Here is a 56,499-nt window from a genome sequence, read left to right as displayed (position 1 = left end):
GTTGAACAAGGCGCTGTCTGAGATCAGCGTGCCCAATCCGCATTGGCCGCTGGCATTGCCCTGCTCAGCAGCCAGTCTGTACCATCTCTCCGCCTCTGCCTCGTCCCGATCTGAAAAGCTGATCAGCGGCAAACGTGCGCTTTGCCGGTACTTGTTGTGTTTCATATCGCCAAGATTGACCTGGGCGTCTGCATTCCCCTGCTCAGCAGCCATTCGGTACAGGTCTTCTGCCTTGGCCTTGTCACGAGGTGTTCCAAGGCCTCTCCAGTACATGTTTCCAAGAGCGTTCTGAGCGGCGCTATCTCCCAGCTTCGCAAGTTCGGTCAGCAATTGAAACGCGGTCGGAAAATCACCCTTGTTGCAGGCGCCCATGGCCTTGAGAAAGCGATAGGTGTTACCCTTGGTATCTGGATCTTCCATGAAGCCTACTCTTTCGTTCTTTGCCTCCAGGCATGAAAACGTAACTTGATGGGAAATCAAAATAAATCCGGCGCTTGACGCGCTTCATGTCCATTTCAACAAAAGCTCTGCATGGCAGAGCAATCCCAGATCAAGCGACCTTCCTCACATCAGAGAGGCCGCCGGCAGATCAGAACATTCCCATCGCCAGACCCGCACCCAGCGCCTGACCCAGGTCGCGGCATTGATCAAGCTCGGCTTCGGGAATGTGCTTGGGCGCCAGAATCGCCTCGGGCGTTTGCGCATGGGTGCACAGGATCAGCGGCGGCTGAACCTCTTTCAGGCGCCAGCCGGTGGCGATGCGCGCCACCTGCCGGGCGGCGTTCTGCCCATCCGATCCGGCACAGATCATCTGCGCATAGGCGCGCCCCTCGATCCGTTCCAGAACGGGGTAATAGCAGCGGTCAAAGAAATCCTTCATCACGCCCGAGATCGCCGCCAGGTTCTCGGGACAGCAGAACACATAGCCACTGGCGCGCAGTAGCTCCTCAGGGCCTGCTGCCTCGGCAGTCAGCAGCGTTGTGGCCAACTCGCTCTGCGCGCCTGCGGCGCAGGCTTCGGCCATCTGGCGGCTGCCGCCGGTGCGCGAGTGATAGACGATCAACAGCTCTGCCATAGCTCACACCCGGTGATAGGGGCTGCCGGCCAGGATGGTCGCGGCGCGGTAAAGCTGCTCGGCCAGCATCACCCGAACCAGCATGTGCGGCCAGACCATCGCGCCGAAAGAGATCGAGAAATCCGCCTCGGCCCGCAGGTTGGGGTCAATCCCATCGGCGCCGCCGATCACAAGCGCCAGATCCTGACGGCCCGTGTCGCGCCAGCTGGCCAGCCTGTCCGCGAAATCGGGAGAGGATAGCTGTTTGCCACGCTCGTCCAAGGTGCACAGAACCGCGCCCGACGGCAACGCCTTGCGCAGCAGTGCCGCCTCGGCGCCCATGCCGGCGTTCTTCTTGTCCTCGACCTCGATCACGCGCGCGGGCCCCAGGCCCAGCGCGCGACCGGTTCTGTCGAACCGGGTCAGGTAGTCGTCGATCAGGGATTTTTCCGGTCCGGCCCGCAAACGGCCGACCGCGAGGATGCTGACACGCATGGGTCATTCGCCCACCGGCCCAGGGATCAGGGCCGGGCGGACGCCTTTAGTTGGCCGATGTCTTGGCGCCCTGCGGCATCCACATCTTTTCCAGCTGATAGAACTCGCGCACTTCCGGGCGGAAGATATGCACGATCACATCGCCGGTATCGATCAACACCCAGTCGCCGGCATCCTTGCCCTCGATCTTGGAGTTGAGGCCGAAATCTTCCTTCAGCCGCTGCACCAGCTTCTCGGCCATGGCCGAGACCTGACGGGTCGACCGGCCCGAGGCGATGACCATGTAATCGCCCATCGAGGTCTTGCCCCGCAGGTCGATCTGCACGAGGTCTTCGGCCTTGTCATCGTTGAGAGAGGTCAGAATGCGGTCCAGCAGCTGTTCGCTGGTATAAGTGCCTTGGGCCATCATTTTGGCCCCTGCATGGGCGGGCATGGCCGCCTCTGTATGAGGTAACAGGACATCGTCCTCCTATAGGGCGCGCCGACCGATCCCCGGCGCTGGGTCAGGTAGAATTTAGCAACCCGTCTGTGACTTTTCAATGAACCGCCATACGGTATGCATGGTACTGGGGTCAATCGGCACCACCCTGTCCGGCTGCCGGGACAGGCGTGGCCGCATCCTCCAGCATCCGAACCTCGCGTTGCGGGAAGGGAATCGAGATACCCTCGGCCTGGAACGCATCCCAGAGTGCCAGGAACACATTGCCGCGAATATTGGTCAAACCAGCGGTCGGGTCGGTGATCCAGAAGCGCAGCACGTAGTCCACACTGCTGTCGCCGAAGCCAACGATATGGCAGACCGGATCGCGCCCGCTTCCGGCCAGGACCCGCCCGACGGACCGCGCGGCGGCAATGGCGACCGCGCGCACCTTGTGCGGGTCATCGCCATAGCTGGTGCCGAAATTCAGGTCGAGCCGGACGAACTGGTCCGAATGCGACCAGTTCACCACCTGGCTGGTGATCAGATCCTCGTTCGGGATCAGGTATTCGCGCCCGTCGCGCGTGACCACCGAGACATAGCGCGCGCCCAGCGCATTGATCCAGCCAAAGGTCTCGCCCAGCGAGATCACGTCCCCCGGCTTGATCGAGCGGTCCATCAGGATGATGATGCCCGAGATCAGGTTCGACACCACCTTTTGCAGGCCAAAGCCGATGCCGACACCGATTGCACCGGACAGAAAGGCCAGCCCGGTCAGGTCGAACCCCAAGGTGCGGATCGCAACGATGAAGACCCAGCCATACAGCAGAACCTGCACTGCCTTGGCCAACAGCACCTGCATCGAGGGCGAGATATCGTCGTTGCGGGCCAGCGCGTTCGATGCGCCCTGCGACGCCAGCCGAACCAGTACCAGCAACGCGCCGACCAGCAGCACCGCCTTCATCACTCCCAGTACCGAGATATGCAGCGCGCCGATCTCGATCGATATGCCATCGAGGAAGCGGGCCACATCGTCGGTCAGATTCAGTGCCACCAGTGTGGCATAGACCCACATCGACCAGCGGAAGACCAGCCGGATGGTGCGATTGCGCACCGCCCGCGCCACCAGCGCGATCACCAGCAGCGCCGTGGCCAGAGTCGCCACCACCCCGATCACATAGCTGCGCGAAGGCCAGGTCATCTGTTGCATGACCAAATAGGTCAGCCAGCTCAAAGCCACGAAATAAAGCAGCGACAGCCGCCGCATCAGCAGCACCAGCGTTCTGAGCCGCCACTTAGGCCAGCCCTCGCGCGAGCGGGCCCAGGCATCCCAATGGGTGCGCGTCAGCAGCGAAAGCAGCAGCGCTGCGCCGATCAGCAGCGCGATGATCAGCAACTGGTACTGGCGCCAGCCGGGCGTCAGGAAAAGACCAACCAGCCTGTGCCCCTCGGTCAGCAGGGTCGCGATCAGTTCGTCCAGCGTGGCCGGGAGAATGTCTTCGTTCATATATAGGCTCCGCCGCCAGCTTGGCAGGCTTGCCGCCGGAAACGCAAGACCTTGCGAGACTCGGGACGGCCATGTATCTGGACAGAATGACACCCCACGACGCCCCGACCATGGACCTGCAAGACCGCGCCCGCCTGCGCGAGCGGTTCTTTGGCGCGACCCGTTCGGTCCTCGCCCGCCTATAGGCCGGGTTCAGCCACGTCTTTACAGCCATTTCTCTAGAACGGGAGAGGACACATGTCCCCCAAGACACTCTATGACAAGATCTGGGATGCCCATCTGGCCCACGAGGCCGAAGACGGCACCTGCCTTCTCTACATCGACCGTCACCTCGTCCACGAAGTGACCAGCCCGCAGGCCTTCGAAGGTCTGCGCATGGCGGGCCGCAAGGTGCGCGCGCCGGATAAGACCATCGCCGTGCCGGATCACAACGTGCCCACCACCGAGGGTCGCGAAGACCCCGCACAGATGACCGAGGAAAGCCGCATCCAGGTGCAGGCGCTCGACAAGAACGCGCGCGATTTCGGCATCCATTATTACCCGGTCTCGGACATCCGTCAGGGCATCGTGCATATCGTCGGCCCCGAACAGGGATGGACCCTGCCGGGCATGACCGTGGTCTGCGGTGACAGCCACACCGCCACCCATGGCGCATTCGGCGCGCTGGCCCATGGCATCGGCACCTCCGAGGTCGAACATGTGCTGGCCACCCAGACGCTGATCCAGAAGAAATCCAAGAACATGAAGGTGGAGATCACCGGCAAGCTGAACCCGGGCGTCACCGCCAAGGACATCACGCTGGCCGTGATCGGCAAGACCGGCACTGCCGGCGGCACCGGCTATGTCATCGAATACTGCGGCGAGGCGATCCGCGACCTCTCGATGGAAGGCCGCATGACCGTCTGCAACATGGCCATCGAAGGCGGCGCCCGCGCTGGCCTGATCGCACCGGACGAAAAGACCTTTGCCTATGTGCAGGGCCGCCCGCATGCGCCCAAGGGCGCCCAGTGGGAAGCCGCACTTGCGTGGTGGAAGACGCTCTATTCCGATGACGACGCCCATTGGGACAAGGTGGTGACGATCAAGGGCGAGGATATCGCCCCCGTCGTGACCTGGGGCACTTCGCCCGAGGACGTTCTGCCGATCACCGCGACCGTCCCCAACCCCGAGGATTTCAAAGGCGGTAAAGTCGAGGCCGCGCGCCGCTCGATCGAATACATGGGTCTGACCCCCGGCCAGAAACTGTCGGATATCGAGATCGACACCGTCTTTATCGGATCCTGCACCAATGGCCGGATCGAGGATCTGCGCGCTGCTGCCGCGATCCTGAAAGGCAAGAAGATCAAGGACGGTATCCGCGCCATGGTCGTACCCGGCTCGGGCCTTGTCCGCGCCCAGGCCGAGGAGGAAGGCATCGCCGACATCTTCAAGGAGGCGGGTTTCGAATGGCGCCTTGCGGGTTGTTCGATGTGCCTGGCGATGAACCCCGACCAGCTGGCACCGGGCGAGCGTTGCGCCGCGACCTCGAACCGCAACTTCGAGGGTCGTCAGGGTCGGGGCGGTCGTACTCACCTGCTCAGCCCCGCGATGGCCGCCGCCGCTGCCATTACGGGAAAGCTGACGGATGTGCGGGAAATGATGTAGGCTTCGCTCATACTTCATTTCTAGGGAGAGAATGAAATGAGTGACTGGCTGAAACTGATGTTGCTGGGCCTGTTGTCGGTCGTGTTCGGGATTATCATCCTGGGCGCGCCGGTGATGGCTTCGGTGGCCATTACCACCCTGACCGGAATCATGCTGCTGATAGGTGGCGGGCTTCAGGCAGTGGGTGGTTTCACCGTCGAAGGGGCGGGCAACAAGATCCTGTCGATCATCATGGGTCTCATCATGGTGTTCCTCGGCTGGTCGTTCCTGTCGAACCCGCTCGAAGGCACGCTGACGCTGGCCTCGGTTGTGATGATCCTGTTTGCCGCCGGCGGCATCGCCCGGATCATTCTGTCGTTCCAGATGCGCGGCACCGGTCTGTTCTTGCCGACACTCATTTCCGGCATCCTGTCGCTGGGCCTTGCCGCCTATGTCATGGCGAATGCAGGGGTCGGTCTGGCGCTCAGCCTTCTGGGTATCCTGATGGGTATCGAGATGCTCTTCAACGGCTTCGGCCTGATCTTCGCCGCGCTCTTCGTGCGCAGCGCGGGAAAACACGCGTAACCGGGGTCACGGGACCGAGGACTGTCCGTCCACGCCTGTGACTCTTTGAAACTGGTGCCGGGCCGCGCGCTTGCGCGGGTCCGGCACCGCTCAGAGATCTAGCGCCCGCATCAAACCCGGGCCCAAACCAGGAGACTGGATATGGACAAGTTCGAAAAACTTCAGGGCATCGCCGCGCCGATGCCGCTTATCAACATCGACACCGACATGATCATCCCCAAGGTGTTTCTCAAGACCATCAAGCGGTCGGGCCTTGGCGTGAACCTGTTCGACGAGATGCGCTATAACGCCGACGGGTCCGAGAACCCCGATTTCGTGCTGAACAAGCCTCAATACCGCGACGCCGAGATCCTGGTGGCCGGCGACAACTTCGGCTGCGGTTCGTCGCGTGAACATGCCCCTTGGGCGATCAAGGATTTCGGCATCAAATGCGTGATCTCGACTTCGTTCGCCGACATCTTCTTCAACAACTGTTTTAAGAACGGCATCCTGCCCATCGTCCTGCCGCAGGAGCAGGTCGATTTGCTGATGAAGGATGCCGAGAAGGGCGCCAATGCCCGCATGACCGTGGACCTGGAAGCGCAAGAGATCACCACCTCGGATGGAGAGGTGATCCCGTTCGAAGTCGACGCCTTCAAAAAGCACTGCCTGCTCAATGGCCTCGACGATATCGGTCTGACCATGGAGAAGGCGACGGCAATTGATGCGTTCGAAGCGCAGGCGGCACAGTCGCGTCCCTGGGTCTGATCCCTTTTCGATCGCTGAACCGCGGGGCTGTATCCGGTTGATACAGCTCCGTTTTCAATTCTAGAACCAGTATTACATCGCTCATTAGTGATCGCGGATCGCACAACCACAAAATGTGGTCACCTCGGATAACTTGCCAAAAAATTACACCATCTCTGATGCAAGAAGGCACCAGTTAAGCCATGTTTTTGCCTTAAATCGGGGGTCTCGTGACTCGGTGACTTGAGTGAATGGCCGAATAACGGCACAAATGGGGCCAAAATGAGGCACTCCGCCCAACCGGGTGGACTCAAGTTGGAACAAAGGCTCGGCAACGCATCGGCCTGTCCAGTTTGAAGGGATCGGACAGTGATTGCACGCATCACAGGCGCGGCTCTGCGCGGAATCTTGGTGGCGCTTGTCGTCGTGATTCCGGCGCTCTATTTGCCCAGCGCGGCCACGACATCGACCGAGATCGTCGTCCTTCTGGCGATCCTCGGTTTTGTGCTGACCTTTGCCGAGTACAACTCGACCTTTCCCAGTTTCATCGAATTCAGGGATGCGCCGCCGCTGAACCGGATGCGGTTCATTGCCCTTATGACCATGATAACCATGCTCACCCTGATCAGCAAAGATCGTATTGATCCGACCAATATCACCGCGCTGTTTTCGGGATTTGGCCTGCTTGTCGCACATCTGATCGATTTCCCCTATTCGCCGGTACGGTTGGTGGTGTTGATGCTGCCGCAGGGCGCTGGAGTCGATCTGGTGTACAGTGTACGCGTGGCGGCGGCTGTCGCCTATGTGATTGCATTGCTGACAGTTTTTGCCTTCTGGGTTGCAGTGCGCATCCGCGGCTGGCCCACCGGCAACGGGGCATTCAACGTCTGGATCAACCTGCCGTTGTTCGACCCGACTACGGGCGGCGATGTCGTCGCGCGGCTGCAACGTGACGGCCGGATCAACATGATCCTAGGCGTCCTGTTGCCATTTCTCATTCCTGCCATCGTCAAGATGGCCTCCGACATATTTGATCCGATCAACCTGTACAGTCCGCAAACGCTGATCTGGACTATGAGCGCCTGGGCATTCCTGCCAGCGTCTATGATCATGCGGGGATTAGCGATGATACGGATCGCAGAGTTGATCGAGGAAAAACGCCGTCGCGTCTATTCCAACGCCGAGGCGATGCAGACCGCATGATCCGGCTAGCCGCCCTGGCGGTCCTGTGTCTGTTGCCGGTTGCGGCGACGGCCGAGGCGCTGCGGGTGGCGACGTTCAACACCGAACTCAGCCGTAAGGGGCCCGGGCTTATGCTGCGCGATATTGCCGGTGGCCGCGACACGCAGGTCGCCGCGGTAGTATCGGTGATCGCGTTTGCCCGCCCCGATATCCTTGCGCTTCAAGGGCTGGATTGGGATCACGAAGGCCGGGCGCTGGAGGCGCTGGCCGTGCAGTTGGCCGCCGCCGGATGGGAGATGGCACACAGATTTGCCGCCCAACCCAATAGTGGCCGCGCCATCAACTTGGACCTGGATGGCGACGGACGGATCGGCGGCCCGGGTGATGCGCAGGGCTATGGCCGCTTCAGCGGTCAGGGTGGTATTGCGATCCTGTCCCGTCACCCTATTGCGCAGGCCAATGTACAAGATTTCTCTGCCTTGCTCTGGCGCGACCTGCCCGGCGCAACCTTGGCTGAGAGCAACGGTTACCCCTTCCCCACGGCCGAGGCGCAAGCAGTCCAGCGCCTGGCCTCGACCGGGCACTGGCTGGTTCCAATCGACACCGATCAGGGGTCGATGGTGCTGCTGACCTATCAAGCCGGGCCGCCGGTCTTTGACGGGCCCGAAGACCGCAACGGGCTGCGCAACCGGGACGAAACCCGCTTCTGGCAACTGCTGTTGGATGGCGCGGTCGGGACGATGCCGGACCTCCCCTTTGTGCTGGCCGGGGGCGCCAATCTGGATCCGCAGGATGGCGAGGGCCACCATGGCGCCATCGAAACACTTCTGACTGACCCCCGGCTACAGGACCCGGCGCCAGTAAGTCCCGGCGCCGCTAAGGCGGGTTCTCAGGGTCACAGGGGGCCGGATGCACAGGACACGGTCGATTGGCCCGGTATAGGCAGGTTCCGGGTCGATTACGTGCTGCCTTCGATCCATTGGCGCGTGACGGGATCGGGTGTGATCTGGCCGACGCCGGAGGATCCGAGCGCAGGCCTGGTGTCACAGGCCAGCCGCCACCGCCTGGTCTGGGTGGACCTGATCCGCGAGTAGCTCGACGGGGATCGCAGAAGCAAGCGCTTGCTCGAACGGTGTTGGCACAAACGTCGGCAGAACCTTTGCAAACGCGGCCCCGTCCAGACTGTGCGGTGTGCTCCAGAGATAGCGCATCTCCAGCAGTGAACGCGCCATCGGCCAGACGGGCCGGGCCAGATGCAAGGGCAGCCAGTTCATGCGCTTGAGCGTGATGCGTCGGCCCGTTACCTGCTCCAGTGCGGCCGCTATCTGGCGACCTGTCAGCGTGTAGCCGGGATAGGTGAGATCGCAGAACACTGGCAGCGTCTCGCGCTGCTGGGACAGGGTAACGGTGACGCGGGCGAGATCGGGCAGATAGGCCCAGGCATGTGCTATGTCGGGATCGCCCGGATAGATGAACCGCCCCTTGGCGAGCCGCTTGATCATCACCTGATCGAACCAGTTGCCCGAGGCGCAGGTATCGAGGAAATCCCCCGCGCGTAGAAGGATGGTACGAACGCCCGAGGCGCGATAGGCGGCCTCCATGTCGATGCGAATGCGGCCCAGCGGATTGGTCGCGGCATGCGGACTGTCAGGCCCCCAGGGAGCCGGAGTGTTGGGGCCAAAAACATAGACATTTCCGGGGATGATCACCGTGGCGTTCGTCGCTTGCGCTGTTTTGATCACCCGTGCATGCAGGCCGGGAACCGTGGCGGCCCAATCGGGATAGGGCGGGTTCCAGGCGTTCACGATCACCTCGGCACCGCGTGCGGCAATGTCCAGGTCTTCGCGCTTTCGATCAAACGAACGTACGGTCCAACCCGCCCGCCCAAAAGCCTCGGCCGCGTTGCGCCCGAACCGGCCCGAGGCCCCGAGAACAAGAACTGTCTGTGTCATGCTGGCTCTCCATCACTGTTCCTATTCAAATAGTCATTCAAATGTATCGAGAGAATTGCCCAAAAACGTAGATCATGTATTCATCAATGAATGGATGAGCTTTCAGATATTGGTGACTGGTCCCTGATCCAGAGCTTTTTGGCTGTGGCCGAGACCGGCACTTTGTCAGCGGCGGCGCGGCAGCTCGACCGCAGTCAGCCCACATTGGGCCGACATGTGCAGGCGCTGGAGCAGGCGCTGGGCCTGTCGCTGTTCGATCGGCACGCGCGCGGCCTGAAGCTGAGCGCGGACGGCGCCCGGATCCTGCCGCTGGCGCAGCAGGCGCATCGGGCGATGACGGCGATTTCGGTCACCGCCGCCGGGCAATCACAATCGCTGGCAGGCACCGTGCGCATCACCGCCTCTGTCTTTGCCTCGCATCATATCCTGCCGCCGATCCTGGCGAGTATCCGGGCCGCCGAACCCGCGATCGAGCTGGAACTGGTGCCCAGCGACACCACCGAGAACCTGCTGTTTCGCGCCGCCGATATCGCCGTGCGCATGTACCGGCCCCGGCAGGTGGATATCGTTGCCCGGCATATCGGTGACATACCGCTCTGCGCCTGCGCCGCCACCAGCTATCTGGAGCGCAAGGGTCGTCCCACGCGGGCCGAGGACCTTCTCGATTTCGATTTGGTGGGCTATGACGCGGACCCGATCATCGTCAAGACGATGCAGGCGCTGGGCTGGCCGGCGACACGGCACAGTTTTGCCATCCGTTGCGACAATCAGAGCGCCTATTGGCAGTTGATCCGGGCCGGGTGCGGCATCGGTTTTGGCCAGCGCAGCATCGTCGCCGCCGATCCGCTGGTCGAAGTGCTGCCCTTTGACCTGCCGGTGCCACCGCTCGAAATGTGGCTCGCCGCACCGCAGGCGATGCGGCTGACGCCCCGGATCCGCCGGGTCTGGGACCTCTTGGCCGAAGGCTTGCTGGCCACGCCCCTTTGATCCCCGGTTTTCCCCTGTCAGGACAGCGCAGATGACCCGCGCCACATTGACCGCCCGCCTCTGGCGCGCTAGGGCCTTTGCGACGAAACGCAAGGAGAGTTCCATGTCCAATCCCTCGCTCCTCATCCTGCCCGGTGACGGAATTGGCCCCGAAGTCATGGCCGAAGTGCGCAAGATCATCGGCTGGTTCGGCGACAAGCGCGGCCTGAATTTCGACGTCAGCGAGGATCTGGTCGGCGGTGCCGCCTATGACGTGCATGGCGTACCGCTGGCGGACGAGACCATGGCCAAGGCGCAAGAGGTCGATGCCGTGCTGCTGGGCGCCGTGGGTGGCCCGAAATACGACGATCTCGATTTCAGCGTCAAACCCGAACGCGGCCTGCTGCGCCTGCGCAAGGAGATGGACCTGTTTTCCAACCTGCGCCCGGCCCAGTGTTTCGACGCGCTGGCCGATTTCTCGTCGCTGAAGAAGGATATCGTTGCCGGTCTGGATATCATGATCGTGCGCGAGCTGACCTCGGGTGTCTATTTCGGCGAGCCGCGCGGCATCTTCGAAGAGGGCAACGAGCGGGTGGGCATCAACACCCAGCGCTATACCGAAAGCGAGATCGAACGGGTCGCGCGTTCGGCCTTCGAGCTGGCGATGCGCCGCAGCAAGAAGCTGTGCTCGATGGAAAAGGCCAACGTGATGGAATCGGGCATCCTGTGGCGCGAGGTGGTGACCCGCGTGGCCAAGGACTATCCCGAGGTCGAACTCAGCCACATGTATGCCGACAACGGTGCCATGCAGCTGGTCCGCGCGCCGAAACAGTTCGACGTGATCCTGACCGACAACCTGTTCGGCGACATCCTGTCGGACTGCGCCGCGATGCTGACCGGCAGTCTGGGCATGCTGCCCTCGGCCTCGCTCGGCGCACCGATGGCCAACGGGCGTCCCAAGGCGCTGTATGAACCCGTGCACGGCTCGGCCCCTGATATCGCGGGCCAGGGCAAGGCCAACCCGATCGCCTGTATCCTCAGTTTTGCGATGGCGCTGCGCTACAGCTTTGACCAGGGTGCCGAGGCCGATCGCCTTGAAGCGGCGGTCGAACAGGTTCTGGCCGACGGTGTACGCACCGCCGACCTGCTGGGCGAAGAGGGCGTGACCCCGGTTTCGACCACCGAGATGGGGGCGGCGATCTTGGCGAAACTGGACGCCAGCCTCTAATCCGTTTCTGCCCGCGGCGGCGCGTCTGCCGCGGGCAATCGTGCCGCCGCCGCGCGGTGGTAATGCGCCACCCGTTCGGCATGGTGCAATACCCGGTCCAGCCAGCGCATCGCGTCGGTATGGGCAAAAACCTGGTCCAGCGCAAACAGCCCCGCATGTTCGCCCAGCATCATTGCCCGGCGATGGCGCTTGCGTCGCGCGGCGATCAAGAGACGCAGCCGCTCCAGCCGCTTTCCTTCGGGCACCCCGCCCACTGCCCCGCCAGAGCGCCGCAGCGCCGCCCCGGCCCCAAGGGCAGAGCGCCGCAACAACCTGTCATGCAGCAGGGTGTCGATATTGCCGGTCTGCCGCGCCCGATCCAGCAGCCGGGTCAGATGGTCGATCTGGTGCAGGATGTCCGAAAAGGTCTCGATATCCTGTGCGCGATCGGGTGGCAGCCGGATCTCGGACAGAAAGGCACGTAGATCCTCGAGCGCGCGCGTGCACGGCGTCAGTGCCGCGATGCGCCGGTAATCGGGCGCGGGGGCCAAGCCGGCACCCAGAGCGAGAAACAACCGTTCGGCAATTGTCCGCGCGCCGGACTGTGCCGCCAGCAACGCGGCGTTTGCGTCCTTGAGCAGGCTGCGGTCGGCAACGAACAGCTGTTCGGTCTCGCGTTCGGGCAAGAGCCGCGCCACCAGCCCGGCAAAGCGCCCGGTCAGCGGCAGGAACAGCGCCGTTCCAACCAGATTGAACCCGGTGTGAAAAATCAGCAGAACGCTCAGATCGTCACCCAACTGCGTCGCGTCATCGAAGACCGGGCGCAGAAGAAGCAACATGGGAAAGGCCAGGACCGAGGTCACGATGTTGAAGATCAGGTTCGCCAACGCGGTCTGCCGCATCGGCACCGAGCCACCGGTCGAGGCCAGAACAGCGGTAAAGGTGGTGCCGATATTCATGCCGATCACGATTGCGGCTGCCTGCAACAGCGTGATCGCGCCCCCCGACAGCATCACCAGCGCCAACGCCATCGCCGCGCTGGACGATTGCATGACGATGGTCACCGCTGCCCCCAATCCCACGAGTAGGAGCAATCCTCCGGGCCCGCTTCCCGGCAGGCTTTCGGGCGTCAGAAACGAAGTCAGGTCGCTTGCCCCAGATTGCATCAGGTCGAGCCCGATCAGCAACAAGCACAATCCCGCGACCGTGCGTCCGGCCCGTGCCAGCGCTCCACGCGCCAGGAGATCGGCAAGGGCCGCCGGAAACAACAGCAGCAGCGCCAGATTGCCAAGTTTGAGCTTGAAGCCCAACAGCGACACCAGCCAGCCGGTGGCCGTGGTGCCGATATTGGCGCCATAGAGAATGCCCAATGCCTGCGGCATCGTCATCAGCCCTGCCCCGACAAACCCCACCGTCATGACTGTCGTGGCACTGGACGATTGCACCACGGCCGTCGCGGCGGCGCCGGTCATAACACCGCGTAGCGGCGTGGTGGTGAACCGCGTCAGCACGCCGCGCAACTGACTGCCCGCCGCATCGCGCAAGGCAGTAGTCATCAACTCCATTCCCAGCAGGAACATGCCGATGCCACCAATCAGGTAAAAGAGATTTCCCACCATTTCCCGAGCTCTCCGGACCCTCTCCGGACCCGCAGTCTTGCCAATGATCGGCGCCGGGACAAGTCGATGTTTTTCAAACTGCTGCGGCGGAATCCCTCTTGCATGTCGTCCGGGGCAGGTATAGATCACCCGCCACGGTCGGAGTGTAGCTCAGCCTGGTAGAGCACTGTCTTCGGGAGGCAGGGGCCGGAGGTTCGAATCCTCTCACTCCGACCAATAAAACAAGGCGCCCTCGGGCGCCTTTGTTGTTCTTAGTTTATGCCTCAGCCCAACACCGACCTGGTTTCCAGATTATCCCCGGCATGGAGCCGATGGCAGGTAAGCTCTTCAAGATTGAACACCAATCTCAACAAATCTGTTGCATGGTAATAACCCGCCACAGCCCCATTTCGCGATTCATCTAGTATGCAACAGGCTCGGATTGCCTTCTCTTTCTCGAGATAAGAAAGACATCTTAACCAAGCGCGCATTTCTAGCATTCGGATGCCCAGCATCGCTACGGGGCACCCGAACAATAGAATCAGAAATCCAGGTTCTCTACACTCAACGCATTCTGCTGAATGAACTCGCGGCGCGGTTCGACGGAATCCCCCATCAACTTGGTAAAGATGTCGTCGGCCTCGACCATGTCATTGACCCGCACCTGCAACAGGGTGCGCGCATCGGGATCCAGCGTGGTTTCCCACAGCTGTTCCGGGTTCATCTCGCCCAGACCCTTGTAACGTTGCAGCGTCAGACCCTTTTCGCCCTCGTCCAGGATCGCCTTGAGCAGAGTCAGCGGGCCGTGAATCGCCTGGGTCCGGTCGCGGCGCACCAGCATCGCGGGCTGGGTATAGATCTCCTGCAAGCTGCGGGTAAAGCTGCCGGTCTTGCGCGCCTCGCCCGAGCGCAGCATCGGGCCGTCCAGCGTCCGCACCTCTTCGACGCCGCGCAGGATGCGGGCCAGCCGGATGCCGTGATCCTGGGTGATCCGGCCCAGCCAACCGCGCTCATACTCCAGCGCGATCAGGTCGAGCCGCGCGGCAACCTTGTCGGCCACCCCTTGCAGGTCGGCATCGACAGCACCAGCGACAAAGGCACCAGCCACGGCGGCCTGTTCCAGGATGTGGCGGGGATAATGGGTCGGGAAGGCGTCGAGCACGCGTTTCAACTGACGCGCCTCATCCACCACGCGGGCCAGATCCTGGCCGACGATCTCTTCGCCATTGCCCAGCTTCAGCACCGCGCCCTCGACACCCTGCTGGATCAGATAGTCGTCCAGCGCCGCCTGATCCTTGAGATAGACCTCGGACTTGCCGCGCGCGACCTTATATAGCGGCGGCTGCGCGATATAGAGATACCCGCCCTCGATCAGTTCCGGCATCTGCCGGTAGAAGAAGGTGAGCAGCAGGGTGCGGATATGCGCGCCGTCGACATCGGCGTCGGTCATGATGACGATCTTGTGGTAGCGCAGCTTGTCGATGTTGAATTCATCCCGCCCGATTCCGGTGCCCAGCGCCATCACCAGGTTGCCGATCTCCTGGCTGCTGAGCATCCGGTCGAACCGCGCCCTCTCCACGTTCAGGATCTTGCCCCGCAGAGGCAGCACCGCCTGGGTCCGACGGTCGCGCCCGGTCTGGGCCGAGCCGCCGGCGCTGTCACCCTCGACCAGGAACACTTCGGTCTTGGACGGGTCCTTTTCCGAACAATCCTTGAGCTTGCCAGCGAGGTAGTTCACATCCATCGCCGTCTTGCGCCGGGTCAGTTCGCGCGCCTTACGGGCGGCCTCGCGGGCCAGTGCGGCCTCGATGATCTTGCCGACGATCTGCTTGGCCTCGTTGGGGTTCTCCTCGAACCACTCAGCCAGTTTCTCGTTCACCAGGTTCTCGACCGCCGGTCGCACCTCGGAGGAAACCAGCTTGTCCTTGGTCTGGGACGAGAATTTCGGATCGGGTACCTTGACCGACAGGACGCAGGTCAGACCCTCGCGCGCATCATCACCGGTAAAGTTGATCTTTTCCTTTTTCGCGATGCCGCTTGATTGGGCATAGTTGTTGATGGTGCGCGTCAGGGCACCGCGAAAACCTGCGACATGGGTGCCGCCATCGCGCTGCGGGATGTTGTTGGTAAAGGGCAGCACCGTCTCGTGATAGCTGTCGTTCCACCACATCGCGATCTCGACGCCGATATCGTCGCGCTCGCCCTTGAAATAGATCGGCACCGGCATGACCGGCGTTTTCGAACGGTCCAGATATTTGACGAACTCGCGCACGCCGCCTTCGTAGAACAGCTCGGTTTCCAGCCGCTCGGCCGGGCGCTCGTCGATCAGGATGATGCGCACACCCGAGTTCAGGAAGGCGAGCTCGCGCAGGCGCTTTTCCAGCGTCTCGAACACATAGTCGAGGTTCGAGAATGTTGTGGTCGAGGCAAGGAAGCGAACCTCGGTTCCTGTGCGGTCGCCGCACTCTCCGACCACCCGCAGATGTTCGACCGTATCGCCCCGCTCGAACCGGGCGACATGCTCCTTGCCGTGGCGCCAGATACGCAATTCCAGCCAGTCGCTGAGCGCGTTCACCACCGAGACCCCCACGCCGTGCAGACCGCCCGACACCTTGTAGGAGTTGCTGTCGAACTTGCCGCCCGCATGCAGCTGGGTCATGATCACCTCGGCGGCCGAGACCCCCTCTTCGGCGTGTATATCCACCGGAATCCCACGACCGTTATCGGCGACGGAAACGCTGCTGTCGGCGTGAATTCTCACCGTTACATGGTCGGCATGGCCCGCCAGCGCCTCGTCGATACCGTTATCGACGACCTCATAAACCATGTGATGCAGGCCCGAGCCGTCATCGGTATCGCCGATATACATCCCGGGCCGCTTACGCACGGCCTCCAAGCCCTTGAGAACTTTGATGGAATCGGCACCGTACTCATTTCCGGGTTGCTCGATTTCGGACATTCGCGCCTTCCTTCGTATTTTTGTGATTTTATACGAAACCCGCAGGGGAATGTCACGGCCCGGGCCTGATTTTCAGCATTTGTTTCAGGCCGCTTTTGCACCCATCTGCGCGGCCTTGCGCAGCCATTTCTGGACCCGGTCGCCCTCGGCACCGGTGGCGGGGGCAAATGTCGAGAAGCGGGCCGGCTTGATCCCGACAAAACCCAGGATCTGACGGGCCAGAACTTTCTTGATCGCGTTCGAGTAAAACAGCCCCAACAACATCGCCGGCGTGTCCGATGTCATCAGCACCCGCGCCGTGCGCCCCTTGAGCAGCGGCGCTGGAACCCCCATGAAATTGGTGTTGCGAGTGTCGAAGGCCCGCCCCGGCAACAGTGAACGGTCGAACAGCCCCTTCAGCTTGGCCGGGATCGCCCCCCACCAGAGCGGCGTCGCCAGCACCACGTGTTCGGCCCATTCCAGATCGGCCAGAAACGCCTCCAATTCAGGCTCCAGCGGTTTGGTGTTCTTGTAGCCGCCCTCGCCGTAATCCATGTCGAACCGCATCTGGGACAGATCGTGATAGCGCACCTGATGGCCGCTTTCGCGGGCCGCGCTTGCATATGCTTCGCTTAGCGATTTCGACAGCGACGACTGACCCGGGTGACCGTTGAGAATGATGATTTTACGTGTGGACATTTTCCTGTTTCCTCTGCAAAAGTGACCTTGGTCAATTTAAATATACAGAAATTGACCAAGGTCAATATTTATTTTTGACCCTGGTCATTTTTTTGAAAGGACAGCCATGGCCCGCCCACCGCAGAAACGCCGCCTGGAAACCCGCGCCCGCCTGCTGGCCGAAGCCGCGCGCCTGGTTGACGCTCAGGGATATGCCGGGTTGCGGGTCGAGGATGTGGTCGAGGCCGCCGGCGTTGCCAAGGGTACGCTGTTTTCGCATTTCAGCGACAAGGACGGATTGCTCGCCGTTCTGATCGGGGCCGAGGTGATGCGCCTCATCGACGAGATGGAGAACGCCGCCCCACCCGCCGATCTGCCGCAATTGATAGAACGTCTGGTGCCCCTGCTCGACTTTGTCGCCAGCGACCGGGTGATCTTTGATCTGTTGCTTCGCTATTCCGGCTCGACCGGGGCCGAGCGGGATGAGATTGTGACCCAGGGCTTTTACCGTCAGATCGACCTTTGGGCGGGTTGGATCGTGAGCATGCAAGCGGCGGGCACCGTTCGCGGCGATCATCCCCCTGCCCTTTTGGCCGAGGGCATTCAGGCCTTCCTCAACCAGGTTATCGCGATCCGCTTCTGTCAGGGCGGTCAGCCCACCGGCACGCCAGCCGAGGCGCTCTATCCCTTTCTGGCAGCTTGGCTGATCACGTAAAGGGCAGGATCAACCCGACCACGATCAGCATGCCACCCGCCATCAAGTTCATCCGCCTGAGCGCACGGGGCGAGCTCAACACCCGCCGCACCCGATCGACAAAAGCCGCCAGCATCAGATTGCCCACCAGCGGCACCACCTGCGACACCGCCACGATGGCAACGATATCGGTGGTGGTGACGTTCGCCAGATCGAAGAAACCCGGCAAGATTCCCATATAGAACAGCACCGCCTTGGGGTTGCCCAGGATCACCACCAACCCCGCCAGAAACCCGGCCCAGATACCAGGCCGGGTCAACCGGCTGTCACTGGCGATGGTTCGGTCGGCGTTTCGGATCGTGACGATCCCCAAAGTGACAAAGACCAACACCGCAACCACCTTCAGCACCAGCGCGATCTGGGTCGAGGCAGCCGTGATCCAACCGATACCCAGAACTGCCAGAACCGGCCAAAGGCTGTCGCCCACCACCACGCCCAGGGTCAGCGGCCAGGCGGCTTGAAACCCGCCAGAAAGGGTGCGCGCGGTCAATGCCAGCCAAACCGGCCCAGGCGTCAGGAACAGCACGAAAACCGCCCCCGCATAAAGTATCAGGTCAATTGCCGACAGCGTCATGTCTCTACAATCTCCGACTCGCCGTTGTGCTCGATCAGCGCAATGGTCTGCGCCCGCGCGCCCAGTTCGGAAAACAGTTCCGGCCCGGTGCCCGTCATCCAGGCCTGCGCGCCCAGCGCACAGATCTCGTCATAAAGCGCCGCGCGGCGCCCCGCATCCAGATGGGCCGCGATCTCGTCCAAGAGCAACACCGGCGGTGATCCCACCTGTTCGGCCAACGCGCGTGCGTTGGCCAGGATCAGCGAAACTAGCAGCGCCTTTTGTTCGCCGGTCGAACAGTCGCTGGCGGGCACTCCCTTGGCGGCATAGACACCGTACAGATCGCTACGATGCGGCCCCACCAATGTGCGCCCTGCAGCCAGATCGCGAAACCGGCTCTCGGCCAATGCCTCGCGCAGATCGCTCTCGCTTTCGGGCAGCGCACCTTCGGTCTGGGTCAACTCAAGATCGGCGGTAGGAAAGGCGGTTTCGGCCTGGGTCTGCGCTGCGGCCAACGCGGTCAGGGCGCTCTGGCGCGCAGCGTGAATTCGGTGTCCAGCCGCCGCCATCTGGGTTTCCAGCGCCAGATACCAATGGGCGTCCCGCACCTGTTCACGAAGCAGACGGTTGCGCTCGCGCATGGCCTTTTCATAGGTCAGTACAGCCTCGGCATGATCGGGCTCGAAACTCATGGTCATCCGGTCCAGAAAGCGCCGCCGTCCCTCTGGCCCCTCGATCCACAAACGGTCCATCGAGGGTACCAGCCAGACCATCCGCACCAACCGCCCCAGCGCCACCTGGCTGGCCGCTTTGTCGTCGATGCGCACCTGCCGCGCGGCGCCGCCTTCGGACCAGGTTTCGATCTCGTGGCGCTGATGCCCCGCGACAAGCTCGGCGCTCAGCTTCCAACCCAGCGCCTCGGGGCGCCGGGTCATCTCGGCGGCGCTGGCCCGGCGCATACCGCGCCCGGGCGAAAACATCGACACCGCCTCAAGAATGTTAGTCTTGCCCGCCCCGTTGGGCCCATGGATCGCCACGGGCCGCTCGTCTAGGCTGAGCCGCAGCAATCGATGCGACCGGAAATGCGAGATCGTGATTGCGGTCAGGGCCAATGCCATGACCCCTCCCTTCTTCTGTTCGAAAATACCTCCGCCGGAGGCATCGCGCGTCAGCGCGATCAGACGCGCATCGGCATGACCACGTAGACCGCGCTCTGATCATTGCCTTCGCGCATCAGGGTCGGGTCCCCCGAGGAATTGAACAGGAACACCGCGTTTTCGCGATCCACCTGGCTGGCGATCTCCAGCAGGTACTTTGCGTTGAACCCGATCTCGAGCCGTTCGTCGCCATAGGCAACAGCCAGTTCCTCTTCCGCAGCTCCACTATCAGGTGCATTCACCGACAGGACCAGTTTGTCTTCGTCCAGCTGCAGCTTGACCGCGCGCGAGCGCTCCGAGCTGACGGTAGCAACCCGGTCCACAGCCTTAGCGAACTCCGAGGCGTCCACCTCGAGCCGCCTTGTATTCCCCTGCGGGATAACACGGGTGTAGTCAGGAAATGTACCGTCGATCACCTTGGAGGTTAGCGTTATATCGGGTGTGGCAAAGCGGACCTTGGTCTCACTCACCGACACCGCGATATCCATCTCGTCATCGTCCAGCAGCTTGCGCAGCTCGCCCACGGTCTTGCGGGGCACAATCACGCCGGGCATGTCCGTCGCACCCGCCGGCAGATCGGCGTCGATCCGTGCCAGACGGTGGCCATCGGTAGCAACGCAGCGCAGCACCTTGCCGCCATCGCCATCGGCCACATGCATGTAGACACCGTTCAGGTAATACCGGGTCTCTTCCGTCGAGATGGCGAATTTGGACTTGTCGAACAGACGCCGCAGAACCGCAGCGTTGGCGGTGAAATTCGACTGGTACTCCGACGACGCCATCACCGGGAAATCCTCGCGCGGCAGAGTCGCCAGCGAGAAGTTCGAGCGACCGGCATCGACGGTCAACCGGCCAGCCGCCGCATCTGCGGTAAGGGTGACCAGCGCTCCGTCCGGCAGCTTGCGCACGATCTCGTGCAGCGTGGTGGCCGAAACGGTGGTGGCGCCAGGCCGTTCGATCATGGCAGGCGCCTTGTCGACCACTTCGATATCCAGATCGGTCGCGCGGAACTGTACCCCTTCGCCCTCGGCCTCGATCAGCACATTGGCAAGGATCGGGATCGTGTTCCGGCGCTCGACAACCGATTGCGCTTGCGCAACGGCCTTCAGCAGGGCGCCGCGTTCGATGCTGATCTTCATGTCCCTTCATCCTCCGAATGGGCCGGGAAGGGCAAACTAGCGGGTTCCCCCTTCGACACAAGGCTTTTTTGGTTTTCTCGGGCCTAACGCCAACAGCGTCAAGAGGGCGCCCCCAGATGGGACGCGATTATGGCATGGTTGCAATTCGGGAAAAGCGCTCGCGTAGCAGAAGCCCAATGGGCTTGCTGCGCGCACAGCGAAGTGCGGGATGGCCTTGCGGCCACCCCGCCTGGCCTCACGCCTCCAGCGCGCGGCGCAGCATTTCGACGTCTTCGGCAATCTGACCGTCGGTCAACTTCAACTCTTCGATCCGCTTTACACCGTACATCACCGTGGTGTGGTCACGGCCGCCAAAGCGCCGCCCGATCTCGGGCAGTGACCGGCTGGTCAGCTGCTTGCACAGATACATCGCCACCTGACGCGGCCGTGCGTAAGAGCGCAAACGCTTAGGCCCAATGATATCGCTCAAACGGATATTGTAGTAATCCGAAACCTTGCGCTGGATCTCTTCGACCGTGATCTTGCGTTCCGAGGCGCGTAGGACATCCGCCAAACAATCCTGGGTCAGCTCCATGTCGATCTCGCGCCCAACCAGCGAGGCAAAGGCAAAGAGACGGGTCAGCGCCCCTTCGAGCACGCGCACATTGGTCGAGATTCGATGCGCCAGGAATTCCAGCACCCCATCCGCGATGACCAGATCGGGATAGGTGGTACGATACATCTGCACCTTGGTTTGCAGGATGCCCAAGCGCAGTTCGTAATCTGTGGGATGCAGATCCACCACCAAGCCGCATTGCAAACGCGATTTCACCCGGTCTTCGAGATCCTTGATCTCGCCCGGCGCGCGGTCGGCCGAAATGATGATCTGCTTGTTCTGGTCAACCAGCGCATTGAAAGTGTGAAAGAACTCTTCCTGAGTGCTGTCCTTGCCGGCAATGAACTGCACATCATCCACCATTAGAACATCGACCGAGCGGAACAGATGCTTGAAATCCATCATCCGGCGCTCGCGCAACGCCTGTACGAAACGGTACATGAACTGTTCTGCCGACAGGTAGAGCACGTTCAACTCGGGGCACTTGGCCTTCAGCTCCCAGGCGATGGCATGCATCAGGTGGGTCTTACCCAGTCCTACCCCGCCATAAAGCACCAGTGGGTTAAACGTGACCGGCCCGCCCTCGGAAACCCGGCGCGCTGCCGCATGGGCCAGCTCGTTCGGTTTGCCAACCACGAAACTATCAAAGGTGAAGCGCGGGTCGAGCGGTGCGGCCTGCAACCCATCTAGCGGCTCGGAAATCTCGGCAAACCGCCGGGGGGACATTTCGGACGCAGCGGCAGGAATAGCGGCTGGCTTGGCTGTTTGCGCCGGGCGCGCCGGCAAATTCGCCGCCACACGAAACGCCAAACGCCGTGCGGGTTCGCCGGCATTGTTTAGCTCGTACAGGATCAGGTCAGAGAAGTTCTGGCTTACATAGTTTCCCATAAAATTGGTCGGGACCGTAAAGACCGCAACCCCATCCTCAAGCGCCTGAAACTCAAGCGGTTCGATCCAGGTCGTGAAATTGTTCTGCCCCACCGTCTTGAGCAATTTCTGACATAGCAATCCCCATTTTTCTTGTGTCATCCAGCGCCTCACGCCATCCCGTTATTTGGCCGACTTTCGGCCTTATTACCCATCATTTCTGAGCCATGCCTGGCCTCACGATCCACTTGTGCCGCGCGTAACAAAACCAGTCGCCCCGAAAGGAACGCCAGTCATCCGACGAACAATTGTCATGCATAGCAACCTGGTCCCGGACTGCCCCGACAAGGCACAGCTCAAAACCAGATACCAACATAACACACTCAAATAGACAGGGTGGTAGCCCGAGCAGCTCGAACCCCACAGAGATCGAAAGCGATAGTGACAAAGCGCTTTCGACCATCTTCACAAAGCCCGATGCCCGTCGGACCGTGCTGAAGAGTGCCTGTCCCCCCAAGCGAGTGAATCGCTGAGACAGTGGTAGCAAGTCGGTCTGCGGAGCGGCAACGAAACTATGATGTTGACTCGGGATTCACCTGCAAAGAATCTCTTGCCGCCGCTGTAACGGGGCCTGGTTGCAACAGGCACGAAAAAAGGCGCTGCCATTGCAGCGCCTTCTTGAAAACCCCTTTTTGGGGGGATTCGGGGCCGTCTTAGCCCAGCGCTTTGACGCGCGAGGACAGGCGGGACATTTTGCGGGATGCAGTGTTCTTGTGGAACACACCCTTGCTGACGCCGCGCATCAGTTCGGGCTGAGCCGCGCGCAGAGCTGCGGTTGCCGCGTCCTTGTCGCCCGAGGCGATGGCCTCTTCGACTTTGCGCAGATAGGTGCGGATGCGCGAACGACGGGCTTTGTTGATGGCGAAGCGTTTTTCGTTCTGACGGGCACGCTTTGCTGCCTGGGGCGAATTTGCCATGTTTTCTGACCTTTATTCGGGTTCGGTTCTGTTCATGTCACGCAATGACGCCCCTCTCCCGGATCGGTCTCACCGGTGTGATTCTAGCCAGAGCGGGCCCCACGCGCATGTATGACGGCGGCATTTAGCGAAAAAGGCGGCAAAAGCCAAGCCCCCATCCGCCGAAACGCAAACAGGCGGGCATGCGCCCGCCTGCTGCACTGATTCCATAACGCGACGTCACTTGTCGCGAAACTGGGCGGCGCGTTTTTCCAGGAACGCGGCCATGCCTTCCTTCTGGTCTTCGGTGGCGAACATCGAATGGAATACGCGGCGCTCGAACAGCAGCCCCTCGCTCAGCGTGGTCTCGTAGGAGCGGTTGACCGCTTCCTTGACCGCAAAGGCGCTAATCATCGACTTCTCGGCAATCTTCTGGGCCGCGCTCAGCGCCTCCTCGACCAGCTTCTTGGCAGGCACCACGCGACTGACCAGCCCGGCGCGCTCGGCCTCTTCGGCATCCATGAAGCGCCCGGTCAGATTCAGGTCCATCGACTTGGACTTGCCCACCAGCCGGGTCAGGCGCTGGGTGCCGCCAATACCGGCGATCACGCCCAGATTTATCTCGGGCTGGCCGAACTTGGCGGTGTCCGCCGCAATGATGAAATCGCACAGCATCGCCAACTCGCAGCCACCGCCCAGCGCGTAACCCGCCACTGCCGCGATGATCGGCTTGCGGATGGCGCTGACGCGGTCATTGGCGGCCGCGAACAGGTTCTCGCTATACACCTCGACATAGGTCTTCTCAGACATCTCGCGGATATCGGCCCCGGCGGCAAACGCCTTGTCGCTGCCGGTGATCACGATGCAACGCACCTTGTCATTGCCATCGGCTTCTTCCAGCGCGGTGCAAAGCTCGCCCAACAACTGTGTGTTGAGCGCGTTCAGCGCATCGGGACGGTTCAGCCTGATCAGGGCTACGTGGTCTTCAACTTCGACGATGATCGTCTCAAAGGCCATGGGGCTTTCGCTCTCGGTTGTTCCGTTTCGAAACGATTCCTTATCATGGGCGAGAGATGGTTCAAGTTATCTTTGGCATTGCGCGCAGTAGAAGGATGAGCGACCCGACTGGGTGATTCTCTGCACCGTGCCGCCGCAACCCGGACGGCGACAGGGTTGCCCCTCTCGCCCGTAGACGTCGAAACTGTGCTGAAAATATCCAAGCTCGCCATCGGCTTGCCGAAAATCCTTCAGCGAGGATCCACCCGCTTCGATCGCCTCGGTCAGCACCTGACGGATGATTGGCACCAGCGCGGCCACACGGACGGCAGCGATCTGTCCTGCCTTGCGACGCGGCGACACCCCAGCGCGGAACAGCGCCTCGCAGACATAGATATTTCCCAGTCCCGCGACGATTCCCTGATCCAGCAGGGCGGATTTGGCTGGGGTGTTCTTACCCTTGAACACGGCAATCAGGTGGTTTTCGTGGAAATCGTTGCCCAACGGCTCAGGTCCCAGCACCATCAACAGCTTGTGATCTTCGGCGGTCGCGGTCGGCATCAGGTCCATCGCGCCGAACCGGCGCGGGTCGTTGAAGGTGATGCGGGCACCGTTGTCCATGTGAAACACCACATGGTCGTGTTTCTGCGCCGCAGGGTGGGTGTGCACGAACTGCCCCAGCGGATCGCCCGAGACGGTCATCCGCCCCGACATGCCCAGATGGATCAACAGCGTCTCGCCCCCCGACAGATCGGCCAGGATGTATTTCGACCGCCGCCGCAAGCGTTCCACCCGCTGACCGGTCAGCCGCTCGGCCATCCGCGCGGGAAAGGGCCAGCGCAGGTCGGGCCGGTTGACCTCGGCCCGCGCGATCACCGCCCCCTCCATCGCGGGGGCCAATCCGCGCCGCACGGTCTCGACCTCGGGCAATTCAGGCATTAGACGCTCCTCATCCAAAGGGCCGCATTGTGCCCCGGTCTCAGCACCCTATAACAGGGGCGAAATGCGAGGAACGGCAAGACCCATGTCCGACAGATCCGACAAGACCACCCATTTCGGCTTTGAAACCGTGCCCGAGCATGAAAAGGCGGGACGGGTACAGGGCGTGTTCGGCTCGGTCGCCTCGAAATACGATGTCATGAACGATGTGATGTCGATGGGCATTCACCGGGTCTGGAAGGACGCGATGATGGACTGGCTGGCGCCGCGACCGGGCCAGCGGCTTTTGGATGTGGCGGGGGGGACCGGCGATATCTCTTTCCGGTTCCTGAAACGCGCGGGCCATGGCCATGCCACCGTTCTGGATCTGACCGAGCCGATGCTGGTCGAGGGCCGCAAACGCGCCGAGGCCGAGCGCATGGCCGACAGTCTCGACTGGGTGGTGGGCGACGCCATGGCGCTGCCGTTCGAGGATAACACGTTCGAAGTCTACACCATCTCGTTCGGCATCCGGAACGTGACGCGCCCGCAAGAGGCCCTGAACGAGGCCTACCGCGTGCTGCGCCCCGGTGGCCGCCTGATGGTGCTGGAGTTCAGCCAGTTGCCCAATGACGGGCTGCAAAAGCTCTATGATCTCTACAGTTTCAACGTGATCCCGCGCATGGGCCAGCTGATCGCCAATGACAGCGCCAGCTATCAGTATCTGGTGGAATCGATCCGCAACTTCCCCGATCAGGAGACGTTCCTGGGCATGGTCAAGGCGGCGGGTTTCGGCAATGCCAAGTACCGCAACCTGAGCATGGGCATCGCCGCGCTGCATTCCGGCTGGAAGATCTGATCCATGCGCGGCCCCCACAATATCATCCGCCTGATCCGCACGGGCGCCACGCTGGAGCGCAACGGCGCCATGGGCGCGGTGCTGGATGCGTTTGACGCGCCGCGCCCGCTGCGCATTCTGGCCCGCGCGCTGGGCAAACCGTTCCAGTGGCTGGGCTTCAAGGGCGACCCCAGCCTGCCGCCCGCCACCCGCGCGCTGATGGCGATGGGACCGGCCTATATCAAGTTCGGTCAGGTGCTTTCGACCCGGCCCGACGTGGTGGGTCAGGATCTGGCCGATCAACTGCGCGTGTTGCAGGATCAATTGCCGCCCTTTCCCCGCGCCACCGCCATGCGCGAGGTGGAGCGGGAACTGGGCCGCCCCTTGCCCGAGATGTTCAGCGAATTCAGCGAGCCGATCGCGGCGGCGTCCATCGCCCAGGTGCACCGGGCGCGTCTGGCCGACAGCGGCGAGGATGTGGCGGTCAAGGTGCTGCGCCCTGGCATCGAGCGCGCCTTTCGCAAGGATGTGGACGCGTTCTATTTCGCCGCCCGCATCGTCGACCTTTTCGCCCCAGGTGCCCGTCGCCTGCGCCCGATCGAGGTGATCGAGCATTTCGATGGCGTGGTGCGCGGAGAGCTTGATCTGCGGCTGGAAAGTGCCGCCGCCTCGGAATTCGCCGACAACACCAAGGGGGATGCCGGGTTCCGCCTACCGCCGGTGCGCTGGTCGCTCTCGGCGCGACGGGTGATGACGCTGGGCTGGGCCGATGGCGTGCCGCTGGGTGACAATGCCGCGCTGGACGCCGCCGGACACAACCGGCGCGATCTTGGCGAACGGGTGCTGCGCCTGTTCCTGCTGCACGCGCTGCGCGATGGCTATTTCCATGCCGACATGCATCAGGGCAACCTGAAGGTCGCCGCCGATGGCGATATCATCGCCTATGACTTCGGCATCATGGGTCATATCGACGAATATACCCGCCGGGTCTATGCCGAGATCCTGTTCGGCTTCATCCGCCGCGATTACAAGCGCGTGGCCGAGGTGCATTTCGAGGCCGGTTACGTGCCCGCCACCCAGGATGTCGACGAATTCGCCCGCGCCCTGCGCGCGGTGGGCGAACCGATCTTTGGCATGGATGCGACCCATATCTCGATGGGTCGGCTGCTGAGCTACCTCTTCGAGGTCACCGAACGCTTCGGCATGGAAACCCGGACCGAGCTGATCCTGCTGCAACGCACCATGGTGGTGGTCGAGGGCGTGGCCCGTTCGCTCGACCCGCATATCAACATCTGGGAGGTCGCCCGCCCGGTGGTCGAGGATTACATCAAGCAATCCATCGGACCGCGCGCGGTGCTGGCCGATCTGGGCAAGACGGCGCTGGTGGTGGCCCGCTTCGGCCCGCGCCTGCCCGATCTGGTCGAACGGGCGCTGGTGGCGCAGTCGCAGCCGGGTCTGGACGAGAAACCGGGCCGCAGCGCGGCGTTCTGGCCCGCCCTGGGAGGCGCGCTGATCGGTGGCGGCGTGGTGCTGCTGGCGAACCTGCTTATGTGAGCGGGTGACAGGCGCGGCCTTCGTGCTAGGCTGCGCCCATGGCTCGCACCAATCCACATCGCCCCTTTACCCCCGATCCCGAACAGGCGGCCCTTGCGCCCGAGGTCAGCGGCAATGACATCAACGGGCTGGGCGAAACAGCGTTTCGCCGCCCGCGCATGGTCTATTGGGCACCCGATCCGGGCGACATCCCCCACGGGCCGCTGCAACACTATTTCTACCGGCAATCGGCAAAAGAGCCTGACTTTGCCACCAGACGCGCCGCGCGACAGGCGGTGCTGGACGCTCCCCTGCCACCACTGGCCGACACCGCAGTCATTCGCGCGCCTGCGGACTGGACTGCCGCGCTGTCACAATTCGTGGACAGCGGCGCCTGCGACCTGACCGGCGTCGCCGAGATGAACCCCGACTGGGTCTTCGAAGGCCACGAAATAACGCAATCCCGCGTCATCATGATCGGCGTGGCCCATGATTACGACGCCATCGCCACCGCGCCCAAGCCAAGCGCCGGGCTTGAGGTTATGACGCAGTATACTCGCGCCGCTCAGGCCGCCAAGACCATCGCCGGATGGCTTCGCCTGCAAGGCTGGCAGGCCGAGCCGCTGACCGGCCCGATGACCGGCGCGCTGGCGATGATCCCGCCCGCGCTGGCCTGTGGCTTTGGCGAGTTGGGCAAGCACGGGTCCATCATCAACCCCGATCTCGGTGCCTCGTTCCGCCTGTCGGCGGTGCTGACCGATGCGCCTTTTGCTCCAACGCCAGCGCAGGATCACGGTATCGACGGCTTTTGCCAGAACTGCCGCATCTGTCAGGACGCCTGCCCGCCCGAGGCGCTGTTCGCGGACAAGCAGACCGTGCGCGGCGCGCGCAAATGGTATGTCGATTTCGACAAATGCCTGCCCTTCTTCAACCAGACCCACGGCTGCGCCATCTGTATCGCCGAATGCCCCTGGTCGCGTCCGGGCATCGGCCCGAACCTGGCCGCGAAGCTGGCCCGGAAACGAGAAAGGGACGCGACCGGCTGATCGCGCCCCTGCTTCATTTCGCCCGAAATACTCCGGGGGTCTGGGGGCAGCGCCCCCAGCCTCTCCGCTCAGAGCCGCTCGATGGCGATGGCGATGCCCTGACCGCCGCCGATGCACATGGTGATCAGACCCTTGGACCCGCCGGTGCGCTCCAGTTCATAGAGCGTTTTCAGCGTGATGATCGCACCAGTCGCGCCGACCGGGTGACCCAGCGCAATCGCGCCACCATTGGGGTTCACCTTGGCCGCATCCAGACCCAGTTCCTTGTTCACCGCCAGTGCCTGGGCGGCAAAGGCCTCGTTCGATTCGATCACGTCGAAATCACCTGCGCTCAGGCCCGTGCGGGCCAGCAGGTTCTGCACCGCCGGAACCGGACCGATGCCCATCACCTCGGGGCGGACACCGGCATGGGCATAGCCCAGAATGCGGGCCCTGGGCTTCAGCCCAGCCTTTTCCGCCGCATCCGCCGTGGCCAGCACCATCGCCGCCGCACCGTCGTTGATGCCGCTGGCGTTGCCCGCCGTCACCCGGCCATCCTTCTTGAACACCGGCTTCAGCCCGGCCAGCACCTCGACCGAGGTCGCCTTGGGGTGCTCGTCGACCTTGAAATCGACCATGTCGCGCTTGACCTTGACCTGCACCGGCGTGATCTGACCGACGAAATGGCCCGCCGCGATCGCCGCCGCCGCGCGCTCCTGCGAGGTCATGGCGAACTGGTCCATCTGCTCGCGGCTGATCTGGTGTTCATCGGCGACATTTTCAGCGGTCACACCCATATGCCCGGTACCAAACGGGCAGTTCAGCGCGCCCAGCATCATGTCGAGCGATTTGACGTCGCCCATCTTGGCGCCCCAGCGGGCCTGGGTCATGATGAACGGACTGCGCGACATGCTTTCGGCACCACCGGCCACGGCAAACTCCGCATCCCCCAGCATCAGCGACTGCACCGCCGAGACGATGGCCTGCGCACCGGATCCGCACAGGCGGTTGACGTTCATCGCGGGCGTGCCGTTCGGGATGCCCGCCTGCATCGCGGCAACCCGGCTCAGATACATGTCGCGGGGTTCGGTATTGATCACATGGCCGAACACCACATGGCCGATCTGGGCGCCTTCGACGCCCGAACGTTCCAGCGCCGCCTCGGTCACGACGGTGGCCAGGTCGATGGGCGCAGTCGAGGCCAGCGCCCCGCCAAAAGTGCCGATGGCGGTGCGGGCACCGTCCAGAATCACGATATCGGTCATGTTATCCTCCTCAGGGTTTCGCCCATTATGCACCCGCAGCATGGTTTGTCGCCTGAGACGTGTCGTCATTTTGTCGCGCCAGTCGGTTCCGACTTCACGGGCCGGGATAGTCCCTGCCCCAAAGGCGCGGCGCGTCTTTTTCCAGCAGGCATCTCTCGATCTCGTCCAGGCGGCGCAAGGCAGCACCGATGTCTCCGCCATGACGGCGCAACTCCTTGAACCAAACGCGTTCTGCCGATCGGACCGACCAGCACAAGGCGGCCTGGCGCAGCCAACCGCGCAGGTCCGGCGGCAACCGGTCGAACCGGCGCATTGGTGACGCCTTGTGACGGCGCAGTGTTGTCGAGATATTTCGCGGCATCAGGATGGGTATAATGTTATAACATTGCATCCTCTAATATCATGCTCGCAGATTGACAATCCACAACATCGGGCGCAGAGATTCCGTCATGACGGAAAACCCCGACGATATCCTGAACCGCCTGCCCGCGCGCCTGAAAGAGGCGCGTCGTGCGCAGGGTCTCTCGCTCGAGGCGGTGGCCAATCTCAGCGGCGTCTCGCGCTCCATGGTCAGCCAGATCGAACGGGGTGAAAGCAGCCCTACCATCGCCACGCTGTGGAACCTGACGCGCGCGCTTCAGGTCGATTTCGCGGGCCTGCTCGAGGCCGCCGAGGCCGCCGACCGTATCGACACCCTGCGTGCCTCCGAGGTGCCCAGCATCGACAATATGGGCCAGGGTTGCCGCATCCGCATCCTGTCCCCGCCCGAGGATGCCGGCGGGCACGAGGTGTATGACATCAGCTTCAAGCCCGGTGGCGCGCTGAACAGCCAGCCCCATGCGCGCGGCACCCGCGAACAGCTTACCGTGCTCGATGGCGCAGTGCGTGTAACCTCGGGCGCCGCGATACAAGATCTGGGCCCGGGCGATACCGCGCGCTATGCCGCTGACATTCCACACAAGATCAGCGCCACCGGCGACGGACCGGCGCGGGTGTTCCTTATCGTCAAGACCGCCTGAGCGCCACGCAGGCGCGGGTCAGCCGCGCTCCAGCTCCTCGACCGTCATCAGGGGAAAGAAGCTGCCCGAGGACCACAGGCCGAACCAGCCATCCTCGACCGCGCCCAGATCCATCAGCCGATAGAAACTCTTGCGGTCGATCAGCGCCTCAAGCCCCGCGCGGATATGAACATATGGCGCTGGTTCCCCGGTCGCGGGGTCCTGCGCCATCCGGATCGGGTTGTCCGCCCCCGCCACCGCGCTGTCGCCCACATGGGTGGTAAAGGTCAGCACCTGATCGCGCGCCTGCCCAGCCGCCTCGACATCCACCGCAACAAAAGGCGCGTCATCGACGCGAATCCCGACCTTTTCGACCGGGGTGACCAGATAGTACCGGTCCTCTTCACGCTTCAGGATCGACGAGAACAGCCGCACCATCGCGGGCCGGTTGATCGGCGTGCCCTGATAGAACCACGTCCCGTCCCGCGCGATGCGCATGTCGATATCGCCGTTGAACGGTGGGTTCCACAGATGCACCGGGGCCGGCCCCTTGGATTTGATCGCCCGGGCCGAGGCAAGAAGGCCGTCCGCCGAAGGTTTCACAGGCTTTTGTCCGCTCATTGTTTTTGCCATTTGCTGTCAGCGCGATACACTCATACCCATATAGTTGCCGCGGAGGGAAAACCATGTCCGAACCTGCCGACCTGCTCGGGGAAATCGACGCGCTTGGCATCAAGCTGCAAGAAGCGCGGGCCTCGATCACCCGCCGCTTCATCGGCCAGGAGCGGGTGGTGGACCTGACCCTGACCGCGCTTTTGTGCGGTGGACATGCTCTGCTGATCGGCCTGCCGGGGCTTGGCAAGACGCGACTGGTCGAGACTCTGTCGACCGTCATGGGCCTGCATGGCAACCGCATCCAGTTCACGCCCGACCTGATGCCCGCCGATATCCTTGGCTCCGAGGTGTTGGACACCGCCGAGGATGGCAGCCGCCGGTTCCGCTTCATTCCCGGTCCAATCTTCTGCCAGCTTCTGATGGCGGACGAGATCAACCGCGCCAGCCCCCGCACCCAGTCGGCGCTGTTGCAGGCGATGCAGGAAAAAACGGTCACCGTGGCGGGCGAGAACCGGCCGCTGGGCACGCCGTTTCACGTGCTGGCGACCCAGAACCCGATCGAGCAGGAAGGCACCTATCCCCTGCCAGAGGCACAGCTGGACCGGTTCCTGGTGCAGATCGACGTCGATTATCCCGACCGCGCGACCGAGCGCGAAATTCTGCTTGCCACCACCGGCGCCGAAGAGGCCGAGGCGCATCAGGTGATGACCCAGGCCGATCTGCTGGCCGCACAGGTGCTGCTGCGGCGGATGCCGGTGGGCGAGTCGGTGGTCGAGATGATCCTCGACCTGGTGCGCGCCTTCCGTCCTGACGAGCCGGGGGTCAGCGACCGGGTGCGCGACACCGTGGCCTGGGGTCCCGGCCCGCGCGCGGCGCAGGCGCTGATGCTGACGGTGCGGGCGCGGGCGCTGCTTCAGGGCCGGTTGGCGCCCAGCCCCGAGGATGTTCTGGACATGGCCCGCCCGGTGCTGAGCCACCGGATGGCGTTGAACTTTGCCGCAAGGGCGCGGGGCGACACCCTGGCCGACCTGATCGACGAGACAGCAACCAGCCTGACCCGAGCCGAGGCCGCCGCGTGAGCGTCGCCCCCGCCCTCAGGCATCGTGCCGAAACCGCCGCCGCCCCGCTGCCGCCTTTGCTGGCGCGGGCCGAGCATCTGGCGGGCACCGTGCTGCTGGGCGATCACGGGCGCCGCCGCGCCGGGCTGGGCGATGATTTCTGGCAATACCGCCCGGCCCAGCCGGGCGACAGCCGCCGCATGATCGACCATCGCCGCTCAGCCCGGGGCGACCAGCAATATGTGCGCGAACGTGAATGGCAGATCGCGCAATCGGTGATGCTCTGGGTCGATCAGGGCGCCTCGATGCGTTTCAGTTCGGACAAGCGGACCGAGACAAAGGCCGACCGCGCCCGGCTGCTGGCGCTGGCGGTGGCGATCCTGCTGGTGCGAGGCGGCGAGCGCGTCGGCCTGACCGGCACCACCCTGCCGCCACGCCGCGGCAATGCCCAGGTGCACCGGCTGGCCGAAGCCTGGTCGCGCGATGCCGAGGCCGATTATGCCCCACCCGAACACCGGGCCATGATCCCGCACGCCCGCGCATTGTTCGTTTCCGACTTTCTGGGTGATCTCAAAGAGGTTGAGCTTGCCCTGTCCAAGGCCGCCGATCGTGGCGTGCGCGGTGTGCTGATGCAGGTGCTCGACCCCGCCGAGGAAAGCTTTCCCTATCGCGGGCGCACCCTGTTCGAAAGCGTGGGCGGTACGCTCAGGCATGAAACCCTCAAGGCCGGAGAGCTGCGCGAGCGCTACCTGATCCGGCTGGCTGAACGTCGCGACGCGTTGATGGCGCTGACCCGGGCGACCGGCTGGCAACTGGGCCTTCACCATACCGGCGACAGCGCGCAATCGGCGCTGTTGTGGCTGTGGCGCGCCCTGGACGGGAGAGTGCGATGACGGTTCTGGGCGGCATCGGATTTACCGCGCCCTGGCTGCTGCTGGCGCTGGTGGCATTGCCGATCCTCTGGCTGATCCTGCGCGCGGTACCGCCCGCACCGATCCGCCGGCTGTTCCCGGCGGTCAGCCTGCTCTTGGGCCTGCGAGACGACGAAAGCGTGTCGGACAGAACGCCCTGGTGGCTGCTCTTGCTGCGGGTTCTGGCGGTGGCGGCGGTGATCCTGGGTCTGGCCGGACCGGTACTCAATCCCCGGCAACAGGCCGAGGGAGACCAGCCTCTGCTTGTTGTGATGGATGGCAGCTGGGCCGGGGCGGCGCGCTGGACACAACAGATCGACCTGCTCGAAGCACGGCTGACCGAGGCAGGTCGGGCCAACCGTCCGGTCGCGGTGCTGCGGCTGGGTGCGCCTGAGGATCTGGTGTTTCAATCCGCCGCTGCCTGGCGCAGTCGGCTGCCGGGTCTTTCGCCGATGCCCTGGCAACCGGGTCAGGCCGAACTGGCCGCCGCCGCGCAGGCAGTCGGCGCGCAGGCGGGCGGGTTCGATACACTCTGGCTCGGCGACGGGTTGGATTACGCGGGTCGGACCGAGTTGCTCGAAACGCTCAGCGCGCGCGGCGCGGTGACCGTTTATCAGTCCCCCAACCCGGTGTTGGGTCTGCGCCCGGCTACATTCGCCGATGGCGCCGTTCAATTGACGCTGCTGCGGGCCGAACCGGGGCCCGAGCGTATCCAGGCGGTACTGGCGCTGGGTCCTGATCCCGCCGGAACGGTCCGGGTGTTGAACCGCAGCGAGGCGCGCTTTGCCGCAGGTGAAACCGAGGCGCAACTTGCGCTTTCCCTGCCCTCGGAACTGCGCGCCCGCGTCACACGGTTCGAGCTGGAGGGCCAACGCGCCGCCGGGGCGGTGGCCTTGACCGATGACAGCCTGGCCCGCCACGAGGTCGCGCTATTTGCCGGACGGCAGGATCGCGAGGGGCTGGAACTGCTGTCGCCGCTGCACTACCTGACACAGGTGCTGGTGCCCAATTCCGATTTCATCGACGGCGCCTTGTTGGATGTGCTGCCCGCCAATCCCGATATCGTGGTACTGGCAGATGTGGTGACACTGGCCACACTGGAACGGAGCGCGCTGACCGAATGGGTTGAACAGGGCGGCATCCTGGTCCGCTTTGCCGGACCGCGCATGGCGGCCAGCGATATCGGCCGCGACGAGATCGACCCGCTGCTGCCGGTCCGCCTGCGCAGCGGTGGCCGTACCGTCGGCGGCGCGATGAGCTGGGGCGAGGCCAAGACGCTGGCTCCGTTTGCCGATACTTCGCCTTTCTACGGGCTGACGATCCCTGACGACGTCACCGTTTCGACCCAGGTCATGGCGCAGCCCGATCCCGATCTGGCCGACCGGGTAATCGCCGCGCTCAGCGATGGCACGCCGCTGGTCACCCGCAAGGCGCTGGGGCTGGGGCAGGTGGTGCTGTTTCATGTCACCGCGGACGCGGAATGGTCGAGCCTGCCGCTGTCGGGCCTTTATGTAGAGATGCTGGACCGGCTCGCCGTTTCCTCGGCCGCCAAAAGCGCCGATGCCATCAACCTCGAAGGTACGGTCTGGAGCCCGTTGCGGGTGATGGATGGCTTTGGGCAATTGGACGATGCCGGCAACCTGCCCGGTGTAGACGGCACCGCGCTGGCCAGCGCCGCCATCGGGCCAGAGCTGCGCCCCGGCGTCTATGCAAACGAGAGCCGGCGGCTGGCGCGCAACGTATTGGGCGCCGATAGCCTGCTGACCCCGGCGCAATGGCCCGCATCGATTCCGGTGCTGGGGCTGAGCATCGCGGCAGAGCAACCGCTGGGTGGTTGGCTGTTGTCGCTCGCGCTGGTGCTGCTGGCGCTGGATGTCGCGGCCTCGCTGGCCCTGTCGGGCCGGCTCGGCCCGCTTGGCCGTGCCGCTGCGCTGCTGGGCTTGCTGCTGCATGCGCCCTGGGCCGAGGCGCAACAGGCCGAGGCCGACCGCTTCGCCCGCGACGCCACGCGCGAGATGGTGCTGGCCCATGTGCTGACCGGCAATCGCGCGGTGGACGATCTGGCACTGGCCGGGCTGCGCGGCCTTTCGGACACGTTGTTCTTTCGCACTTCGGTCGAACCCGCAGCCCCGTTCAGCGTCGACCTCGAACGGGACGAGCTGGCCTTTTTCCCGCTGCTCTATTGGCCCGTCACCCCCGATCAGCCGCAGCCGTCGGATGCGGCCTATGCGCGGCTCAACACCTATCTTCGGCTGGGCGGCATGATCCTGTTCGACACCCGCGACGCCGATATCGCTCGCTTTGGCGCTGGCAGCCCGAACGGGCAAAAGCTGCAACAGCTGGCCGCGCCTCTGGACATTCCGCCGCTGGAACCGGTGCCGGGGGATCATGTGCTGACCCGCGCATTCTACCTGCTCCAGGATTTTCCGGGCCGCCACGCCAGCACCGATATCTGGGTCGAGGCCGCCCCTGCCGATGCCGAGCAGATCGAGGGAATGCCCTTTCGCAACCTCAATGATGGGGTCACCCCGGTGGTGATCGGCGGCAACGATTGGGCTGCCGCCTGGGCGGTCGATGACAATGGCCGCTCAATGCTGCCGGTGGGGCGCGGCTACGGGGGCGAGCGGCAGCGCGAGCTTGCCTATCGCTTTGGCGTCAATCTGGTCATGCATGTGCTGACCGGCAATTACAAATCCGATCAGGTCCATGTGCCTGCGCTGCTGGACAGGTTGGGCCAATGACCGGGAACCTCTTGCTTGATCCTCTTGTTCCGCTGCCGCTGCTGATCGCGCTGGCCGTCCTGTCGCTGGCCGGGATTGCGCTGGCGCTGTGGCGAGGTCTGTCGGGCTGGGCCTTGCGCGGGCTGGCGGCGCTGGTGCTGCTGGCCGCGCTCGCCGGTCCGGTCTGGCAGGTCGAGGACCGAGCACCCCTTTCCGATATCGTGCTGATGATCGAGGATCAGAGCGCCAGTCAGGGCCTGTCCGACCGACCGGGCCAGACCACACGCGCCGCCGACCAGCTGGCCGCCAGCATCGAGAGCCGTCCCAATACCGAGCTGCGGCGCATCATCGTCGGCGATGGCGAGGGCGATACCGGCACCCAGCTGATGGCGGCCCTGACCGAGGCGTTGAACGAAGAGCCCCGCGCCCGGATCGCAGGTATCCTCGCCCTGTCGGACGGGCAGGTACACGATCTGGACCGCGCCCCCGCCCTGCCGGCGCCGATGCATCTGCTGCTTTCGGGCCGGTCCGATGACTGGGACCGACGCCTGATCGTGCGCGACGCCCCCGCCTTTGCCATCATCGGCGAGCCGGTGACCCTGAGCCTCAGGATCGAGGATGCCGGTGCGGTTCCCGCCGGTCAGGGCGCGGTTGCAGAGCTTGAAATCTCGGTCGATGGCGGCCCGCCCGAGCGGCTGACGCTGCCGGTGGGACAGGACCTTGAGCTGCCGGTGACCCTTCCCCATGGTGGGCGCAACGTGGTGCAGTTCTCGGTCCCCGTGGCCGAGGGCGAGCTGACCGACCGCAACAACACCGCGCTGATTCAGATGAACGGCGTGCGTGACCGTCTGCGGGTGCTGCTGGTATCGGGCCAGCCGCATCCGGGCGGGCGAACATGGCGCAACCTGCTCAAATCGGACAGCTCGGTCGATCTGGTGCATTTCACCATCCTGCGCCCGCCCGAGAAACAGGACGGCGTGCCGGTGGACGAGTTGAGCCTGATCGCCTTTCCCACCCGAGAGCTGTTCCTGGAAAAGATCGACGATTTCGACCTGATCATCTTTGACCGCTACAAGCGGCGCGGCATCCTGCCGGCGATCTATCTGGACAATGTCGCCAATTACGTGAACCGGGGCGGCGCGGTGCTGGTGGCGGCGGGGCCGGATTTTGCCACCGCCGACAGCATCTATCGCACCCCCTTGTCGCCGGTCCTGCCCGCCCATCCGACCGCCCGGGTGATCGAAGAGGCCTATCGCGCGCAGGTTACCGAAGAGGGCGCCCGCCATCCGGTCACCGCCGAGCTGGGCAGTGCCGACGAATGGGGCCGCTGGCTGCGCCAGATCGAGGTCACGCAGGATTCGGGCCACGTGCTGATGAGCGGGGTCGAGGGACGGCCCCTGCTGCTGCTCGACCGGGTCGGCGAGGGGCGGGTGGCGCTGCTGGCCAGCGATCACGCCTGGCTCTGGGGGCGCGGATACGAAGGCGGCGGCCCGCAGCTGGAACTGCTGCGCCGTCTTGCCCATTGGATGATGAAGGAACCCGAACTGGAGGAAGACGCGCTCTGGGCCGAGGCACAGGGCCAGACCATGCGGATCATCCGGCGGACGCTGGAAACCGAGGTCGGTTCGGTCACGATCACCCGCCCCGATGGCGGTGAGGATGTGTTGCCGATGGAGGAGGTGTCTCCGGGTCGGTTCGAGGCCCTGTATCAGGGGCCCGAGATCGGCCTTTACCGGCTGCGCGAAGGCGATCAGAACGCGGTCATCGGCCTTGGGCCCGCCGCCCCGCGCGAGTTCGAGGCGACCATCGCCACCGCCGCCCTGATGGAGCCGCTGATCACCCCGCTCAAGAGCGGTATCTTTCGCCTGGAGGACGGCTTGCCCACCATCCGCAACGTCCGCGAAGGGCGGCCCGCCGCCGGGCGCGGCTGGCTGGGCCTGACCCCGCGTGGCGCCTATGAAACCCGCGACGTACGGCAGACGCCGCTGGCCCCGGCCTGGCTGGTGCTGCTGCTGGCCTCGGGCTTTGTCATTGCCGGCTGGCTGCGCGAAGGGCGTCGCTAGCGCCCCTCAATCCAGCCGCAGCTCTGCCCGGCTGGCCCGGCCCCGCGCATCCAGCAGGATCAGTGTTGCAAACCCCTTGCCGGGCGAGGGAACATCGAATTCGCGGGCAAAGATGCCTGTGGCCAGCGGCAACCCGTTGGCCAACAGGGTAAAGGGCGCCTGACCGCCCCGCAGCTTGACCGTGACCGACCCGCCGTCGATGGCCAGCACCGCGCCATCGGGCGGAAACAGCAGTTCGGGCGCATCGGGCTCGATCTCGAACACCGCACCCCTCGGGCGATGGCGTTGCAGTGGCAGCGGCAATTCTGCCGTGGGCAGGATCAGCGTGTCGGGCGGCGGCGGAGGCAACGGGTCAAAGGCGGGTTTCAGCCGCCCGAACGCCTCGAACAGGACCGGTGCGGCCAGATCGCCGCCAAAGGCGCCCGGCACCGGGGTGCCGTCGGCCCGGCCCATCCAGACCCCGATCACATGGGCGCCGTCGAACCCCACCGCCCAGGCATCGCGATGGCCATAAGAAGTGCCGGTCTTATAGGCCAGCACACCACGCCGCGCCCCGGGCGGTGGCGCCAGACCCGCAAGGATATCGCTCACCTGCCACGCGGCAGCGGGGGAAAACAGCCGCCCCGCCGGTTGCCATGCCTCGCCCAGAGCATGGCGCAGAAGCGGCCCCTGCCCGCCCTGCGCCAGACCGGCATAAAGCTGCACCAGATCCTGCAACGTCAGACCGACTCCGCCCAGCGCAATCGCCAGACCCGGCGTGCCGCCGGGCAGGCGCGGCGCAGTCCCGCCCCGCCGCAGCGCCGCCATCAGCCGCACCGGGCCCAGATCGTCGGTCAGCCGCACCACGGGGATGTTCAGCGATAACTGCAACGCCTCGCGCACCCGCAGCTCTCCTCGGAATTCGCCGTCGAAATTGCGCGGCGCATAGCGGCCGAACATCACCGGACTATCCAGGATCAGGGTTTCCGGATGGGCCAGCCCCTGATCGAAGGCCAGCCCATAGACAAAGGGTTTCAAAGTCGAACCGGGCGAGCGCAATGCGCGGGTCATGTCGACAAAACCCTGCCGCTCGGCGCTGTAACCCGCCGAACCGACCGAGGCGAGGATCTCTCCGCTGCGGTGATCGGCCACCATCAGCGCCGCCGACAAACGCCCTCCGGCCTCCAGCGCCGCCTTGGCCAGCAGGTTTTCCAGGCGCGATTGCAGGCCCACCTCCAGCGTGACGTCGTGGCGCTGCGCCGTTGGGTCGACCGCGCGCAGACGGTCGGCCAGATGCGGCGCCAACAGCGGGAAGGGGCGCTGTGCCTGTGGAACCGCTTCGCCCACCGCCGCCTGTGCCGCATCCACGCTCAGCACACCCTGCGCCTGCATGCGGTGCAACACCCGGTCGCGTGCGGCCCGCGCTGCGCGCGGATGGCGGTCGGGGCGGCGTGCCTCGGGCGCTTGCGGCAGCGCCACCAGCAGCGCCGATTGCGCCGGGGTCAGGCGATGCGGTTCCTTGCCGAACCAGGCCAGCGCGGCGGCGCGAACACCTTCGAGATTGCCGCCATAAGGCGCATGCGTCAGGTAGAGCGCCAGGATTTGCTGTTTGTCCAGCCGCCGTTCCAGCGCCAGCGCCACGCGTATCTGTCGCAGCTTACCCGCCCAGCGCCCGGTAGGGCCATCTTCGATCAGCCGCGCCACCTGCATCGTCAGGGTCGACCCGCCCGAGACCGGGCGACGATACCTCAGCGCCTGTCCAGCGGCGCGAAACATCGCCAGCGGATCGACCCCGGCATGATCGGCAAAGCGCTTGTCTTCGTAGCGGATCAGCATGCGTATAAAACCCGGGTCCACCGCCCCCGGCGCCAGCCGCCAGATACCATCCCCCACCTGATAGGCTCGCAACAGGGCGCCGTTGCGGTCGCGTATCTCGATCCCCGTTTCGACCAGAACCGGCGGCAGTTGGGTGGCGTCGATCCAGCGATCCGCCCCATCACGCAGCGCCGCGCCCCCCCACAGGATCAGCGCCAGCACCGCCAGCCAGCGCGCAGGCCTAGGCATCATCGACCCAACCCTGCCAGAGCCCGGGATATTGCGTGGCAAAACCGCTTCCATGCAGGTCGAGATCCGCTGCAAACCCGGCCGAGGCATAATGCACCCGACCATCCGGCAACCGGGTATAGATCTGGTCCAGCCGCGCCACGCAATCCAGGTCGGGCATCAGCCAGGCAGCCGCAACGCGCAATTCGTCTCCGGCAAAGGCCCCCAGCCGCCGTATCGGCATCAGGTTGGTGGCGGGGGTAAAGCTTAGGTCGAGATCGGTGCAATCCTCGGTTCCCGGTTGCAGCACATCGTCCATCCGCCAGCCCAGTGGCGTTGCCTCGATCCGAATCGACAGGGGGCGACCACCGCGCTCTCCGGCGACATCCGCCGACAGGCTGCGCCAGTCGGGTGCGCAGCGGATGTCATAGCTGAGCGTGGTATCACAGCCCTCGTCGCGCCAATGGGCGTGGCCCACCATGATCCAGCCCTGCGCCACCCGCGACAGGGTGCAGCGGTCGGAGCCTTCGCCATCCAGCCGCCGCCAATGGACGGTGGCCACCGCCTCGCGCCCGCTCATTGCCCGACACGGATGCGGCCCGTGTCGGTGCGGGCACGATAACGGGGGCGGTACATGTCCTCGACCGAGGCCGCCGGGTGATGGAACTCACCCGGGCTGACCGCGCGGGTGACATAGGCCAGCGTGACGGGCCGGGTGCCGGTCAGATCGATGGCCGCGAGGAAGCGGTCGCTGCGGAACTCGGTATGGGTGGCCTCGTCCAGCGACAGCCAGTCCAGCGCCCGCACATCGCCCGAACGCAACAGCGAGGGGTTGTCGATCTCGAACCCCGCAGGCAGCGGATCGTTCACCATCAGCCGCCCGCCCGAGGCCTCGAACGGGGTCACGGTCAGCACCGTCACGAACCGCTCTCCAATGGCAAAAGCGTCACGGGCGATGGGCGCCCCGTCCATCGTGTAGCGGGCGCGGGTGATGGTGTAGCCGGTACCACCGGCGGGCAGCGGAACCTCGGGTACACCCAGCATGGTCAGGGTGATATCGGTGGCGCCACCATCGACGGCGGTGATGTTGAGCACCTCGTCGCTGGTCCCTGCAAGCACCTGCACAAAGGGCCCATCCACCGCCGCACCATTCACCCGCAGGCCCGATTGCTCAGGCTGCTTGACCAAGGCCTGCGCCGCAAGCAGGCTCCAGGCCGCTTCCTGGGTCGACATCTCACCCGCAGGCTGGCTGATGCGGCTGATCAGGGAATCCCGGTCGATCACCGCACTGCCCGCCTCGGCGGCCAGCGTCAACAAGCCCGCCGCATCCCGCAGGCTGGTACCGTAATCGGCCCGCCAGACGGGTGCCTCAGGCCGCTGCCCCGCGACCATGCGCGCGGCGCGGGCAAACATCGCGTCGGCCCGCGTCTGGTCGCCATACATGGCCAGCGCCGACCCCAGCTGTGCCGCGCCCAGCGGCGTGGTAAAGGCGTCCGCCTTGACGTCGGCGTAATAGCGCAGATCGCCCATCGCCGCCGCGCCCTCGCGCGCCAGCACCATCAGGGCATAGGCGATATCCTCGCCCCCTTCGTCGAAATCGGGGGCATAGTTCAACCGATTGCGCAGGTTGTCCATCGCCATGGCAAAGGCGCGGTCCGGCACCGAATAGCCCTCCGCCCGCGCCCGGCTGAGAAAGTCCGAGGCATAGGCGTCGAGCCAGAAATCACCGCTCTCGGCACGCCACAGGCCAAAGGCGCCATTGGCGCTTTGTCGGGTCAGGATGCGCCGGATCGCGGCGTCAATCCGCTCGGCCACCTGCGGGCCGGTGCCCAGCCCCGCCGCCTGCGCCACCGCACCAAGGTAAAGCAGCGGCATCGCCTGCGAGGTCACCTGTTCCGTGCAGCCATAGGGGTAGCGGTCGAGCATCCCCAACAGGCCCGGCGCATCGAAACGCGCCAGCGGACCGGCGGACAGGATGGCGCGCGCCGATCCGGGCCTGAGCCCGGTGAAGACATCACGCGAGAACAGGAAACTGTCACCCGCCCCAAGTGCAAAGCGCCGGGTCTGGGCCACCACCGGGTCATTGGCACGCACCGGCAGTCGCAACACCTGGCGCAGCTCTTGCCCGCCCGGCGTCTCCAATTCGACCGTCAACACCGGATCGCCCAGCGCGGTGGCGGTGACGGGCACCTCGAACACTGCCTTGCCACCCTCGGTCAGGGTGAACCGGTCGGGCGCGGCGCCCAATTGCAGGCCCGGCGCGCTGGCCAGCTTCAACGTCATCTCGCCCGGCGGGCCATCGGCATGCACCACCTCCAGCCGCACCCGGCTGCTGTCGCCGGGGGCAAGGAAGCGCGGCACCGTCGCCGTCACCACCACCGGGTCGCGCACGATCATGTCCCGCTCGGCCTGTCCCACTGCGCGGTCGGACCAGGCCACCGCCATCAGCCGCACGGTGCCGTTGAAGGCGGGCAAGGGCACATCGACCGAAACGCTGCCATCGGCATCCACCTGCACCGGGCCACTGAACACCGCCATCAGGTCCTGGGTCGGCGGCGGCGATTGCATCCGCAGGCCATTATCGGCATCCCCGCCCGAGCGGACGGTCCCCATGGCGCCGTTCATGCCGTCGATCAACCGTCCATAGACATCGCGCATCTCGACCCCCAGCCGCCGTTGGCCGAAATAGTGGCCCTGCGGATCGGGGCTTTGGAAGCCGGTGAGGTTCAGAATACCCAGATCGACCGCCGCCAGCGTCAGCCAGACCGCGTCACCCGCCTGCGCGCCCGCAACGGTCAGACGCACGGGTTGGGTGGCGCGCGGTTTGGCCACCTCGGGTGCGTCGATTGCAACCGTCAGTGCCTTGCCCACCGGTTCGACCGTCGCATGGGCCAGACCCAGCGCACGCGCCGGGTTCTGCCCGGCGGCGACGTCCATCGGTCGGATCACCGTGGCTGTGACATAGGCGCCGGTACCCCAGTCCTCGGTCACGGTCAGCGGAATCACGCTTTCGCCCGCCGCCACCTCGACCGCCTGCCGTGCGATCACCCGGTCCGACAGCACGGTGACCAGCGCGGTGCCCGCCATGCGCGGCACGATCCGCAGCCGCGCGGTGTCGCCCGGACGATAGCTGTCCTTGTCCAGCGAAAGCTCCAGCCGGTCTGGCGTCGCCGCCGCATCGGCGGCCTGATACCAGCCGGCATAGAAATCGGCAGACGCGGCGACATAAGCGCCATCCAGCCGCTCGACCAGCAATTCGTGTTCGCCCCATTCCACCGGCTGGAACAGCGACAGCGGGTCGCTGCCCAGATCAGCCTCGCCGGTGGCGATGCGGGTGCGGCGGGTCACCGGCTCCCAGTTCCAGTTGCCGTACAGCTGGTACCACTGATACCGCGTCTCGACCCGGTTCAGTGTCCATTTCACCCGCATCGGCTGCGGCGTCAGGTCCGGGGTCAGGCCGATCACCTGGAACCCGGCCTCGGTACCCTCGCTCACCACATCCTCGAACAGCGGCTTGATGCCGATGACGGGGGTGGCGGGCGAAACCGGCACCGAGATCCGGCGTTCGACCGGGCGGGCGGCCCCATCGGCTAGCCGCGCCGTCACCACCGCCTCGAGCGGTTTACCCTCGGCGTCGATCTGCGGGATCTCGACCGCCAGTCGGGCCTGCCCCGCAGCATCGGTGCGGGCATCGCCGAAATGGCTGGTGCGGGTCTGAAGCCCGGCGTCATGGCGGCCAAACCGGTATCCGGGCCAGCCCGCGATCTGGTCGGCGGCGCGCAGTTGCACCTGCCCCTCGATGCTCAGATCGGCGCCCGGCGCCCCGAACAGGTAACGCGCCTCGATGCTCAGCGGCGGGCTGTCGCCGGGCAGGATCGGCGCATCGGGCAGCGCCAGGTCAAAATCGATCCGCTCAGGCAGGAAATCCTCGACCAGCAGCGTCTGGCTGGCCAGCGCGGGTCCATCGGGATCGGTCTTGATCTCCAACCGCCAGGTCCCGCGCGGGGCGCTGGCACCGGTGTCCAGTGCAAAGACATGCCCCCCCGCCACACCGCCATCCGAGACCTTGCGGCCATATTCCACCCCGTCGGGCCGGGTGAGGATCGCTGTGAGCGGCAGACCGTCGATGGCGCGCGCAGTACCATCGCGGCTGAGTACTGTGGCATGAATGGTCTCGCCCGCGCGATAGGCGCCCCGGTCGGTGGTCAGGAACACATCGACGGGGCCAGCGGGCTTGCGCCCTTCGACGCCCCGGTCGGACAGGTCAAAGGCCGGGTCGATCAGAGAGAGAAAGCCCAGATCGGCATCCCCCGCCGCTGCCAGGATCAACGCGGGCGCCGCCGCGCCCGTGCCGCGCGTCAGCCCCGGCTCGAACCGCGCCAGCCCCTGCGCATCGGTCTGGGTCCGGCCCAGCACCGCATTGGCACGCGAGATCAGGGTCAAGTCGACCCCAGCGCGCGGCGCCGCGTCGGAAAGACCGCGCACCGTCACATGCAAACCGTCATTGCCCGAGATCGAGGACAGGCCCAGATCGGACAGCACGAACCATTGGGTCGCTCCGGGGTTGTCATAGGGGTCGGCACCCGGCACCCGCGCCGTCAGCGTATAGATGCCGGCAGGCTGGCCGGAAATCGCCTCGACCAATGGCAGGCGGGTGGTCATGTCGCGGTTGAGCGTGCTGGCCACTTCGGCACTGCCGGTCCAGACCTGTTGCGCGATATCCGCGGCGAAATACTCGTCCTCCCAATAGGACAGCGGTCGGGCGAAATACCCCTCCTGCACCGCGCGCAACAGGTTGCGGTCGCTGACCCGCCGCAACACCAGGTCAAGCGTGGTGGCGTTCACCGTCTCCACCGGTATCGCCGCATCCGCCGCTTTCGGCAGCACATAGGACCGGCCCGGAAACCGCACCGCCGGGCTGCGGTCGCGCACGTAATGGGTCAGCGTCACGTCCTTCCACAGCGCCTCACCTGAACCGGCGGGCAATCCCTCGCGCAGGGTGATGCGATAACGTTTGCCATGTTCGACCCCATCGAGGCAAAGCTGGTTGCCATCCGCCTGTACCACCAGGTCCCCTTCGGGCGAGTGCACGAAAGGCTCGTAATCGACCCCGCTGCGCGCCAGCGGATCCGAGAACTGGGCACAGATGCGCGGCTGGGCGCTGTCGCTTTCGACCGTGCTCTCGACCACGCGGAATCCGTATTTGCCGATTGCCGTATCCAGCGCCGCCAGAACATCCTCGCGCGGCTGGATGCTGCTGGCCAACCGCAGCACCGGCACCATGTCACGGCCGCGCCCGTCCCGTTCAAGCGCCTGCGCGAGCAGGTACAGCGCAGAAACTTCGGCCCCCGGACCCTCGGCCCGCAAATAGGCGTTGAGCGCAGCCGAAACCGCGCGGCGCGCATGATCACGCTTCACGTTGCTGTCATCGCTGCGCACGCTCAGCAGCAGGCGGGCGTATTCCGCCCACAGATCGGCACGATCCGACAGCGACACCGCCAGCCCGGCCCAACCAGCGGCCTGTGCCCCCGCACCCGCATTGCGCATCGCGGCGATGACCTGGTCCAGCTCCATCCCGCCGGCGGCATGGCGCAGCCCAAGATCACGCGCCTGCGCGACAGCGCGGGTCAGGTCGCGGTCCGGCAGAAAGGCCAGTCGCGCCGCCTGTTGCCGCGCCCGGTCACGCATCGGCGCCGAGCTGGGCAGTTTCACCGCCGAAAGCGCCCCCTGATACGGCGTCTGTTCGCTGACACCTCTTTTGGGGAAACAGGCGTTCGAACGCGCGTTGAAGGTGAAGGCGTTGCAGGCATTGTTTGCCGAACAGGCCCGGATGCAGGATTGCAGATCGGTGTCGAACAGGGCGTCCAGATCCTCGCCATAGAAATCCATGTCACGGGTGGCGAGGTAGCGAAACCCGGGCGCGGCCTCTTGCGCAGAAAGGCCTGACCCACCGAAAAAAGCCAATTGAAGAGAAAGAACTGCAAGAAATCCAAAACGCCGCATGCCGACCTCCTGTTTGGGTCAAGGGTCGCATGGGCGCCTGACCCATTGCAAGGATTCAGGCTTGACGGGCTTAAGCTCTTTTTCACCGATCTGACGGATGCTGACGCCACTGAGCGTTGGGGACTGTTACGAATGAGCCTGGTAAACAAGCTTGCCGAAGAACGGCGCGCGCGTTTGGCCGCGGAAAGACTGTTGGAACTGAAGCAGGCCGAACTGTCGGCGGCAAACCGCAAGCTGGGGCGCCATGCATTGGCGCTGACCAAGCAGATTGGCGAGAAACAGGCCGAGGTGGCCACCGTCCGTGACGAGAACGAAAAGGTCAAATCGGACCTGACCGTCGCCAACGCCAAGATCGAGGTGGCCGAACGCCGGCTGTGGCACTCGATCCAGACCATTCAGGACGGATTTGCCTTTTTCGATGCGGACAGCAAGCTGATCGGCGCCAATACCGCCTATCTCAACGTGTTTGACGGGCTGGACGAGGTGACGCCCGGTATCTCGTATATGCGGATCCTGCAACTGATGACCGAAGAAGGCATCATCGACACCGGTGAACTGGCCGCCGATGAGTGGCGGCAGATGATGCATGACCGCTGGATCGCCCCCACCCCCGAACCGGTGGTGATCCGCCTGTGGAACGACCAGTATGTCAAGATGATCGACCAGCGCGGCCATGGCGGCGATGTGGTCAGCCTGGCGCTCAACATCACCTCGACCGTGCGCTACGAGGCCGAACTGCGCGCCGCCCGTGAGCGGGCCGAGGCCGCGAACCGTGCCAAATCGGCCTTTCTCGCCAATATGAGCCACGAGATTCGGACGCCGATGAACGGCGTGGTCGGGATGGCCGAACTGCTGTGCGACACCGCGCTGGATGAAGAACAGCAGCTTTATGCCAGTACGATCAAGAACTCGGGCGAGGCGCTGCTGGTGATCATCAACGACGTTCTCGATTACTCCAAGATCGAGGCCGACAAGATGGTGCTCCATCCCGAACCGTTCGATCTGGAACGCTGCATTCACGAGGTCGCGATGCTGATGCAGCCCATCGTACGCGACAAGGGGCTGACCCTCTTGGTGGATTATGACCTGTTCCTGCCCACCCTGTTTGTCGGCGATCCGGGCCGGATGCGGCAGGTGCTGACCAATCTTTTGGGCAATGCAGTCAAGTTCACCGCCAAGGGCCACATCCTGATCCGCGTCACCGGTGTGCCCGATCCCGCAACCGGCCGCTGCGCCATCCATGTCGCAATCGAGGATACCGGGATCGGCATTCCCCGCGAAAAGCTGGCGCATATCTTTGGCGAGTTCAATCAGGTCGAGAACGAGCGTAACCGGCAATTCGACGGCACCGGGCTGGGTCTGGCCATCTCGCAGCGGTTGATCCAGATGATGGGCGGCACCGTCTGGGTCGAAAGCGAAGAGGGGCGCGGATCGTGCTTTGGCTTCCGCGTCACCCTGCCGATGAGCGAGGAACCGCAACCGGTTCTGCCCAACCTGCCAGTCCGCCTCCAACATGTGCTGATCGTCGACGACCTGGCTGTGAACCGCGCGATCCTTGAGAAACAGTTGGCCCAGCTGGGCGTTCGGGTGACCTGCTGCGCTTCAGGCACAGAGGCCCTGAAACAGATGAGCAATTGCGTCGATCTGGTAATTAGTGATCACAACATGCCCGAGATGGATGGGCTGGAACTGGCCGAGGCCCTGCGGGGTGCGGGTTGGTCGGACGTACCGGTATTCCTCCTCTCATCCAATCCCGGTGTGGCCCATGCGGACCCGGCCAAACGATACGTACAGGGCATTTTGCAAAAGCCGATTCCAAGGGCCGAACTGTTCGCCCGCTTGTCGGATATGACGACCGAGATCACATCGGTGCAGGACCCCAGGAACATAACGGAACCTGAAGCCAAGCCATCCCGGGACGCCGCCGGCGAACCGACCGAGCGCCGGCAGATGCGGGTGCTGGCCGCCGAGGACAACCGCACCAACCAGCTGGTGTTCCGCAAGATGGTCAAGACGCTCGATATCGACCTGCGCTTTGCCAATAACGGGCTCGAGGCGGTGGAGATCTGGCAGGATTTCCAACCCGACCTGATCTTCATGGATATCTCAATGCCCAAGATGGACGGCAAACAGGCCACTGGCGAGATTCGCAGGCTCGAGGCCGGAAACGGCCGTCATGTTCCTATCGTGGCGCTGACCGCACATGCCATGGCCGGCGATGCCGAGGGTATTCTGGCCGCCGGGCTGGACAAGTATCTGACCAAACCCCTGCGTAAGGCGCTGATTCACCAGCACATCGCCGAGGCCTGCCCGGCGGATGCACTACCGGTCAAAACTGAAAACGGAGAGTGAGCCAACCCCGGCTCAGGCCTTGGCCGAAATGATCAGATCGGGGCCGAATATCGTGTCGGAATGGTGGTGCAGATAGATCTTGAGCCAGGGCGTGAACCGCTCGGGATAGCGCTGCACCTCGGCCAGCAGGTCGTGATAGCCGATCCAGCGGATCTCCATCACCTCTTCGGGGTTGGGAACCACCTGCAAAGGGCCGCGTACATGGGCAAGGAAGACGTCCACCACCTCGTTCTCAACCATACCGTTACCCACATCCGCATGGTACTCCAGCCTGTGACGGTACTCGGGATAAAGCCCACCGATCCCCAGCTCCTCGCGCAGACGCCGCACTGCACAGGTCGAGGCGCTCTCACCCCAGTCAGGATGGGTGCAGCAGGTATTCGCCCACAGACCGGGTGTGTGGTATTTGCCCAGCGCCCGGCGCTGGATCAGGATGTCCATATCGCGCACCGCAAAGACCGAAACCGCCTTGTGTTTCAGACCCTTCTCATGCGCTTCCAGCTTGTCCACCGGAACAAGCGTATCGTCGACCCAAGCCGGAATCAGGATGCCCATACCATCCTCATGTCGTGTTCTCCCGTGACCGCGGCGCCAAGGGGCGGCCGCCCTGCCGGTCTCATGCCGACTTGCCGGACAAACCTGTGCGCGTTTCTCGCGACGATCAAGCGTGTAAAAGGCCGCAGTCTGCACTGCGGCCTTGCTGGTACTCTTGTACCTGATCGCGCTACTTAATCGGCAGCGACGCTTTGCAGATAGGCAAACACGTCCTCGCCACCCGATTTCAGCTTGAATGTCATTTTCGACTTGGCCGCCGTTTCACCCAGATAGGTGTTCAGGAAGCTTTTGGGGTCCTGGGTAAAGGCGACAAAGCTTTCCTCGTCCCAGACCAGACCCTTTTCGCCGGCAGCAACCAGGCTGTCACCGTATTTGTACCCTTCATAGGTGCCCGCGGCCCGGCCCACGACACCATACAGGTTAGGTCCGGTCTTGCCGCCTTTGACGATGGTTTCACCGGCGGGGGTCTCGATCATGTGGCAAGACTTGCACTTATTGAAACCCTTCTCACCCTTGGCGGCATCGCCCTCTGCAAGGGCGGGAACGGCAAGAACGCAGGCAAAGGCGGCGGCGACAAATCGGTTCATGTTGGGAACTCCACAGATGTTTGGCTGACCCAAATGAGAAGACAGAGCGCGCCGGTGTCAACACCACCATCGTCGGATTCAGGCACTGTGTCGCACCTTCTCACGCCCTTGTCAGAGGGATTGCGCCTGTTTCCAACAGGGCAACAGGTCACCCGGTGCCGGACGCGCCAGATAGATGGCGCGGCCAATGGCACGGGCAAGGCACAGCGCGGCGGCGTGGCCAAGCAGGGTCAGGTCGCGCTCGGGCGCGGCCATCGGGCGGGCGCCGGTCGAGACCGAGAAAACCAGATCGCCATCGCCCGGCGAATGGGCCGGAACCGTGGCCCGGGCGATACCGTCATGGGCGGCGACCGCCATGCGCTGGCATTGCGCCTTGGTCAGGTCGGCATCGGTTGCAACGATGGCGATGGTGGTATTGGCCCGCTCCTGCGCCTGGGCGGCCATGGTCCTCATCTTGCGGCTTTCAAGCTGCCGACCCAGCCCGCGGCTGGGGTCGGGACCCAGCCCGCCGAACTCACCATCGATCTCGAACGGGGCGGCCCAGAAGTGACGGTCGCCGGGGGTGGTGACGCTGCCCATCGGGTTGGCGGCAACCAGCGCGCCCACCGTGGTTCCGTCGGGCAGCACCAGCGAGGCCGAGCCGAGCCCGCCTTTGAGCATTGCGGTCAGCGCCCCGGTACCGACCCCGGCGGTGCCCAGCGCGAAATCCTCGCCCGCCGCTTCGAACGCCGCACGGCCCAGCGCACGATAGGGGTTGTCGAGCCAGTCCTTGTCCCCGCCATTGAGCAGGTCAAAGATGATCGCGCCCGGCACGATGGGAATGACCGCATCGGCAATGCGATAGCCGCGCCCGGCGGCGCGCAGTGCATCGGACACGCCCGAACAGGCATCCAGCCCATAGGCCGAGCCGCCCGAGAGCACCAGAGCGTCGATCCGCGCCACCGATTTGTCGGGCGCCAGCAGATCGGTCTCGCGCGTGCCCGGCGCCCCGCCCATCACATGGACCGAGGCCATGAACGGCGCCTCGGCGGTCAGCACGGTGGCACCGGATTTCAACGCATCGTCCTGCGCATTGCCGACCAACAGGCCGGGCACATCGGTGATCAGGTTGCGGGGGCCGGGAACCATGGCTTGCCTTTCCTCGGAGGCGGGCGCTCAGATGCAGCGGCCGCCATCCACCTCCATCGCGACGCCGGTGATCATCGAGGCCTCGTCCGAACACAGGAAACAGGCGGCATTGCCCATGTCCTGCGGGGTCGAAAACCGGCCCAGCGGGATAGTGGCCAGGAACTTGGCGCGCATCTCGGGCGTGTCCTCGCCCATGAAGGACTTCAACAGCGGGGTTTCGCCCGCCACGGGGTTGAGCGCGTTGACCCGCACGCCATCCGGCGCAAGCTCTACCGCCATGGTGCGGGTCGCGGTGATCATCCAGCCCTTGGAGGCGTTGTACCAGTTCAGCCGGGGTCGCGGAGAAACGCCAGCGGTCGAGGCGACATTCAGGATCGCACCCTTGCCGCGTTCCTTCATATGCGGCACCAGCGACCGGGCGGTCAGATAGACCGACTTCATGTTGACGCGAAAGACACGGTCGAAATCCGCCTCGCTGACATCTTCCAATGCGGTTGGAAGGTGAGTTACGCCGGCATTGTTGACCAGAATATCCACATGCCCGAACCTGCGCAGCGCCGCGGCCGCCATCGCATCGACCGAATTTCCATCGGACACATCGACCTGATGGGCAAAAGCATCGCCATCCATCTGCGCGGCGGTCTCGCGCGCCGTGTCCATGTTGATATCCGCCACCATGACACGGGCGCCCTCGGACACGAATTTCGCCACGATCCCGGCGCCGAACCCCTGCGCGCCACCGGTGACGATGGCTGTTTTTCCGTCCAGTCTCATATGGTTCACTCCCTCTTGGCCCGAGATTAGCAGCGGCGCACAGAGACGCCAGTCTATTCGTCGCCGATCTTGCCGCGCAGGGCCTTGACCTCGCCGCGCGCCTTCTTGGCGTCGAGCCGGCGCCGGACCGAGCCGCGCGTCGGCTTGGTCGCGATGCGGCGTTTCGGGGCCACCAACGCGCGCGCGATCAGGTCGACCAGCCGGGCGCGGACGATCTCGCGGTTGCGGGCCTGGCTGCGGGTTTCGTCGCATTGCAGGACGATGGCCCCCTCGCTGGTCCAGCGGCGTCCTGCCAACCGTTTCAGCCGCGCCTTGACCGGTGCGGGCAAGGAAGGCGAGCGCGCCGCTTCGAACCGCAATTCGACCGCCGAGGACACCTTGTTCACATTCTGCCCGCCCGGCCCCGAGGCGCGCATGAAGCTCTCGCTCAACTCCCAGTCCTGGATCGCGATATCGTCGGTCACATACAGCATGGCGGCACCTTAGCGGGCCTCGCGGGTATGAAAAAGGCCGCCCATCGGGCGGCCTTTCGAAAGTTCAGGAAGCTGTGCCAGTGGGCCAACAGGCTCGACCGGGGCGGGGACCCGCCAAGGACTGCCTTGACCGGCGCCTGCCCCTAGGTTCCGGCACCTCTTACCAATCCCTTTCTCGACACTGGACCACCTCCTTTGCTTTGCTGTTGAACTCATCTTCAGCCTGCCACAGGAAGTGATTTGCGCCAAATGAAATCTTCAGGCGGCGGCGCGGGTCGGGGCAAGTCGTTGAACGATAACGCGGAACGGGATCAGCGCGATCAGGGCAAGTGAGAGTTTGACCAGCCAGTCGGCAAAGGCCAGCGTGACCCACAGCGGCATCGGCGTGCCCGTGTTCATGAAGGGCACCGCCTCCCACGCCCAGTTGACGGCGGCGTCGGCATCGGGCCCAAACAGGGTGATGCTGGCCGAAAAGGCGATGGTAAAGAACAGCGCGGTGTCCAACGCCGAGCCGATCAGGGTCGACACCAGCGGCGCCCGCCACCAGCGCCCGCCCCGGAACCGGTTGAACACCGCCACATCGGTCAGTTGCGCGATCAGGAACGCGGTGCCCGAGGCGACCGCGATCCGCAGCGGCACGGCGGCATAGGTATAGCCGTCGCCTTGCAGCATGATCTGGCTGCCGATCAGCGAACAGATCACCCCGGTCACAAAACCGGCAAACACCACGCGCCGCGCGGCCTCGGTTCCATAGACGCGGTTCATCACATCGGTGACCAGAAAAGCCAGCGGATAGGTGAAGGCGCCCCAGGTCAGCAATCCGTCGAGGATCAGGAACTGGACGAGGATGTTCGACGCCACCACGATGGCGGCCATGGCAAGAATGCCGGGAAGGAATGCGCGGGTCATGTTTCGGGGTCCGTTTTGACAAGGGTGCGGCGACTTGGTCCGCCTGTGTCGCGGACAAGCCGGGCGTTTAGCCCGCAACACCCCGTCCTGTCAATCCGGCAGCAGGTATTCGACCAACTCGGTCCGTTGCAGCACCAGGAAATTGTTGTCGGACACCATCGTCGCGCGCAGCCGCCCCTGCCCGTCGCGCCAGACCGACACTCCTTCAAGGTTGTCATGTGCCGTCAGACGGCTCTGGAACAGGATCTCTTCGCCAGTGACCCCGTTGGCTGTCACGTTCCAACGGCGCAGGCGCGAGCGGAACCCGATGGCGCCGGTATCCCGCTCCAGCACATAGAACCGCCCGTCAGGTCCGAAATCGGCAGCCACGGGCAGGTACTCACCCAACTGCTCCAGGTGAAACGCCGTGCGCCAGGCCCGACCGTCCCAACGATAGACCGGGATCGAACCATCGGCGGCGCGGCTGCTTTCAGGCAGGGTATAGAGCCGCCCGCGCGCATCCATCGCCAGCGCCTCGAAGGCGCCGTTGCGTGCCATGTGGCGAAACGCGTCAGGGCGCGGCAGAACCTTGGCCGGGCCATCGGGGCGGGTGTATCGCGCCACACGCGCCACGCCTTCGAACGAGATGTAGATCACCCCGTCCGGCCCGATCGCCAGCCCCTCGCTGTCGCCGACCCGGCCCTTGAGTACCTTGTTCTTGCTCGACCTGACCTTGTGCACCGTGTCGATCTCGACGCCGGTGATCTGGTCACCGTCGCGCTGCACCCTCGCGGTCAGGATCGTGGCGCGGTCGGACAGTACGGTCATGCCGATACCGTCCGACGCCATTTCGATGGCCGAGAAACCGCCGAACCAGGGTTGCGACCCCCGCCAGGTGAAACTGCCCAGATGCTGTGCCTCGCCCCGGTCCACGGCAAGGCCGGGACCGGACAGCACCAGCCCCGCCGCTATTGCGAACGCAAGACGGAGGCGCATTGCTTCGGCAGGTCGGCCAGCACGTATTCGCGGCGTTTCTTGGGCGGCGGCGCGTTGGGGTCACGCGGCTTCGGCGGCGGCGGGTTCAGGATATTGTTCACCCATTCCTGCGCCTCGGCACAGCCATCCCCCTGCGGCGGCGGGGTCTGGTCGACACAGCCGCGCGAGCCGCGCGGGCAACTCAGCCGAACGTGGAAATGATAGTGATGCCCCCACCAGGGCCGGATCTTGCGCAGATAGGACCGGTCGCCCTTTTCGTTGTTGCACATCCAGACCTTGGCACCGGGAAAGACGAAGATGCGCGCCACCCGCTTGTCGCGCGCCGCCTCGCGCATGATCGCATGATGCTGGCGGGTCCAGCTGTCGTTGACATAGGCCCCCTTGGCCCGGCGCAGTGAGACCGAGGAGATGTTTTCGCGGTGCTGGCCCGACAGACGCAGATTGTTGGCCTGCAGCATCCAGATGTCGATATCCAGCCCCAGCTGGTGGCTGCGATGCCCGGTCAGCATCGGCCCACCGCGCGGCTGGCTGATATCGCCGATGTAAAGCCCACTCCACCCTTTCTGCTGGGCGGCAAAACCGCTCAGGTCGCGGATGAATTCGATGGTCTCGGGGTGGCCCCAGTTGCGGTTGCGGCTCAGCCGCATCGCCTGCCAGGTGGGGCCGGTCTCGGGCAGTTGCTCCAGCCCGGCCGCGCAGCCCTTGGCATAGCTGCCATAGGCGGCGGGTTTCTGCCGAGAGGCCTGCTTTTGCGCCCCGAAAAGCTCTTTGGCCAATGGCTCGGCCTGCGCCGGAGCGGCACCCAGCACCGGACTCAGCATCAATAGAAGAACGGCAATGATCTGAATAAACACTATTTCTGGTCCCCTTTTGGATTCACCCAAATCAACAGGATCAGACCCAGAATAAACAAGCCGACGACCGGTGAAACCCCCAAGCGCGCAGACCCGGTTGCCGCCGTGGCCGCCCCGATCAATGCGGGTGCAAGGAACGCGGTCGCGCGCCCCGACAGACCGTAAAGACCAAAGCTTTCGGTTGGGGTCGCGGGATCGGTATGGCGCACCATCATCGACCGGCTGGCCGCCTGAACGATACCACCGAACCCGCCGATCAGCACGCCGCAGAAGAAGAAGACGAAATCGGGCAGGCTCGAACCTTCGGCCAGCGGGATACCGAAAACCTGCGTGCGGTCCATGCCCACGATGGTGGCGCAGACCAGGATCAGCACCAGGATCGAACCGACAATGACCGGCTTGGGCCCCAGCCTGCGATCGGCCAGCCCGCCCAGCCAGCTGAACGCCGCCGCCGAAATGGCCGCGATGATGCCGAACACGCCGATCATCGTGATCTCCCAACCCAGCACCAGCCGGGCATAGACCCCGCCAAAACCGTAAAGCCCGTTGAGCGCGTCGCGATAGAACATCGACGAGACCAGATAGCTCGCCAGGCTGCCCCGGTGACGCAGGTTCTTGACCGATTGCACCACCAGCGCCACCGCCTGCCCGAAACTGCCGTGCCGGCCGCTGCCGCCGGGTTCGCGCACCCAGAGGAAATAGGGGATCATGAAGATCACGAACCAGAGCGCGGTGAACGGGCCGACGGCGCGGGTTCCCTCGCGGGTCGCGGGGTCGAGTCCCAATATTGGATCGAGGCCGATCAGCGTCTTGCCATTGCCCTGCTCGACAAAGAGCAGCAGCATGATGAACAGCGCCACCACGCCGCCGAGATAGCCAAAGGCGAAACCCGAGCCCGAGATCTGGCCCACTTCCTCTTTGGTGCCGAGAGAGGGGAGCTGCGCGTTGATGAAGATCAGCGCATATTCGGCGCCGATGAAACCGATGCCGAAACTGGCCATCATCCACCACAGGTTGCCGCCGGTCGGATCCATGTACCACAGACCCCAGGCGCCCACGACATACATGCCGCAGAACAGGGTGATCCAGGTCATGCGGCGGCCCGAGATATCGGCCATCGCCCCCAGGAAAGGCGCGCCGAAACCGATGATCAGCCCGGTGATGGTCAGGCATTGCGACCAAACCACTTGCGCCTGCGCCTTGGCGGCCTCGTCCGCCAACCCCTGACCCATGAAATAGTCCGCCGCCACCGCGGCAAAGAACGGGCTGAACACGAAAGTCACAAGAAGCGTGTGATAAGGCTGGCTGGCCCAGTCAAAGAAATACCAGCCCCAGATACGCTTGCGCGCCGAGATATCCGCCATGCCTGTCCCCGTTTCGATTTGTTTGTGTTTGGTTCGGTTATGAAGGCTGGCTCGGGGGCGAGGCAAGTCTTTCCTGTGCGGGCCCGCTTGAACCCTTGCGTCTTTGGCCCGCTGCTCTTAGGTCTGTTCGCGGTTCGTGCGCGAGGAGGCCCCATGCAGTCGCTGTTTCAAATCCTGATGTTGATCCTGGATGTGGTCTGGTTCTTCATCCTGGCGCATGTGATCATGAGCTGGCTGATCAACTTCCAAGTGCTGAACACGCGCCAGCAACTGGTGGCGCAGATCTGGTACGGGCTGAACCGGGTGCTGGAGCCGATCTATGGCCCGATCCGCCGGATCCTGCCGCCGATGGGCGGGCTCGACCTGACCCCGCTTGTGGTGCTGCTGGCGATCATGGCGCTGCGGATAGTGCTGATCAACAACGCGGCGCTGTTCTATTGAGTTCGGCGAGGGGGTGCCGCCCCCTCTTGGCCTGATGGCCAATTCACCCCTTACCGACTACGGACCTTCACTGCACCGTAGGCAAACAGCAAAGTTGCGGAGATGCTGTTGAAAAAGTCGATGTGTAAGCGCGGCGAAAATAGCGGCTGAAGTCTTCCTGCTCGGCTCTTCA

50 protein-coding genes and 1 tRNA gene (1 of these 51 only partly in view) are annotated in these 56,499 nt (G+C 64.2%); 20 read left to right on the top strand and 31 right to left on the bottom strand.

The features are described from left to right. The 5 genes from MB818_RS18555 to MB818_RS18535 all read right to left on the bottom strand — a co-directional run. Positions 1–420, bottom strand: partial view of a tetratricopeptide repeat protein gene (locus MB818_RS18555; RefSeq protein WP_238906006.1) — the 5' portion only. It extends 513 nt beyond the left edge of the window; 420 of the gene's 933 nt are visible here — the first part of the coding sequence; it begins with the start codon at positions 418–420; the stop codon falls past the left edge of the window. Positions 421–589: 169 nt separating this feature from the next. Further along, on the bottom strand, positions 590–1,075 hold the full coding sequence (locus tag MB818_RS18550; protein ID WP_234140411.1) for a flavodoxin family protein: 486 nt from the start codon (positions 1,073–1,075) through the stop codon (positions 590–592). 3 nt (positions 1,076–1,078) lie between these two features. After that, positions 1,079–1,549 carry a 23S rRNA (pseudouridine(1915)-N(3))-methyltransferase RlmH gene (gene rlmH, locus MB818_RS18545; RefSeq protein ID WP_238906004.1) on the bottom strand — a complete coding sequence of 157 codons (471 nt, stop codon included), beginning with the start codon at positions 1,547–1,549 and terminating at the stop codon, positions 1,079–1,081. Between the two features lie 46 nt (positions 1,550–1,595). Then, positions 1,596–1,958, bottom strand: coding sequence for a ribosome silencing factor (gene rsfS / locus MB818_RS18540; protein ID WP_345790357.1), 363 nt, complete (start codon positions 1,956–1,958; stop codon positions 1,596–1,598). 163 nt (positions 1,959–2,121) lie between these two features. Further along, the gene (locus MB818_RS18535; protein WP_234217401.1) at positions 2,122–3,474 is read right to left on the bottom strand and encodes a mechanosensitive ion channel family protein; all 1,353 of its coding nucleotides are present in this window, start codon (positions 3,472–3,474) and stop codon (positions 2,122–2,124) included. Between the two features lie 86 nt (positions 3,475–3,560). On the opposite strand from MB818_RS18535, the gene MB818_RS18530 reads away from it, so the two are divergent. From MB818_RS18530 to MB818_RS18505, 6 genes are all read left to right on the top strand, one after another. Next, positions 3,561–3,659 (top strand): isopropylmalate isomerase, encoded by a 99-nt coding sequence (locus tag MB818_RS18530; protein WP_234140406.1) that lies wholly within the window; start codon positions 3,561–3,563, stop codon positions 3,657–3,659. A 52-nt stretch (positions 3,660–3,711) separates the two neighbouring features. Continuing rightward, on the top strand, positions 3,712–5,118 hold the full coding sequence (gene leuC / locus MB818_RS18525; RefSeq protein WP_234140405.1) for a 3-isopropylmalate dehydratase large subunit: 1,407 nt from the start codon (positions 3,712–3,714) through the stop codon (positions 5,116–5,118). 36 nt (positions 5,119–5,154) lie between these two features. Then, positions 5,155–5,682: an HdeD family acid-resistance protein gene (locus MB818_RS18520; RefSeq protein ID WP_234178044.1), complete on the top strand. Its 528-nt coding sequence runs from the start codon at positions 5,155–5,157 to the stop codon at positions 5,680–5,682. A 141-nt stretch (positions 5,683–5,823) separates the two neighbouring features. Further along, positions 5,824–6,429 (top strand): 3-isopropylmalate dehydratase small subunit, encoded by a 606-nt coding sequence (leuD, locus tag MB818_RS18515; protein ID WP_234140400.1) that lies wholly within the window; start codon positions 5,824–5,826, stop codon positions 6,427–6,429. Between the two features lie 348 nt (positions 6,430–6,777). Beyond that, positions 6,778–7,611: a hypothetical protein gene (locus MB818_RS18510; protein ID WP_234140398.1), complete on the top strand. Its 834-nt coding sequence runs from the start codon at positions 6,778–6,780 to the stop codon at positions 7,609–7,611. Continuing rightward, a complete protein-coding gene (locus MB818_RS18505) occupies positions 7,608–8,684 on the top strand; it encodes an endonuclease/exonuclease/phosphatase family protein (protein WP_238906002.1) in 1,077 nt (358 codons plus the stop codon). The genes MB818_RS18510 and MB818_RS18505 overlap by 4 nt, the downstream gene beginning before the upstream one ends. On the opposite strand, the gene MB818_RS18500 is transcribed toward MB818_RS18505, so the two are convergent. After that, entirely contained in the window at positions 8,634–9,542 is a 909-nt protein-coding gene (locus tag MB818_RS18500) for a Rossmann-fold NAD(P)-binding domain-containing protein (RefSeq protein ID WP_234140394.1), read from the bottom strand. The two genes, MB818_RS18505 and MB818_RS18500, sit on opposite strands and share 51 nt — an antisense overlap. A gap of 90 nt (positions 9,543–9,632) precedes the next feature. Between MB818_RS18500 and MB818_RS18495 the strand changes: the two genes are divergently transcribed. Next, entirely contained in the window at positions 9,633–10,529 is an 897-nt protein-coding gene (locus MB818_RS18495) for a LysR family transcriptional regulator (RefSeq protein ID WP_238906001.1), read from the top strand. Between the two features lie 103 nt (positions 10,530–10,632). Further along, positions 10,633–11,736 (top strand): 3-isopropylmalate dehydrogenase, encoded by a 1,104-nt coding sequence (leuB, locus tag MB818_RS18490; RefSeq protein WP_234140388.1) that lies wholly within the window; start codon positions 10,633–10,635, stop codon positions 11,734–11,736. On the opposite strand, the gene MB818_RS18485 is transcribed toward leuB, so the two are convergent. After that, on the bottom strand, positions 11,733–13,334 hold the full coding sequence (locus MB818_RS18485) for a Na/Pi cotransporter family protein (RefSeq protein WP_234140386.1): 1,602 nt from the start codon (positions 13,332–13,334) through the stop codon (positions 11,733–11,735). The two genes, leuB and MB818_RS18485, sit on opposite strands and share 4 nt — an antisense overlap. Before the next feature lie 139 nt (positions 13,335–13,473). Between MB818_RS18485 and MB818_RS18480 the strand changes: the two genes are divergently transcribed. Further along, positions 13,474–13,550: transfer RNA gene (locus MB818_RS18480), tRNA-Pro, on the top strand. Between the two features lie 304 nt (positions 13,551–13,854). On the opposite strand, the gene gyrB is transcribed toward MB818_RS18480, so the two are convergent. Together gyrB and MB818_RS18470 are read right to left on the bottom strand one after the other, a co-directional pair. Beyond that, complete coding sequence (gene gyrB, locus MB818_RS18475; protein WP_234145232.1) at positions 13,855–16,272, bottom strand: DNA topoisomerase (ATP-hydrolyzing) subunit B; 2,418 nt, start codon at positions 16,270–16,272, stop codon at positions 13,855–13,857. Between the two features lie 84 nt (positions 16,273–16,356). Continuing rightward, entirely contained in the window at positions 16,357–16,950 is a 594-nt protein-coding gene (locus MB818_RS18470) for an NAD(P)H-dependent oxidoreductase (RefSeq protein ID WP_234140383.1), read from the bottom strand. Positions 16,951–17,056: 106 nt separating this feature from the next. Between MB818_RS18470 and MB818_RS18465 the strand changes: the two genes are divergently transcribed. After that, complete coding sequence (locus tag MB818_RS18465) at positions 17,057–17,644, top strand: TetR/AcrR family transcriptional regulator (protein WP_234163740.1); 588 nt, start codon at positions 17,057–17,059, stop codon at positions 17,642–17,644. Here the strand turns inward: MB818_RS18465 and MB818_RS18460 are convergent. The 7 genes from MB818_RS18460 to mutM all read right to left on the bottom strand — a co-directional run bounded on the left by MB818_RS18460 (position 17,637) and on the right by mutM (position 24,885). Beyond that, positions 17,637–18,257, bottom strand: coding sequence for a LysE family translocator (locus tag MB818_RS18460; RefSeq protein ID WP_234140381.1), 621 nt, complete (start codon positions 18,255–18,257; stop codon positions 17,637–17,639). The genes MB818_RS18465 and MB818_RS18460 overlap by 8 nt on opposite strands. Then, on the bottom strand, positions 18,254–19,354 hold the full coding sequence (gene recF, locus MB818_RS18455) for a DNA replication/repair protein RecF (RefSeq protein WP_234140380.1): 1,101 nt from the start codon (positions 19,352–19,354) through the stop codon (positions 18,254–18,256). The genes MB818_RS18460 and recF overlap by 4 nt, the downstream gene beginning before the upstream one ends. Before the next feature lie 59 nt (positions 19,355–19,413). Further along, on the bottom strand, positions 19,414–20,532 hold the full coding sequence (dnaN, locus tag MB818_RS18450; RefSeq protein ID WP_234140379.1) for a DNA polymerase III subunit beta: 1,119 nt from the start codon (positions 20,530–20,532) through the stop codon (positions 19,414–19,416). A 235-nt stretch (positions 20,533–20,767) separates the two neighbouring features. Next, positions 20,768–22,156, bottom strand: coding sequence for a chromosomal replication initiator protein DnaA (dnaA, locus tag MB818_RS18445; RefSeq protein WP_234140377.1), 1,389 nt, complete (start codon positions 22,154–22,156; stop codon positions 20,768–20,770). A gap of 551 nt (positions 22,157–22,707) precedes the next feature. Next, complete coding sequence (rpsT, locus tag MB818_RS18440) at positions 22,708–22,971, bottom strand: 30S ribosomal protein S20 (RefSeq protein ID WP_234140376.1); 264 nt, start codon at positions 22,969–22,971, stop codon at positions 22,708–22,710. 219 nt (positions 22,972–23,190) lie between these two features. After that, on the bottom strand, positions 23,191–23,967 hold the full coding sequence (gene acuK, locus MB818_RS18435; RefSeq protein ID WP_234140375.1) for an acryloyl-CoA hydratase: 777 nt from the start codon (positions 23,965–23,967) through the stop codon (positions 23,191–23,193). A gap of 66 nt (positions 23,968–24,033) precedes the next feature. Next, the gene (gene mutM, locus MB818_RS18430) at positions 24,034–24,885 is read right to left on the bottom strand and encodes a bifunctional DNA-formamidopyrimidine glycosylase/DNA-(apurinic or apyrimidinic site) lyase (RefSeq protein WP_238906000.1); all 852 of its coding nucleotides are present in this window, start codon (positions 24,883–24,885) and stop codon (positions 24,034–24,036) included. 85 nt (positions 24,886–24,970) lie between these two features. Here mutM and ubiE point away from each other — a divergent pair, with 85 nt between their 5' ends. The 3 genes from ubiE to MB818_RS18415 are packed head-to-tail and all read left to right on the top strand — an operon-like array spanning position 24,971 to position 28,281. After that, positions 24,971–25,723: a bifunctional demethylmenaquinone methyltransferase/2-methoxy-6-polyprenyl-1,4-benzoquinol methylase UbiE gene (gene ubiE, locus MB818_RS18425; protein ID WP_234140371.1), complete on the top strand. Its 753-nt coding sequence runs from the start codon at positions 24,971–24,973 to the stop codon at positions 25,721–25,723. 3 nt (positions 25,724–25,726) lie between these two features. Continuing rightward, positions 25,727–27,256 carry a 2-polyprenylphenol 6-hydroxylase gene (gene ubiB / locus MB818_RS18420; RefSeq protein WP_234140370.1) on the top strand — a complete coding sequence of 510 codons (1,530 nt, stop codon included), beginning with the start codon at positions 25,727–25,729 and terminating at the stop codon, positions 27,254–27,256. Positions 27,257–27,294: 38 nt separating this feature from the next. Continuing rightward, complete coding sequence (locus MB818_RS18415; protein WP_238905999.1) at positions 27,295–28,281, top strand: 4Fe-4S dicluster domain-containing protein; 987 nt, start codon at positions 27,295–27,297, stop codon at positions 28,279–28,281. A gap of 68 nt (positions 28,282–28,349) precedes the next feature. Here the strand turns inward: MB818_RS18415 and MB818_RS18410 are convergent, their stop codons facing one another. Beyond that, positions 28,350–29,525, bottom strand: a complete 1,176-nt coding sequence (locus tag MB818_RS18410; RefSeq protein ID WP_238905998.1) for an acetyl-CoA C-acyltransferase family protein — start codon at positions 29,523–29,525, stop codon at positions 28,350–28,352. A gap of 94 nt (positions 29,526–29,619) precedes the next feature. Continuing rightward, positions 29,620–29,886, bottom strand: coding sequence for a DUF6525 family protein (locus tag MB818_RS18405; protein ID WP_255700182.1), 267 nt, complete (start codon positions 29,884–29,886; stop codon positions 29,620–29,622). An 88-nt stretch (positions 29,887–29,974) separates the two neighbouring features. Here MB818_RS18405 and MB818_RS18400 point away from each other — a divergent pair, with 88 nt between their 5' ends. Then, positions 29,975–30,544, top strand: a complete 570-nt coding sequence (locus MB818_RS18400; protein WP_238905996.1) for a helix-turn-helix domain-containing protein — start codon at positions 29,975–29,977, stop codon at positions 30,542–30,544. Between the two features lie 18 nt (positions 30,545–30,562). Here the strand turns inward: MB818_RS18400 and MB818_RS18395 are convergent, their stop codons facing one another. Beyond that, entirely contained in the window at positions 30,563–31,144 is a 582-nt protein-coding gene (locus tag MB818_RS18395) for a DUF1285 domain-containing protein (protein ID WP_238905994.1), read from the bottom strand. 65 nt (positions 31,145–31,209) lie between these two features. On the opposite strand from MB818_RS18395, the gene MB818_RS18390 reads away from it, so the two are divergent. Genes MB818_RS18390 through MB818_RS18375 form a run of 4 tightly spaced genes read left to right on the top strand, consistent with a single transcriptional unit; the run spans position 31,210 to position 37,890 of the window. Beyond that, on the top strand, positions 31,210–32,217 hold the full coding sequence (locus MB818_RS18390) for an AAA family ATPase (protein ID WP_234145246.1): 1,008 nt from the start codon (positions 31,210–31,212) through the stop codon (positions 32,215–32,217). Continuing rightward, a complete protein-coding gene (locus MB818_RS18385; RefSeq protein WP_234145247.1) occupies positions 32,214–33,089 on the top strand; it encodes a DUF58 domain-containing protein in 876 nt (291 codons plus the stop codon). The genes MB818_RS18390 and MB818_RS18385 overlap by 4 nt, the downstream gene beginning before the upstream one ends. After that, positions 33,086–35,848 carry a DUF4159 domain-containing protein gene (locus tag MB818_RS18380; RefSeq protein WP_238905992.1) on the top strand — a complete coding sequence of 921 codons (2,763 nt, stop codon included), beginning with the start codon at positions 33,086–33,088 and terminating at the stop codon, positions 35,846–35,848. Before MB818_RS18385 ends, MB818_RS18380 begins: the two co-directional genes overlap by 4 nt. Next, complete coding sequence (locus MB818_RS18375; protein WP_238905990.1) at positions 35,845–37,890, top strand: hypothetical protein; 2,046 nt, start codon at positions 35,845–35,847, stop codon at positions 37,888–37,890. The genes MB818_RS18380 and MB818_RS18375 overlap by 4 nt, the downstream gene beginning before the upstream one ends. 6 nt (positions 37,891–37,896) lie before the next feature. Here MB818_RS18375 and pbpC read toward each other — a convergent pair whose 3' ends face one another. The 3 genes from pbpC to MB818_RS18360 are packed head-to-tail and all read right to left on the bottom strand — an operon-like array spanning position 37,897 to position 45,915. Further along, positions 37,897–39,936: a penicillin-binding protein 1C gene (gene pbpC / locus MB818_RS18370; protein WP_439653300.1), complete on the bottom strand. Its 2,040-nt coding sequence runs from the start codon at positions 39,934–39,936 to the stop codon at positions 37,897–37,899. Beyond that, positions 39,926–40,492 carry a putative glycolipid-binding domain-containing protein gene (locus MB818_RS18365; RefSeq protein ID WP_238905989.1) on the bottom strand — a complete coding sequence of 189 codons (567 nt, stop codon included), beginning with the start codon at positions 40,490–40,492 and terminating at the stop codon, positions 39,926–39,928. The genes pbpC and MB818_RS18365 overlap by 11 nt, the downstream gene beginning before the upstream one ends. Beyond that, on the bottom strand, positions 40,489–45,915 hold the full coding sequence (locus tag MB818_RS18360; RefSeq protein WP_238905986.1) for an alpha-2-macroglobulin family protein: 5,427 nt from the start codon (positions 45,913–45,915) through the stop codon (positions 40,489–40,491). The genes MB818_RS18365 and MB818_RS18360 overlap by 4 nt, the downstream gene beginning before the upstream one ends. A gap of 132 nt (positions 45,916–46,047) precedes the next feature. Between MB818_RS18360 and MB818_RS18355 the strand changes: the two genes are divergently transcribed. Beyond that, on the top strand, positions 46,048–48,267 hold the full coding sequence (locus MB818_RS18355; protein ID WP_238905984.1) for a response regulator: 2,220 nt from the start codon (positions 46,048–46,050) through the stop codon (positions 48,265–48,267). Between the two features lie 12 nt (positions 48,268–48,279). Here the strand turns inward: MB818_RS18355 and idi are convergent, their stop codons facing one another. The 9 genes from idi to MB818_RS18310 all read right to left on the bottom strand — a co-directional run bounded on the left by idi (position 48,280) and on the right by MB818_RS18310 (position 55,886). Continuing rightward, positions 48,280–48,822, bottom strand: coding sequence for an isopentenyl-diphosphate Delta-isomerase (gene idi, locus MB818_RS18350; protein WP_234140347.1), 543 nt, complete (start codon positions 48,820–48,822; stop codon positions 48,280–48,282). Positions 48,823–48,995: 173 nt separating this feature from the next. Continuing rightward, positions 48,996–49,409, bottom strand: a complete 414-nt coding sequence (locus MB818_RS18345; protein WP_234140345.1) for a c-type cytochrome — start codon at positions 49,407–49,409, stop codon at positions 48,996–48,998. A gap of 111 nt (positions 49,410–49,520) precedes the next feature. Further along, positions 49,521–50,537 (bottom strand): P1 family peptidase, encoded by a 1,017-nt coding sequence (locus tag MB818_RS18340; protein WP_238905982.1) that lies wholly within the window; start codon positions 50,535–50,537, stop codon positions 49,521–49,523. 27 nt (positions 50,538–50,564) lie between these two features. Beyond that, complete coding sequence (locus MB818_RS18335) at positions 50,565–51,311, bottom strand: SDR family oxidoreductase (RefSeq protein WP_234182339.1); 747 nt, start codon at positions 51,309–51,311, stop codon at positions 50,565–50,567. A gap of 53 nt (positions 51,312–51,364) precedes the next feature. Then, entirely contained in the window at positions 51,365–51,784 is a 420-nt protein-coding gene (gene arfB / locus MB818_RS18330; protein WP_234140341.1) for an alternative ribosome rescue aminoacyl-tRNA hydrolase ArfB, read from the bottom strand. A 258-nt stretch (positions 51,785–52,042) separates the two neighbouring features. Then, positions 52,043–52,693, bottom strand: coding sequence for a queuosine precursor transporter (locus MB818_RS18325; protein ID WP_238905980.1), 651 nt, complete (start codon positions 52,691–52,693; stop codon positions 52,043–52,045). Positions 52,694–52,783: 90 nt separating this feature from the next. Then, positions 52,784–53,668 carry an esterase-like activity of phytase family protein gene (locus tag MB818_RS18320; RefSeq protein WP_238905978.1) on the bottom strand — a complete coding sequence of 295 codons (885 nt, stop codon included), beginning with the start codon at positions 53,666–53,668 and terminating at the stop codon, positions 52,784–52,786. Next, positions 53,641–54,489 carry a penicillin-insensitive murein endopeptidase gene (mepA, locus tag MB818_RS18315; RefSeq protein ID WP_238906021.1) on the bottom strand — a complete coding sequence of 283 codons (849 nt, stop codon included), beginning with the start codon at positions 54,487–54,489 and terminating at the stop codon, positions 53,641–53,643. Before mepA ends, MB818_RS18320 begins: the two co-directional genes overlap by 28 nt. Positions 54,490–54,521: 32 nt before the next feature. Then, entirely contained in the window at positions 54,522–55,886 is a 1,365-nt protein-coding gene (locus MB818_RS18310; RefSeq protein WP_238905976.1) for an MFS transporter, read from the bottom strand. A gap of 153 nt (positions 55,887–56,039) precedes the next feature. Between MB818_RS18310 and MB818_RS18305 the strand changes: the two genes are divergently transcribed. Then, positions 56,040–56,327: a YggT family protein gene (locus MB818_RS18305; protein WP_234140336.1), complete on the top strand. Its 288-nt coding sequence runs from the start codon at positions 56,040–56,042 to the stop codon at positions 56,325–56,327. The last annotated feature ends 172 nt before the right edge of the window (positions 56,328–56,499 follow it).

Origin of the sequence: Ruegeria alba, assembly GCF_022321465.1 — a bacterium.
GTDB lineage: Bacteria > Pseudomonadota > Alphaproteobacteria > Rhodobacterales > Rhodobacteraceae > Ruegeria_B > Ruegeria_B alba.
This window is presented reverse-complemented; position numbering and strand designations above follow the sequence as displayed.

Excerpts from the sequence above, each read along its gene's own strand:
- leuD (WP_234140400.1), top strand. The coding sequence starts at position 5,824 with ATGGACAAGTTCGAAAAACTTCAGGGCATCGCCGCGCCGATGCCGCTT.
- idi (WP_234140347.1), bottom strand. The coding sequence starts at position 48,822 with ATGGGCATCCTGATTCCGGCTTGGGTCGACGATACGCTTGTTCCGGTG.
- MB818_RS18485 (WP_234140386.1), bottom strand. The coding sequence starts at position 13,334 with ATGGTGGGAAATCTCTTTTACCTGATTGGTGGCATCGGCATGTTCCTG.
- MB818_RS18530 (WP_234140406.1), top strand. The coding sequence starts at position 3,561 with ATGACACCCCACGACGCCCCGACCATGGACCTGCAAGACCGCGCCCGC.
- MB818_RS18335 (WP_234182339.1), bottom strand. The coding sequence starts at position 51,311 with ATGAGACTGGACGGAAAAACAGCCATCGTCACCGGTGGCGCGCAGGGG.
- pbpC (WP_439653300.1), bottom strand. The coding sequence starts at position 39,936 with ATGATGCCTAGGCCTGCGCGCTGGCTGGCGGTGCTGGCGCTGATCCTG.
- rlmH (WP_238906004.1), bottom strand. The coding sequence starts at position 1,549 with ATGCGTGTCAGCATCCTCGCGGTCGGCCGTTTGCGGGCCGGACCGGAA.
- MB818_RS18305 (WP_234140336.1), top strand. The coding sequence starts at position 56,040 with ATGCAGTCGCTGTTTCAAATCCTGATGTTGATCCTGGATGTGGTCTGG.
- rsfS (WP_345790357.1), bottom strand. The coding sequence starts at position 1,958 with ATGATGGCCCAAGGCACTTATACCAGCGAACAGCTGCTGGACCGCATT.
- MB818_RS18390 (WP_234145246.1), top strand. The coding sequence starts at position 31,210 with ATGTCCGAACCTGCCGACCTGCTCGGGGAAATCGACGCGCTTGGCATC.
- mepA (WP_238906021.1), bottom strand. The coding sequence starts at position 54,489 with ATGCTGAGTCCGGTGCTGGGTGCCGCTCCGGCGCAGGCCGAGCCATTG.
- MB818_RS18460 (WP_234140381.1), bottom strand. The coding sequence starts at position 18,257 with ATGACGCTGTCGGCAATTGACCTGATACTTTATGCGGGGGCGGTTTTC.
- gyrB (WP_234145232.1), bottom strand. The coding sequence starts at position 16,272 with ATGTCCGAAATCGAGCAACCCGGAAATGAGTACGGTGCCGATTCCATC.
- ubiE (WP_234140371.1), top strand. The coding sequence starts at position 24,971 with ATGTCCGACAGATCCGACAAGACCACCCATTTCGGCTTTGAAACCGTG.
- MB818_RS18550 (WP_234140411.1), bottom strand. The coding sequence starts at position 1,075 with ATGGCAGAGCTGTTGATCGTCTATCACTCGCGCACCGGCGGCAGCCGC.
- mutM (WP_238906000.1), bottom strand. The coding sequence starts at position 24,885 with ATGCCTGAATTGCCCGAGGTCGAGACCGTGCGGCGCGGATTGGCCCCC.
- MB818_RS18410 (WP_238905998.1), bottom strand. The coding sequence starts at position 29,525 with ATGACCGATATCGTGATTCTGGACGGTGCCCGCACCGCCATCGGCACT.
- MB818_RS18310 (WP_238905976.1), bottom strand. The coding sequence starts at position 55,886 with ATGGCGGATATCTCGGCGCGCAAGCGTATCTGGGGCTGGTATTTCTTT.
- MB818_RS18535 (WP_234217401.1), bottom strand. The coding sequence starts at position 3,474 with ATGAACGAAGACATTCTCCCGGCCACGCTGGACGAACTGATCGCGACC.
- acuK (WP_234140375.1), bottom strand. The coding sequence starts at position 23,967 with ATGGCCTTTGAGACGATCATCGTCGAAGTTGAAGACCACGTAGCCCTG.
- MB818_RS18520 (WP_234178044.1), top strand. The coding sequence starts at position 5,155 with ATGAGTGACTGGCTGAAACTGATGTTGCTGGGCCTGTTGTCGGTCGTG.
- arfB (WP_234140341.1), bottom strand. The coding sequence starts at position 51,784 with ATGCTGTATGTGACCGACGATATCGCGATCCAGGACTGGGAGTTGAGC.
- MB818_RS18505 (WP_238906002.1), top strand. The coding sequence starts at position 7,608 with ATGATCCGGCTAGCCGCCCTGGCGGTCCTGTGTCTGTTGCCGGTTGCG.
- MB818_RS18400 (WP_238905996.1), top strand. The coding sequence starts at position 29,975 with ATGACGGAAAACCCCGACGATATCCTGAACCGCCTGCCCGCGCGCCTG.
- dnaN (WP_234140379.1), bottom strand. The coding sequence starts at position 20,532 with ATGAAGATCAGCATCGAACGCGGCGCCCTGCTGAAGGCCGTTGCGCAA.
- recF (WP_234140380.1), bottom strand. The coding sequence starts at position 19,354 with ATGGCATTGGCCCTGACCGCAATCACGATCTCGCATTTCCGGTCGCAT.
- leuB (WP_234140388.1), top strand. The coding sequence starts at position 10,633 with ATGTCCAATCCCTCGCTCCTCATCCTGCCCGGTGACGGAATTGGCCCC.
- MB818_RS18345 (WP_234140345.1), bottom strand. The coding sequence starts at position 49,409 with ATGAACCGATTTGTCGCCGCCGCCTTTGCCTGCGTTCTTGCCGTTCCC.
- MB818_RS18500 (WP_234140394.1), bottom strand. The coding sequence starts at position 9,542 with ATGACACAGACAGTTCTTGTTCTCGGGGCCTCGGGCCGGTTCGGGCGC.
- MB818_RS18320 (WP_238905978.1), bottom strand. The coding sequence starts at position 53,668 with ATGCGCCTCCGTCTTGCGTTCGCAATAGCGGCGGGGCTGGTGCTGTCC.
- MB818_RS18355 (WP_238905984.1), top strand. The coding sequence starts at position 46,048 with ATGAGCCTGGTAAACAAGCTTGCCGAAGAACGGCGCGCGCGTTTGGCC.
- MB818_RS18325 (WP_238905980.1), bottom strand. The coding sequence starts at position 52,693 with ATGACCCGCGCATTCCTTCCCGGCATTCTTGCCATGGCCGCCATCGTG.
- MB818_RS18405 (WP_255700182.1), bottom strand. The coding sequence starts at position 29,886 with ATGCCGCGAAATATCTCGACAACACTGCGCCGTCACAAGGCGTCACCA.
- rpsT (WP_234140376.1), bottom strand. The coding sequence starts at position 22,971 with ATGGCAAATTCGCCCCAGGCAGCAAAGCGTGCCCGTCAGAACGAAAAA.
- MB818_RS18495 (WP_238906001.1), top strand. The coding sequence starts at position 9,633 with ATGGATGAGCTTTCAGATATTGGTGACTGGTCCCTGATCCAGAGCTTT.
- MB818_RS18470 (WP_234140383.1), bottom strand. The coding sequence starts at position 16,950 with ATGTCCACACGTAAAATCATCATTCTCAACGGTCACCCGGGTCAGTCG.
- ubiB (WP_234140370.1), top strand. The coding sequence starts at position 25,727 with ATGCGCGGCCCCCACAATATCATCCGCCTGATCCGCACGGGCGCCACG.
- MB818_RS18415 (WP_238905999.1), top strand. The coding sequence starts at position 27,295 with ATGGCTCGCACCAATCCACATCGCCCCTTTACCCCCGATCCCGAACAG.
- dnaA (WP_234140377.1), bottom strand. The coding sequence starts at position 22,156 with ATGACACAAGAAAAATGGGGATTGCTATGTCAGAAATTGCTCAAGACG.
- MB818_RS18380 (WP_238905992.1), top strand. The coding sequence starts at position 33,086 with ATGACGGTTCTGGGCGGCATCGGATTTACCGCGCCCTGGCTGCTGCTG.
- MB818_RS18365 (WP_238905989.1), bottom strand. The coding sequence starts at position 40,492 with ATGAGCGGGCGCGAGGCGGTGGCCACCGTCCATTGGCGGCGGCTGGAT.
- MB818_RS18340 (WP_238905982.1), bottom strand. The coding sequence starts at position 50,537 with ATGGTTCCCGGCCCCCGCAACCTGATCACCGATGTGCCCGGCCTGTTG.
- leuC (WP_234140405.1), top strand. The coding sequence starts at position 3,712 with ATGTCCCCCAAGACACTCTATGACAAGATCTGGGATGCCCATCTGGCC.
- MB818_RS18465 (WP_234163740.1), top strand. The coding sequence starts at position 17,057 with ATGGCCCGCCCACCGCAGAAACGCCGCCTGGAAACCCGCGCCCGCCTG.
- MB818_RS18360 (WP_238905986.1), bottom strand. The coding sequence starts at position 45,915 with ATGCGGCGTTTTGGATTTCTTGCAGTTCTTTCTCTTCAATTGGCTTTT.
- MB818_RS18375 (WP_238905990.1), top strand. The coding sequence starts at position 35,845 with ATGACCGGGAACCTCTTGCTTGATCCTCTTGTTCCGCTGCCGCTGCTG.
- MB818_RS18395 (WP_238905994.1), bottom strand. The coding sequence starts at position 31,144 with ATGAGCGGACAAAAGCCTGTGAAACCTTCGGCGGACGGCCTTCTTGCC.